The sequence below is a fragment of the Bradyrhizobium sp. USDA 327 genome (assembly GCF_041262065.1).
In the GTDB taxonomy this organism is placed as follows: domain Bacteria; phylum Pseudomonadota; class Alphaproteobacteria; order Rhizobiales; family Xanthobacteraceae; genus Bradyrhizobium; species Bradyrhizobium liaoningense.
The window spans coordinates 4433564-4489794 of sequence record NZ_JBGCCW010000001.1 but is presented as its reverse complement, the minus strand read 5'-3'; the positions used below and the strand labels follow the sequence as shown (position 1 = coordinate 4489794).

Genomic DNA, 56231 nt, shown 5'->3' with positions numbered 1-56231 from the left:
TCGTCGCCGATGCCGGACTACAGGCCCGTGCGCTCAATCGATTTCTTGCCTTCAAATCCAGCGTCGATTGTGATGGACGGACGTCAAGCTATTTCGCAGACATGCTGCAGATCTATGTGCGGGTTGTCTTGGCATCAGGGGCATTTTTGTTCCTGAGCATCGAATTTTTCCCGCCGTCGCCGGTGCTCGGATTTCAGGCGACACCAAATTTTGACGCCGCGCGATGCTCGTGATGACGGCTGGAGCGCTGTTCGCCTTGCCAGTCAATCTGGTTTCCGGTCTCTATCGCGCACGTGGCAAGTACGGTCGGGCCGTGTGGTCGCAGAACGTTGCACTTCTACTTGGCCAGATCGGGCAGCTCGTTGCCATCGCCTGGTTCGGCAGCCTGCTCGCGGTGGCTACCGCCTACGTCGCGGCGCAGATCCTGTTCGCGCTCTTCCTGATTGCCTATGATGCGCCGCGGCAGTTGCCGTTCCTGCGCCGGAACCGATCGGCAATATCGCCATCCTGGCGCTGGAGAGCCGGACAGTTCGGGTTCGCCTTTCCCTTCTCCATTGCCAACCTCACCGAGCTCGCGCTAGCCAACGCGCCGATGCTGCTGGTCAGCGCGATGGTCGCCGATCGCGTCGCGGTGGCGCAATGGGGCCTGATCCGCGTGATCGCGAGCTTCGAGAGGGGCGTCTGCATCCAGATCACGCTGCCGATCGGCGCGGAGCTCGGCAACGATCGCGCGATCGGCGACAAGGTGCGGCTGCGCGGACTCTATGCCCATGGGTCGGTGTTCGTCACCGCCATGGCCAGCCTGATCGTCGCCGGCCTGTTGCCGTTCTGGTCGGATTTCTTCGCGCTCTGGACGCATGGCCGCATTCCGAACGATGCCACGCTTACCGTGACCCTGCTGCTCGGCTCCGCCGTCGTCGCGCCCTCGCTGATGGCGTTCGTCTTCGCCAATCACAGCAACCGCGGGGATCTCCTGGTCCGGACCAAGGGGCTGCAATTGATCGCGTTCCTGATCCTCTCGGCCTTGCTGATCCCCCGGCTCGGGCCCCTCGGCGCCGCGATCGCGATCGTGGCGAGCGACCTCCTGACCCAGGTCGGAATCCTGACGCTGGTGATCATGCGCCAGACACTCGCCCATCCGCTCCGTCACATGCTGGTCCTGATCGCGGTCATGGTTGCGATCATGCTCGGCGGGTGGGGGCTTGGACTGGCGATCCACGCCACGGTGCCGGGAACGGGGCTGCAACGCTTCCTGGCGGAGTGCGGGATCTGGCTCGCTGCCGTTGCCGCTCTGGCGAGCCCGCTGCTCATGGCGCGGGTGCGCGCACGTGTGCTGGCGGCCGTGCCGAACTGAAGGCTCCGGCGTCGCCCGGATTGTCAGTAGATCTGAGGGTAACGGCGATATCTCAGCCGCATCAGGTGCCGGGCGAGTTGCCGATGCCCTTCCTCGATCCGCTCGTCGAAGTAGGCAAGCCTTTGCTTACGCGATGGCCAGCCGGGTGCGCTCTTCGGCCGAACCTGCCTTGATGATCGCCTTTGCGAGCGAGGCGCGGGATCGTCGTAGTCGAACAGGACGGCCGCATCGCCGGCCTGCGCCTTGAAGGCTTCCGGATAGATCACCGGCGTGCCGACTGCCCACGCCTCCAGCGGCGGCAGATTGGTGGGGCCGAAATAGGTGGCCATGACGAGCGCGTTGGCGCCGCGGTAGGGGGCGCCAAGCTCCGCGGAAGGGACGAAGCCCAGCATGCGCACGGCATCGCCGAGACCGTGCTGCGCGAGCAGCGCCTCGAACGCGGCGCGTGCGCCGGGATCGGAGCCGCACAGCACCAGCGTGTGCTTCTCGCCCTGATCCCTGAGCAGGCGCATCGCAAGCAGGATGGTCGCCATGGTTCTTGTGCGACCAGAATTGCGCCGGATAGAACAGATAGCCGGTTTCGATGCCGTGCTTCTTGAGGATCGCTCGTCCCTCGGCCTCGCCGGTCGCGCCTGACCGCGCCACGTAGAGCGACGGCGAGAACGGGATGCAGACGGCGTGGTCGCGCTCCATGGCGTAGCGCCGGCACAGCATGTCGATCAGTTCGTCGGCGTTGGTGATGACCACCGCGGCCTTGGTGACGGCGCTGCGCCACACGATGTCGCGCCGCTCGAATTGGGTGAATTCGCGCACCTCGTCGAATTCGGGGCTGTCGCGGAAGCAGCGGTCGAAGATGGTGATCATGAACGGCAGCTTGTAGAGCACCAGATTCCAGTTCGACGTGGTGTGAAATAGACGATGTCGACGCCGGCCTTGATCAGCTTCTTCTCGAACGGCGCGCAAACGCGCACGGCATACTGCAAGAGGTCGAACGGTCCCGAATATTTGAGAAACAGGAACAGGCGGTCGAGCCAACTCAGCTTCAGATACACGCTGCTGATGCCGAGATCGGCAAGGATCGCGACGTTGTCGGACAGCGTCGTGAACACGGTGACGTCGATATCGGCGGTCTTCGCCCAGTCGCGCATCCACATGATGTCGGTGAGCGACTGCTGGAAGCCGCCGCCGCCGTCGAGCGGCAGCTCGAGGAAGATGCCGACGTGATAGCGTTTCACGGCTGCGCGGCCTTTCTCGCGATGGAATAGGCGGCCCAGTCCTTCACGTTGGGGGCGGCGTCGGACAGCCAGGCATGGCTGCCGGCGGGCTCGAACCCGCACAGTCTGAGCGAGGCCTCGACCTCGAACGGGAACCAGTAGCGCATACGGTGGGTCTCGTCGACGCGCCGGATCGTCGAGCGATCCGTGTCTTCGCAGAACAGGGTATAGTTCACGAGCACCAATGCCTTCGGCTCATCATGCTCCGATTGCGCGATCCGGGTCAGGCGCAGCGGTGCCTGCTCGATGATCTTGACGCGCGTCTCGACGCCCTGGGCCAGAATGGCACCGCCATACCAATAGTCGAAGAAGAACACGCCGCCGGGCTTCAACGCCGCGTAAGCGGTGCGGAAGAGAGCCTCCATCCGGTCGCGGTCGTTCTGATAGCTCGCGAAGCGAAACAGCGACACCACCGCGTCGCAGTCGCGCTCCGCGCCGGTCTCGCAGGCGTCCCCCTGCCGGAAGGGAATCTCGAGTCCCGCTTGCGCGGCGCGCGCCTTCGCCCTGGCAATCATGTCGGCGCTGAGATCGACGCCGGCGACGTCCCAGCCGCGGCGCGCGAATTCGATCGCATGCAGGCCCGTGCCGCAGCCGAGATCCAACAGCTTGCCCGACGCGATGCCGTGGTCGCGCAGCCGCGCTGCGACGAAGTCGGCCTCCGCGGCGTAGTCCTTGTCCCGGTACAAGAGGTCGTACCAGGGCGCGTAGTCCGCAAACACGCTCACGCCAAAATCTCCTTCTGTGCGGACCGCGCGATCTCGTCGTCGGAGAGCGCAAGTCCGCTCGGCAGATAGAAGCCGCGGCGGGCGATGCGCTCCGCATTCGGATGCTGCTCGTTCAGCATGAAGCCCATGCGGCGCAGCACCGGCTGCTCGTGCATGCACCAGAAGAACGGCCGCGTGCCGATGCCTTTTTCCGCGAGGCGCCGCATCGCCTCCTTGGCGTCGAAGGGGACGGCGTCGTCCAGGACGACGCCGTAGACCCAGTAGATGTTGTCGGCGTAGTTGGTGCGGGGAACGGGGCGGCGGATGCGCCCGAAATTCTCGAGTTGGCCGTCGTAGAGCCGGCCGATGCGGCGCTTGATCTCGACGGTCTGCGGTAGGCGCTCGACCTGGGCAACGCCGAGCGCGGCCTGAAGGTTGGTCATGCGCGCGTTCCAGCCGAGCTCTTCATGGATGAAGCGCTGCTGCGGCTGAAAACAGAGATTGCGCAGGCTGGAGAGGCGGTCGGCAAGCGCATCGTCGTCGGTGAGGATCATGCCGCCTTCGCCGGTCGTGACGTGCTTGTTGGGATAGAAGCTGAAGGTCGAGACGTCGCCGAAGCTGCCGCAGGGCGCGCCGCGATAGGTCTGGCCGTGCATTTCGGCGGCGTCTTCGATCACCTTCAGGCCGCGCTTGCGGGCAAGCTCGAGAATCGGCTCGAGATCGACCGGCAGGCCGTAGATATGGACCAGCATGATCGCGCGCGTGCGCGGCGTGATCGCCGCCTCCACGCCGTCGATGGTCATGTTCCAGGTTGCGGGATCGCAATCGACCGCGCCGGGACGAGGCCGGCCCGCACCACGGCGGATGCGCAACTGATGATCGTGAAGGTCGGGATGATGACTTCGTCGCTTGGCGTGAGCCCCAATGCGTGGGCGGCGATGTCGAGCGCGACGGAGCCGTTGGTGATGGCAACGCCGTGCCGCCGTCCTGCGGCGCTCGCCATTGCCTGCTCGAAGCGCTTGATGAAGGGGCCTTCCGACGAGATCCACCCGGTGCGGATGCACTCAGCGAGGTATTCTGCCTCGTTGCCATCGAGGAGCGGCGTGTTGACGGGAACGAATGCTGGGGTCACAGCGCCGGACCTTTGACCCGTATCTCGGACGCCGACGCCTCGGCAAAACGTGTCTTGTCGTTTTCGCCGGCATAGGGGCCTTGCTTGATCTCGAACATCTCGAGCGGCTCGATCACGTGGAAGCCGTGCGCGCACGTGTGCTGGCGGCGGTGCCGAACTAGCGCATTTGAGATCGGGTTCGGCCGGCGGCCTGACGTCCGGACAACAAAGCATCGAAACAACCCCATGCACAGTAGCCGACGAAATGCGGCGCGGTGCGCGGCGGATTTTACGAACTCCTTGATACGTCTGGCAAATCCGCTCCAAAACGCATCATCGCCCAAATGTCATGCCGACGCGTCGCATATTGCGATGAAAGTACCTTAACGACCTGTCTGCTGCTTGCATGAATGGAGTTCGTGAGTCTAATTGCCGGCAGGGGATCACGATGGAAACAAACCGAGATAGCGAGCCCGATATGGACGTAGCCAAATGGGCCGCGTGTTTGAAGGCTGGCTTCGGTTCGTTTGGAATTGGCGCGCTCCTCCTATTTTGTCTCATGGTTCTGATCGACCGGGGATACTTTGGCTTGCTTCAAATCATCGGCGTCGATGACAGGACGGTTACGGGCATCAAACAGCATCCCGTCGCTTCCGATCTTGGCCTGACACCCCCCATCCGGATGACAGTGTGATCTAGCTCGGGCGTCAATTTGCATAGCGGGGCGGCCGGGCGGGAGATTCATCTATTTTTTCAATGGCTTGTAGCGGATCCCGGTTGTATTTCCCCGCGAGGGTTCCCCATCCGTTAGGGGACGGCGGCTCATTCGAACTGGCCTCAAGCGGCCGGAGTGGTTAGAAGCGGCCGTCACAAGCCGGGATGCCGGGTCGGGCGGCCCGGCCAGAGGGGAACTGGAACTTTGCGAAAAGTACTTTTGACGGGGGCGGGCGGCTTCATCGGATCGCACCTTGCGGAAGAGCTGGTCCGGCGCAATGTCGCGGTGCGCGCCTTCGTGCACTACAACAGCATGGGCTCGCACGGCTGGCTCGATTCCTCGCCGCCCGACATCCGCAAGGAGTTCGACGTCTTCGCTGGCAATGTGTGCGACCCCAACGGTGTGCGCACCGCGATGAAGGGATGCGACGCCGTCCTGCATCTCGCCGCGCTGATCGCGATTCCCTATTCCTATCATTCGCCCGACACCTATGTCGAAGCCAACATCCGCGGCACGCTCAACGTGCTGCAGGCGGCGCGCGATCTCGGCGTCGAGAAGGTGATCCACACCTCGACCAGCGAGGTCTACGGCACCGCGCAATTCGTTCCGATCACCGAGGAGCACCCGCTGCAGGGCCAGTCGCCTTATTCCGCGACCAAGATCGGCGCCGACCAGCTCGCGCTGTCGTTCGAGCGCTCGTTCGGCACGCCGGTGACGGTGGTGCGTCCGTTCAACACCTACGGCCCGCGGCAATCGGCCCGCGCGGTGATCCCGACCATCATCACCCAGATCGCGGCCGGCGCGCGCAAGATCAAGCTCGGCAGCATCCATCCGACGCGCGACTTCAACTATGTCGCCGATACCGTCGGCGGCTTCCTGGCGGCGCTCGATTCCAAAGCCGGCGTCGGCGAGGTCATCAACATCGGCAGCGCCTTCGAGATCTCGATCGGCGACACCGCGCGGCTGATCGCCGAGCTGATGGAAGCGGAAATCGAGATCGAGCATGACGACGTTCGCGTGCGCCCCGAGCGCAGCGAGGTCGAGCGGCTCTGGGCTTCCAACGCAAAGGCGCAAAAGCTGCTCGGCTGGTCGCCGCGCTTCGGCGGCGTGGACGGCCTGCGCAAGGGGCTCGAACAGACCATCGCCTGGTTCACCAAAAAGGAGAACCTGGCCCGCTATCGCGTCAATGCCTACACGCTGTGAGCAAGATGAGCATGTCCTCCGCGCAAGCGAGCCAGAACCGTCCTGCCGTGCTTGACTTCAAGCCGGTGCTCGACGCCGTCGATGCCGTGCTTGGGACGGCACAGCGTCCGGTCGAGCTGCACGAACCGCGTTTCGGGAATCGTGAGCGCGAGCTGGTGATCGACTGCATCGACACCAATTGGGTGTCGTCGGCCGGCAAATACGTCACCCGCTTCGAAGAGATGGTGGCGGCCGCAACCGGCTCGCGCCACGCGGTCGCGATCGTCAACGGCACGGCCGCGCTGCACGCGGCCCTGGTGCTGGAGGGCGTCGAGCCGAACGACGAGGTGCTGCTGCCCTCGATCACCTTCGTCGCCACCGCCAACGCTGTGAGCCATGCCGGCGCCGTGCCGCATTTCGTCGATTCGACCTGGGACACGCTGGGGCTCGACCCACGTGCGCTCGAGGCGCATCTCGACGCCATCGCGGTGCGGCGGAACGGCGCCTGGGTGAACAAACACACCGGCCGCCGCCTTCGCGCCGTCGTTCCCGTGCACATCTTCGGGCATCCCGTCGACATGGCCGCGCTCGGCGCAGTCGCCGCCCGCTACGACCTCGTGATCGTCGAGGATGCGACCGAGTCGCTCGGTTCGACCCTGAACGGCAAGGGCTGCGGCACCTTTGGCCATTCCGCGGTTCTCAGCTTCAACGGCAACAAGATCGTCACGACCGGTGGCGGCGGCATGATCGTGACCGACGACGAGGCGCATGCCCGCCACGCCCGGCATTTCACCTCGACGGCGAAGAAGGCGCATGCCTGGGCGTTCGAGCATGACGAGGTCGCCTACAATTACCGCCTGCCCAACATCAACGCGGCGCTCGGCTGCGCGCAGATGGAGCGGCTGGCCAAAATGGTCGCGGCCAAGCGCGTGCTCGCCGAGCGCTATCTCGATGCCTTCAGCGATTCTCCCTGGGCACGCATCTATCGCGAGCCGAAGGGTTCTGAGAGCAACTACTGGCTCAACACGCTGGTGCTCGACCGCGAATACGCTTCGGAACGTGACCGTCTGCTCGAAGCCCTGCACGGCCACGGCATTCGCGCCCGCCCGCTGTGGACGCCGATGCACCTCCTGCCGATGTACCGCGCCTGCCCGCGTGCAGCGCTTGCCGTCGCCGACGACATGAACACGCGCTGCATCAACCTGCCGAGCAGTCCTTTTCTCGCCGGAGCCGCCCAAGAAGGCGCGAACCAGACCTGATGCCCCGGATCGTCTTCTTCACCATTCACAGCACGACGGCGTGGTGGAAATACCTGGCCTCGCGCATGGAGTTCGCCGACGCGGTCGTGCTCAGTGACCTGCGGGGCGACGGCGACTATTCGCTGGTCGACGATTTCTATCGCTTCGCCGACCGGGACGATGCCGCGGCCGCGGCGCTTGACCGGTTCGGCGCGGACGGATGCGCCGACATCATCCTGCGCTGCCGCGTGCTCAGGAGCGTCGATCGCGATCTCGCGCTCAAAATGATCGGCGGCATGACGCAGGCGATCGAGCAGGCCTTTGACAAGCTTGGCCCCGCCCTCGTCATGACCTTCACTATCGACCGCTACGTCATGGACGTGATGGAGCGCGTTGCACGGCGGCGCGGCATCGACTTCCTGGAGATGACGACCTCGATCATTCCGGACCAGGTGATGCTCATGCGCCGCGGAAAGCCGGTCTGGCTGCGCGAGCCCTCAAGGGAGGATATCGACGCGGCGGTCGGCCAGCTCTGCAGGGAAGATTTTGCGCCGGCCTATGTCCGCGATGCCAAGCGGTTCTCGCTGGCAAAATTCTGGCGGATTTTCGGCTACTACGCGCTGCGCGGCGCCTTCTTCAACGTCTGGCGGTTCCTCAAGCGCGACCGCTACAACTGCCATTATCTCGACGCGCTGAAGCGGCTCAAGCACAAGGTGCGCATGCGCGACGTGGCCGTGCTCGGCCTGCTTGATCACGGCTGGGACAAGCGGCTTGCTGACGTGCCGCGGGAGCGGCGGGTTTTCCTCGGGCTTCAGCTCTTCCCTGAGGCCTCGATGGACTATTGGCTCGGGCCGCAAGGCATGCTCGCGCATGACGACGTGGTGGTGCGCTATTGCGAGGTACTCGGCCGCGCCGGCTACCGCATCTTCGTCAAGGATCATCCGCTGCAGTTCGGTTTTCGCCAGCGCGAGCTGTTCGAACGTCTGGCGAAGCTGCCGTCCGTGGTGCTGGTGCCCTATGACGTGCCGGCGAATCTGCTGATCGGGAAGTGCGCGGTGTCGGTGACGTTCACGGGCACCATCGGCTTCCAGGCCGCGCTGGCCGGGCTGTGCTCGGTCGCGACCGAGCCGTACTACGCGACCCAGCAGCACTTCCTGCACGTCCGCGACACCAATGAGGTCGACGGCCTCGCCGAGCGGCTGGCGCGGTGGCAATCCCCCGACGACCTCGACACGACCCGCCGCGCGATCATGCGGTACCTGGCGTCGATCAGCGTCGAGGGCGACTATTTCGGCTGGCGCAAGTTCGATCCCGAGAACGAGGCCTTGCGGGCCTCGGTCGAACCGCTGGCGCGTTCGCTGAACGCGCACCTGCCGAAATTCCTCAAGTCCTGCAGAACCGCGGCGTGACGTTACAGTGGGGAGCGCGCCTGCAACCGATGTCGACGGCCGGCGGAGATGGAGCAGCGCGATGCGATCTCGTCTGCGTGACCTCGTGACGCGCCCGGCGGTCGCCGGTACGGTCGCGGCGCTGGTCCTGCGTGCGCTGACGCTCGCGAGCCGTTTCCTGTTGTCGCTGCTCCTGGCGCGCATGCTGTCGCCGGCCGAGATGGGGCAATACGGCCTGTTGACCGCGGCGCTGGCCTTGGCGCTGCTCGCGGTCGGTCTGGAGTTCTATTCCTATACCTTGCGCGAATTGGTGCCGGCGACGCCCGAGCGGCGCGCGCGCATCATTGCGGACCAGATGGTGCTTGGCACGGCGGCGCTGGTGGCTGTCGGCATCGTCGTGGCCGGTGCGATCGCCGCCGGCTCCTTTCCGGCGCGTCTTGCGCCGTGGTTCATCGTCATCCTCGTCACCGAGCATGTTTCGCTGGAGGCGACGCGGATCCTGATCATCACCTGGCGGCCGGTGCGGGCCTATATCGGCGTGTTCCTGCGCGGCGGTATCTGGGTGTACGCGATCGCGCTGCTGATGTTCGCGGCGCCGACGATGCGGACGCTGGAGACCGTGTTGGTCTGGTGGGCGCTCGGCGGCGTGGCGTCGATCGTCTTCTCCGCGTTCTCGCTCTCCGAGCTGCCCTGGCGCGAGCTGAGGGGATACCGGCCGGATCTCAAGCACATCCGCGAGGGCCTGTGGATCGCGCGTCCCTTCATGCTGACGGCCGCGGGAGCGCTGGTCATTTCCTATGTCGACCGCTTCGTCATCGACGCATTCGTCGGACGCGATGCGCTCGGTATCTACACGTTCTATTCGACGATCCTGATCGGACTGTTGTCGCTGGGCGCCTCGGTGTCGCATCAGTTCCTGCCGAAGGTGATCGCGGGATATGCTGCCGGCCCGGATGCCTTCCGAGCGGCTCTGCGCTCATTCTTCTGGTCTATGCTGGCGCTGGCGTCAGGCATAATGATAGTCGCGAGCCTCGTCATGGCGCCCATGCTGGCTGCGCTCGGGCTATCCGTCTATGGCGCGGGGATTGGGGTATTCTATGTCATGCTGCCGGGAATTTTCCTGCGCATGCTGGCCGATGTTCCTTCCTACGCGCTCTATGCGGCGCGCTCGGACAATCATCTCTTGATTTGCAATCTGGGCGCGGCTGTTGTGGCGACGTTGCTCAACGTGCTGTTGGTTCCCAGGCTCGACATCTACGGTGCGGCGCTGGCTGGTGGCATCGCCAGTGCCTCGCTGCTTCTGTCGCTGGTCGGCTTCGCCATCCACGGAATGCGCGAGCGCAAGAAATCCGGCGCGCCGGCTTCCGTCGGCCTTCCCACAGATCCGGACATGCTCTACCCTTCAGAAAATGGGCGGCGCTTGCCGTCGCGTTGAAGCGTCGATCCATTCCCGGTTCCAGCGATAACGACCAATGTCAGCCATCTTCCGTTCTCTATCATCGCCGCCGCTTCTGCTCATCCTGGTCTGGTGTGCGATTTTGATCGGCGTCGTCGTCGGACCGATCGAGTATCCCCTGCAACCCTCGAAGCCGGTGCTGGCGATTCTGCTTGTTGGAATCGTCTTGTTCAATGTTGCGTACGGACTCGGCCTTCGGTCAGCCGGGCCATTGTTCGGGTCTGCGTTCAACAAATCGACGAAAGTCAAGGCGATGGAGATCGCAGTCTCTGTGACCGCAGTCGTCGGTGTGACGGGGATCGCGCTCATTGCGGTTGATCGCACAATACTGAGTGGCGTCAGCAATAGTGGGTATTCCGAGTTGCTTCGATGTGCGCCGGCCTTGGTTGAGGTGCTTGAGATAAAGCGGGGTCCGCTGCTCTATCTCGGATATCTCATGTTTTCGTTTGGCTTCGTGTCCCTGACGCTCTTTCACCTCCGAGGTGAGGAAATAAAGGGGTGGCCAGCCATTCTGGGACAAGTGTCGATTGTCTCGCCCATCGGTTATGCGGTCCTCTACTCCGGTCGGATGCCGATTTTGTTTCTTATCTCGCTCGGTTGCGCTGCTGGCCTGGTCCGTCTCGGTAGCGGGCGTCCACTGTTCCCTCGAGGGCATCGGCTTCTCCTCAAAACGGTTATCGCCGTCTTACTATTCGCTCTCTACTCCAATGCGATCTGGGCGCGACGGCAAAATTTCTGCGTCCAAATGGGCGGATTGATACGGGAGCTCACCGCCAAAATTGACCCAGGCACCCTCAGCCAAATCCGTCGATCTGCGGAGTCGATAAGTGCTGCGGATCTGAGCGCCCAGATCCAGAATAGACTGGCTTCCCTGGAGAGCAATTCCTCGAAGCCGACCGAGATTCTCTCCTCGTCTATCCTGATGATCATGGAAGAATCATGGCACGTCAGGCCGCGGCAGTATGTGATATCCGCGATTCAGGCCGGCTATATTTCGGAGCGGGCAGCATTGGGCATACTCAGCTCCTGGTTTTACCTGACGCATGGGGTTCGCATTCTCGACCTCGTGTGGCAGGCTCGATCGGACTTATCGCCTCTTTACGGGGTGTATGAAATCGGCGTGTTGTCACCAATCCTGCGTGTCTTTCTTCCGCAGAATCAACTCCTCGCTTCTATGAAGACACAGTTGAATGCCGCGGAGGTCTACGGCTTCTTTCCGTCGGTTTGGGCTGCGGCGTACATCGATTTTGGCGCCCTTGGAGCTGTGTTCTATATCTTGCTTTGGGGATTTGCGGCGGGTTGGAGCGCGTATGGTGCCAGGCGCACCGATCGGATCACGCCCTGCCTCGTGCTTTCTTTCACGCTCGCGACAATCCTACTGAGCCCAATCCAAGGGCCCCTAGGGATTGCGAACTCGACTCTGGTTCTGCTGTCGATAATCATCACCGGCATCGCTGTCGACCTGAGCAGTTCGTCATCAATCTTCCGACTCTCGGTCGCTGGACGTGCCGGCAACGTGACAGGCGCTTAGTCTGTCTGCCGTCGACGCAGCCACTGAACCGTTTCCGCAACCCCCTGCTCCATGGTGTATGGCGCGGGGCCACAGACCGCTGCAGTTGGCGCGAGATCGAATTGATATTGCGTGAGCACGTTGTTGAGACGGAACGAATTGAAGGGAAATTTCTTCAGTCCGATCAAGTTCACGGCATCGCCGCAGGCAGCCAGCGCGCGTGCAATGCTGATTGGCAGATGCGGAATCGGACGCGAGCCGAATGCACGCTGGAACGCATCGCACCACGCGATGAGATCGATGGGTGTGTAGTCGGCGAGATAGAACATCCTGCGATGGATCTGCTCCGACGGCACGTTCAGCAGGCGCCAATACTGGAAGGCGATATTCTCGATATAGCTGTACGACTTCCAGAGCGGGCGATGTCCGACGTGGAAGTAATGGCCGCGCTCAATCATGCGCAGAAAGCGCTGGTAATGGGCGCTCATGCCGGGGCCCCAGACGGTGGTGGGACGCGCCAGACACCATTCCCGCCCGGCGCCGTCAGCGCTGCGGACGATCTCTTCGGTGCGCACCTTACTCTTTCCGTATAGCGTGTCTGGCTTGTAGTCGGTGTCGCTCTTCGGGACATAGCCGACACGGCAGACGAGCTGCGAAGAGGTCCAGATTGCCCGTCGGACAGAAGGTGTCTGGCGTACGGCCTCGACTAGGTTCTCGACGCCCTCGATATTGGCGGAGTAGCCCGAAAGATGCGTCTTCTCGTCGAGATCGATACGCGCGGCAAGGTGAACCACCGCATCCGGTGCGACGTCCATCACGGTTGCCTTCAGGCGATCGGCGTCGAGGACGTCGCATAGGATGTCGGTCGCATCAGCTGGAACCTTGTCGAGTCCCACGACCGCGCAGCGCTCGGCGCGGAGCCGCCACGTCAACGCCTGCCCGATGAAGCCGGAGCTTCCTGTGACGAGAACTTTCATACTGAAATCGAAGCTTTTGACCGCTGGATGGTCGCTTGACCGGCTTGCCGGGCTGATCTACCAAATCGACTAATTGATTGCAAACTGCAGCCAATCCCTCGTGCGTAGAGACATTTTGCGATTGGTATCCTTCACCTCAGCTTCCACCCAACCGGCGTTCACCCCATGAAAGCATTCGTTTCAGCCGCATTTCAGGCCGTGAACCGCGCCCTGGAGCCGATTGGTCTGCGCCTGATGCGCACCAACGCGCCTGTCAGGGATTTCAGGTTATTCTTCAAGCATCTGAGGTCGTTGGGCTTCGACATGAAGACGGTGGTCGACGTCGGTATTGCTTTCGGAACATCGCCCATCTATGACGCATTTCCGCGCGCCAAATATTTCCTGATCGAGCCGGTGAGCGAATGCCGTCCTATCCTGGAGCAACTAAAGCAGAGGTTGGACGCCGAGTACTTCCTCGTCGCCGCCGGGGCAGAGAACGGCGAGATCACGTTCAACGTGCATGACGATATTTCTGGCTCGAGCATGTTCGAGCAAGTGGAAGGGAAGGTGCTCGACGGTGAGGCGAGAAAGACGCCGATGCGACGGCTGGACTCTCTATTGCCGTCGCAACTGGAGCATCCAGTGTTGCTGAAGGTGGACACCCAGGGCGCAGAGATTGAAGTGCTGAGGGGGTTGGGTATGCGGATCAATGAAATTGATGTCATGATCCTCGAGACCACAACGATGCCGATGCGACACGGCATCCCGCAATTCGCGGACATCGTGCGGTTCTGCGACGAGGCTGGATTTGCGGTCTACGATGTGCTCGAGGGACATATGCGCTCGCTAGACGGCGCGCTGGCGCAGATCGACCTCGCCTTTGTCCGCAAGGAGAGCCCGCTGCGTGGCCAGGCAGCCTACTTCAGCCCCGGGCAACTCGCCGAGTACCTCAAGCGTCCAAGCAAGTTGCACGGCGCCTAGTCTCGGCACGGCCCGCGTCAGAGTTCCGCGAGCAAGATGAACAGGCAGCGGCGCTCGCCCTTGTTAACCATGCCTCCGCGATGCATGCCATTGCCATCGAATAGCACGCAATTTCCATAGTTCGAAGTCGCCGCGAAGTGCCCCTCTCGCAGGCGCGCGATATCGGGATGATTGTCGGGAACGTCGCCGCCAAAGTCGGCCTTCTTGCGAAGGAATGCCGGCAGGGCCATGAATTTCCTGCGCGCGTCGGGCCGGCGTCCGGAAAAGCCGGAGAAATCGTTGGTGCGGCGGATCATGCCTTCGAACCAGCCAATCTTCGCATTCTGGCTGCCGCGGATGTAGCAGAAGGGGCCGCCGTCGGGGCCGATGTCATGGACGTAGATCGCGCATTTCAGCATGCCGTAGGTGGCGTCGATGTGCAGATAGCTGCCCCAGGGATCGGCAAGCTGCGTGTCCGGGAAGACGCGTTTCCAGAATGCGAGATCCTGGTCGTTGATCTGCGCGTTGACGTGCTTCACGCCGGCCGGACGGCCGAGATAGGCGCTCGCCGCTTCCATGATGCCGTAGCGATTGAAGATGGTCTCGACGGTTGCGAACGCCTGCGGATCGGCCGAGCGCGTGCACCAGTAGACGTTGTCATCGAACTTGCGCTTCTCCGGCGAAATGTTGGCGCGGCGCTCGTCGAGCTTGGCGAAGCACGGATTGGTCACGCTGCGGATCTGCTCGATCTCGTCCGGCGTGAGCGTCAGACAGACGATGCCGTCGGATTTGATCTTGTTGAGCAGCGCCGAGTTCGCCGGCTTCGCCGGACGGCGCGTGCCGGTCAGCGTGCCGATCGCGCGGCTCGCGCGGATGCGCGCATACATCGAGATGTAGCGCAGCGCCATCTTTGCATTGAGGCCGCTGAAGCCCACTTCCTTGGTCAAAAGCGGCATGTTGTCGTAGTCGACGATGCGGCGGATGGTGACGAAGGCGAAGGTGCGCAGGAACACGTTCAGCGCGTAGAGACGCTCGCGCAATGCCGGCTTCGGCAACATGCCGCCATAGGCTGGATGCGCGTCGTAGTCGATCGCGGGAAGCGCGGTGCCGCGATAGGGCGGAATCGGAAGTTCGCCGATCTCGACGGCGCCTGCCACCGGCGTCACGTTGGAAAGGGAATCGATCGTCGTCATGTCGCGTTCTCCCGGAACGAGCGCGGTTCGTCTCAAGCTCGCCCCGATTTATATAGCCTGGGGTGCTACACAAGCAACACTGGCCAGTGTTTATCCGGTCGTTCCGGGCGGTTCCGGTGTGGCCGGTAAATCATGGAAATGCTTTGGGAAAGCGCGCGTGAGGTCGATCTTCCGAAGCGTTCGGGCGATGGCCTCGGACGCACCCCCGCGCCCATACGGCGGCTCAATCGGGGGATCGGGTTGGAACCGGCCCTCGAAGATGCGGGTGAGGCTCGCGAGGATGGCCACCGAATCGGCCGGACAATCGATGATCGAGGCGGCGCGCAGTCGGCCTTTTTGGCGGTCGCCGATATTGATCGTTGGGACGCCGACGGCCGGCGCTTCCAGGATGCCGCTGGAGGAGTTGCCGACCACGGCGTCCGCCAGCCGCAGCGCGGCCCAATAGCGCTCGCTGCCGAGCGAGGTGAAGAGGTGGGCGCGCTCGCTTCGCGTCGCGACAAACGCCTTGATCGCCTCATCGATGGCGCGATACCCCGGATCAGCGTTGACGCCGGTGAAGATGAAGCTGCGGTCGTCGACCGCGGCGAGTGCACCGATGAGGGCCGCGACATTGGCAGCGTCGGTCTCGGGCTGCGCCGTGGTCGGATGCAGCGTCACCAGCAGAAAGCGCTCGGGACCGCCGATGCCGAGCTTTGCGAACAGCTCGGCACGGGTCGGCTTCGGCGTGCTGTCGGCCAGATCGAGGCCGGGCGCGCCGACATTGAAGACGCAATCGGGCTGCTCGCCCATCTGGATCACGCGCCGGCGATAGGGCTCGGCCGCGACGAAATGCAGACAGGCCATCTTGGTGATGGCATGACGGATCGCGTCGTCGAAGGCGCCCGCGGTGATCTCGCCGCCATGGATGTGCGCGATCGGGATGTTCAGCAGCGTTGCCGCAACGGAGGCGGCCAGCACCTCGTAGCGGTCGCCGAGCACGACGAGGATGTCGGGTGCGAGCTTTGGCAGCGCCTCGGCAAAGCCGATGACGCCGATGCCGGTGCCGCGCGCGATCGTTTCGGCACGATCGTCGTCGAGGGCGAGATCGATCTTCGCAGCGATCGGAAAGCCGTCGGCCTCGATGATCCTCCAGGTCTCGCCGAAGCGCGGCAAAAGGTGCATGCCGCAGGCAATCACGCTCAGCGCGACGTCATCGGCCGCCTTGAGCTGCGTCAGGATACCCCGCAGCAGGCCGTAGTCGGCGCGCGAGCCCGTGACGACGGCGATGTGGCGGCGTGCGCTCATGCGGGCTTCCGCCAGGGCGAAGCATCGAGCATGCCGTGCTCGATGACATAGGAGGCGTAGGCGAGGTCGGCCGCGCTCTCGATCTCGATCGAATGCATGCGGTCCATCATGATGCCGTAGCTCGCTGACGGATCGGCGTAGATCTTGCGATGCTTGCGCATGGCGTCCCAGCCGACGAGGTAGAGCGCGCCGTTCATGGTGACTTCGATGGGCTGGTCCTGCCGCCGTTGCGCCGTCGTCGTCAGCATCTTCTCGACGATGCCGCCGATCGAGCCGTCCTTGCCGAGCGTGCCGACGAAGATTGAGGAAACCTCGGTCTCGCGCATGCCGACGACGAGGCTCGCCTTGCGCGCGGCGAACAATTCGACGGCCTCGTCGAAATGCTTTGGCTTCGCGAAGGGCGAGGAGGGTTCCAGCAGCATGATGGCGTCGTAGCGCCGCTTTTCATGCGCCTCGATCCAGTCCATGGCGTGCAGCACCACGTCGTTGGAGGAGGCGGTGTCGGTCGCGAGCTCAGCCGGTCGCTCGAACAGCATTTCGGCGCCATACCGCATCGCTTCGGCGCGGATCTCGGGGCTGTCGCTGGAGACGATCAGGCGCGAGCAGTAACGGGACTGCTTGGCGGCAATCGCCTTGTAGCCGGTCAGGCTGAGGCCGCCGATCTCGCGCAGATTCTTGCCGGGCAGGCCCTTCGATCCGCCGCGGCCGACCAGCAGGAACAATATCTCGGGCGAGTTCGTCATGGGCTCTCGATGATCCTATGTTTCGTCGTTGCGAATCAGCGTGATTCGTCGCTCCTCGGGGTCTTGTCGGTCCCCTTGGGGAACGCCGCAAACCGCCCGCTTGCGTTGCTTTTACCAGCGTGCTCGGCTAAGACAACCGCTTGATTGGCGGGCGATTTCGCTTCGCTGCTTGCAACAAAACCCCATGCATCGCAAAACCTTGATCATTGCTGAGGCTGGCGTCAACCACAACGGCGACCGCGCACGCGCGATGGCGCTGGTGGAGGCGGCGGCGCGGGCGGGGGCCGACGTCGTCAAGTTTCAGTCGTTTCGCGCCGACAAGCTCGCCACGGCTGAGGCCGCGAAGGCGAGCTACCAGCAGGCGACCACCGGCAAGACGCAGTCGCAGCTTGACATGCTGCGCGCGCTCGAGCTCAGCACCGAGGACGAGGAGCAGATCGCCGCGGCCTGCGTCGCTGCTGGCATCACCTACATGTCGACGCCGTTCGATCCCGACAGTGCCACGCATTTGGTCCGCCGCGTCGGCGTGTCCACGCTGAAGGTCGGCTCGGGCGATCTCACCAATGCGCCACTCTTGCTGCATCTGGCGCGGTTCCGGCTGCCGATCATCCTGTCGACCGGAATGGGAATGCTCGCCGAAGTGGAGCAGGCGCTTGGCGTCATCGCTTTCGGATATCTCCGCGATGCAACTGCGCGCCCGTCGCCCGCCGACTTCGCGAACCTGTTGCTCGACCGCGGGACCTGGACGGAGCTGCGCGCAAAAGTCACGCTGCTTCATTGTACGACTGAATATCCGGCCGATCCGCAATCGATCAATCTGCGCGCGATGGCAACGCTGCGCGAGGCGTTCGGCCTGCCGGTCGGCTTCTCCGACCACAGCCGGGGCATCCACATCGCGGCGGCGGCCGTGGCGCTCGGCGCCAGTGCGATCGAAAAACATCTGACTCTCGACCGCGATTTGCCCGGACCGGATCACCGCGCCTCGATCGAACCCGACGAGATGACGGCGATGATCGCAGCGATACGCGACGTCGAGGCCGCGCTCGGCGACGGCCGCAAGGTGCCGGCGCCGGAGGAGATTCCAAACCGCGCAGTGGCGCGCCGCAGCCTCATCGCGCTGCGCCCGGTGCGCGCCGGCGAGCGCTTCACCGAAGACAATCTCGGCGTCAAGCGCCCGGGCAATGGCGTTCCGCCGATCGAATACTGGAGCTATCTCGGCAAAGCCGCCTCGCGCGACTACGCGGCCAACGAGGCGCTGGAGCCATGAGCCTGATCGTGCTCTGCGCCGGCGGTCACGCCCGCGTCGTCATCGAGGCGTTGCTGAGCCGTGGCATCCATCCCGCAGCCGTCGCCGACCGCGATGCCGCGCGCATCGGCGAGGCCATCGGCGGCGTCAAGATCACGGGATCCGACGACGACGTCCTGAAGATGGCCCCCGACACCGTCGAGCTGGCCAATGGTCTCGGCAATCGCGCCTCGCGCAGCGATTCGGGGCTGGCGGGCCGGCGCGCTCTGTTCGATCGATTCGCTGGGCAGGGGTTCAGGTTTCCCGTGATCGCGCATGCCTCCGCCGTGATCGCCTCCAACGCGCAACTGGGCGACGGCGCACAGGTGATGGCGGGCGCCGTGATCCAGCCGGCGGCGCGGATCGGACGGAACGTGCTAGTGAATACGCGCGCGGTGGTCGAGCACGATTGCGTCGTCGGCGATCACGCGCATATCGCGCCGGGGGCGGTGCTGTGCGGGGGCGTGTCGATCGGCGAGAGCGTCCATGTCGGCGCCGGTGCCGTTGTGTTGGTCGGCGTCAAAGTGGGCGCCGGAGCCGTCGTCGCCGCGGGCGCGGTGGTTACAAAGGATGTCGCGGCCGGCGGGTTCGCCGGCGGCGGCCGGGGTTAGGTCATGAAGGGTGCTTTCGTCGTCAATGAAGAGACACCGCTGATCGAGACGCTGCGGCGGATCGATCAGGGCAATCTGCAACTCGCCATCGTCGAGCGCGAGGGCAGGATCGTCGGCACCGTCACCGACGGCGACGTGCGGCGTGCGTTGCTCGGCGGCACGGGCCTCGATGCCTCCGTCAGCCTCGTGATGAACCGCACGCCGATCACGGCGCCAGTCGGCATCTCGAACCCGGCCGCGCTCAATCTGATGCGCAAGCATTCGATCCACCAGCTTCCGCTCGTCGATGCCGAGGGGCGGGTGGTCGAGGTCAAGCTGATCGACGATCTTGCGCTCGCGCAGCAATCCGATCATTGGGTCGTGTTGATGGCCGGCGGCCTCGGCTCGCGGCTGAAGCCGCTGACCGACGACATCCCGAAGCCGCTGATCCGCGTCGGCGACAAGCCGATCCTGGAAACCGTGCTCGGCGGCTTCGTCAAGGCCGGGTTTGGCAAGTTCTTCATCTCGGTCAATTACAAGGCCGACATGATCCGCGACTATTTTGGCGACGGCTCGGCCTGGGGCGTGGAGATCAACTATCTGCAGGAGAACGAGCGGCTCGGCACCGCCGGCGCGCTGTCGCTGTTGCCTGGCAGGCCGTCGCAGCCGTTCTTCGTCATGAACGGCGATCTGCTGACGACGGTCAATTTCGAGCAGATGCTGAAATATCATCGCGAGTACCAGGCGTTCTCCACAATATGCGTGCGCGAGCATTCGGTGACGGTGCCGTTCGGAGTGATCGACTTCGACGACCATCGCCTACTCGGCATCCGCGAGAAGCCGACGCAAAAGTTCTTCGTCAATGCCGGTGTCTATCTGCTCGATCCCGCCGTGCTCGATCATCTCGACGCCAACGAAGCCGTTGACATGCCGACGCTGATCGAGCGCACCATCGCAAAGGGCAAGCCGTCGGTCGTCTTTCCCTTGCGGGAATACTGGATCGACGTCGGCCGGCTCGACGATCTGCAGCGTGCCTCCGACGAATTCCAGAGGATCTTTGGATGAGCAGCGAACGTTCGCTCCGCGAGATGATGTCGCTCGACGGCCGGGTCGCCGTTATCACCGGCGGCGCCGGCCATATCGGCCGCGCGATCGCTGCCGGTCTTGCCGAACTCGGTGCCAGCATCGCACTGGTCGATATTGCTGCGTCAGCGGGTACTGAAGCGGCGGCGAAGCTGACTGCGAGTCACTCGGTCAAGGCAGCCATGTTCGACTGCGATTTCGAGCAGGGTGAGGCGGTGAAAGATCTGCCGCGGCGGGTGCGCGAAGCCTTTGATGGTATCGACATCATCGTCAATTGCGCGGCCTTCGTCGGCACCAACGGACTGGAGGGTTGGGCGGTGCCGTTCGAGCAGCAGTCGGATGCGACCTGGCGGCGGGCGATCGAGGTCAACCTCACCGCGCCCTTCGTCCTCATCCAGGCGGCTGCCGAGGATCTCGCCAAGTCGTGCCATGGCAGTGTGATCAATATTTCCTCGATCTACGGCCTCGCCGGGCCCGACTGGCGGCTCTACGAGGGGACCCCGCTCGGGAACCCGGCCGCCTATGCTGCCAGCAAGGGCGGCCTGATCCAGATGACGCGGTGGCTGGCCACGACCATGGCACCCAAGGTGCGGGTCAATGCGGTGGCGCCGGGCGGCGTCTTCAGGGCGACGCCGGAGCCGTTTTTGAGCCGCTATGTGGCCCGGACGCCGCTTGCACGCATGGCAAACGAGGACGATATGAAGGGCGCCGTGGCCTATCTGGCCAGCGATCTCTCTGCATATGTGACGGGACAGTGCATTGCGGTCGACGGGGGGTGGACGGCGTGGTAAGCCGACAGCAAATCATGCAATCGCGAGAATCTCGGAAATGTTGAGCTGTAGCAAATGCTTATTGCCGGAAACGGCGGAGGCCACATCATTCGACGAAGCCGGTTCGTGCAGCGTTTGCCGTCAGATCGAGGTTCGTGACACCCAGATCAACTGGGACGAGCGCCATGACCAGATGATGGAACTGGTCGCGCAATACCGCGACAAGGGTCTATACGACTGCATCGTGCCCTATTCGGGCGGCAAGGACAGCGTCTTCCAGCTCTGGTACGTCGTCAAGAAACTCGGCCTGAAGCCGCTGGTGGTACGTTTCGACCACTGGTTCTATCGTCCGCTGATCGAAGAGAACAACACCAGCGTGTTCAAGCAGCTCGGCGTCGACGTGCTGAACTTCACGCCGAATTGGCATGTGGTGCGTGAGCTGATGCTGGAATCGCTGAAGCGCCGCGGCGACTTCTGCTGGCACTGCCACACCGGCATCTATGCCCACACCATGCAGATCGCGATCCGCTACGAAACGCCGCTCCTGTTCTGGGGCGAGAGTCTCGCCGAATACCAGTCGTTCTATTCCTATGACGAGATGGAAGAGGTCGACGAAAAGCGCTTCAACCGCGCCATGAATCTCGGCATCACCGCCGACGATATGTACGAGTTCCTCGGCGGCCGCGTCGCCAAGCGCGATCTCTATCCGTTCGTGTATCCGCCGCGCAAGGAGCTGATGCGGATCAAGTGCCGCTCGATCTGCCTCGGCAGCTACATCAAGTGGGACACCAAGAAGCACGTCGAGATCATCAAGCGCGAGCTCGGCTGGAAGGGCCAGGAGGTCGAGGGCATTCCGCCGGAATACGACTACGAGAAGATCGAGTGCTTCTTCCAGGGCGTGCGCGACTATCTGAAATACATCAAGCGCGGCATGGGCCGGACCAACCATCTCGCCAATATCGACATCCGCAACAAGCGCATGACCCGCGAGCAGGGCGAGGCGCTGGTGCGCGAGTTCGACGGCAAGCGGCCGCCGAGCCTCGATCTGTTCCTCGACTATCTCAATCTGACCGAGGAGCAGTTTTTGGGCATCGCGATCAAGCACGAGGTCAGCCCGTGGCAGTTCTCGCCGAACACGGTCGAGCCGGGTCGCCGCATGCCGGACATGGACAAGTGGAACAATACCAAGGTGCCGTGGCCGAACCATCCGGGTGTCGAGATCGGCGGCGGCAAGGGCTAGGCGAGGGTCGATGGGTGGCGCGATGATCGCGCCGCGGGGGAGCAGGCGATGTCAGGCGTAGCGATCGTCGATTATGGCATCAACAATGTGCGCTCGGTGAAGAACGCCGTCGAGTATTGCGGCTTCGATCCGGTCGTGACGCATGACGCCGACGCCATCGCCGACGCCTCCCACGTCATCCTGCCCGGCGTCGGTGCGTTCGGCGATGCCATGAGCAACATCCGCGCGCGCGGCATCGACGAGATGCTTGAGCGCCACGTCCGCGAAAAGGGCAAGCCATTCCTCGCGGTGTGCCTGGGCATGCAGCTCCTCGCCAACAATTCCGAGGAGCATGCGGACGACGGCGTGGCGCATCGCGGGCTCGGCTGGTTCGATGCCGACGTGCTGCGGCTGATGCCGAACGATCCTGCGTTGAAGATCCCGCATATGGGCTGGAACATGGTGGCGAAGGAGCGCAACCATCCGATCCTCGCCAATATCCGCGAGAGCAATTTGGCGTTCTATTTCGTGCACTCCTTCGCCATGCGCTGCAAGGATGCCGGCGACGTGGTCGGCTACGCCCAATACGGCCAGCCGGTGACCGCGATCATCGCGCGCGACAACATCGCCGCCACCCAGTTCCATCCCGAGAAGAGCCAGGATACCGGGATCGAGCTGATGAGCAATTTCCTGCGCTGGAATCCCTGAAGTCCTCGCGATGCTGAAGAAGCGCCTGATCCCAAAATTCCTGCTGCGCGACGGCAGGCTCGTCAAATATGTCCGCTTCTTCGAGAACGAGCGCGCCGCCGGCAACCCGGTGACGACGGCCAAGGTCTACAATGATTACGGCGTTGACGAGCTGATCGTGCTCGACATCGTGCCGAGCGCGGCCTCGCGCGGCCGCGTCGTCGACATCATCGAGCGGATGTCGGAAGAGATTTTCATGCCGTTCACCGTCGGCGGCGGCGTCAAGACGCTCGACGACGTCAACATGCTGCTCCGCGCCGGCGCCGACAAGGTGTCGGTGAACTCCGAGGCCGTGCGGCGTCCGGAATTTTTGCGCGAGGCGGCACGCACCTTCGGCGACCAGTGCATGACGGTGTCGATCGACTACAAGAGGATCAGCCCCAACCACGCCAGCGTGTTCATCGACGGCGGCCGCGAGCATGTCGCGCTCGATCCGATCGAATGGGCGCGGCGCTGCGAGGATCTGCATTGCGGCGAGGTGCTGCTCGGCTCGATCGACCGCGACGGCACCATGAGCGGCTACGATCTCGACATGATCCATAAGGCCGCCAATGTGCTGAGCGTGCCCCTGATCGTCTCCGGCGGCTGCGGTTCGCTCCAGCACGCGATCGACGCGCTGGAGGCCGGCGCGTCGGCGGTGGCGATCTCCTCGATGTTCCTGTTCACCGACCACAGCCCGATCAAGCTGCGCAGCCATCTGTTCTCGCGCGGGCTCGACGTGCGCGCCAGCTCCTCAAGCAGGAATTAGCACCGTGCAGCTCTCGCTTGCCCGCAATGATCTCGCTCTCTATGTGCGCAAGCAGTTCGAGAATTTGTTTCCCGACGGCGCCGACCTCGGCGACCTCCCAAAATTCATCGATCTCGCGCTCGGTCGGATCGATCATTGTTTTTCGCGCGTGCGGCTGAAGGGATTTTTCGCGGGTGGCGAGGCGCGGTTCTCGCACTGGCACTCCGACCAGTACGCGATCTTCCTCTACTATCTCGCCAATTCAGCGTTTCGCGAGCGGCCCGGCCACCCCATCGCCGACAAGGCCTACGCGCTGAACAAGGCGTTGCACGCGCTCGACGCCTTTTACGAGGTGGAGCTGCCCCACGTGTTTGCGGTCCAGCATCCGGTCGGCACCGTGCTCGGCCGCGCCAGCTATTCGGATTACTTCATCTGCTATCACAACTGCACGGTGGGGGCGAACCTCGACAACGACTATCCGTCGTTCGGACGCGGCATCGTGATGTACGGCGGCAGCCGCGTCATCGGCAAGACCGCCGTGGGCGACAACAGCTTCGTGTCGACCGGCGCGATCATCATCGACGGCGGCGCGCTGGCCGCCGACAGCATCTTGCACGGCATCTATCCAAAGGCCGCGCGGTCGCCGACCTCGCGGAACGTGGTGCGCGACATCTTCGGGGTCAAAGGCTGATCAGGTCAGCCGCTTGAACCCGGAATGCGCAACCGGGCCGCGCAGCAACTGCTTGACGGCCTTCTGGTCGACCGCGGTACGCAGGTCCCGGAACACCTCGTTCACCGCTTCCAGGTAGCGGTCGACATGGGCATCAGTGTGCGACCACATCGCGTAGAACGAGCCGGTGGCGAGGATGCCGCGGTCCAGCATCATCTGCGTGAACAGCGTGCGCACCTCCTGCGCGTCGGGCAAGTCGAAGGCGAAATGGCCGAGCGGCGAGATGCCGGAGACGTGCAGCGGCATGCCGGTGGCCTGTGACGCCTCGGTCCAGCCCTTCTGGATCCGGCTGCCGATCCGCATCAGGTGCCGGGCGACGTTCTGTTCGCGATGCTTGCGCAGGGTGGCAAGGGCCGCGACCGGGCCGACCCGCTCGGTCCACGCGGTCGAGCTGACGAAGGTTTCCTGCGCGGCATCCATCACCGAGGCGCGGCCGACGATCGCGGCCATCGGGAAGCCGTTGGCGATCGCCTTGGCGAATACGGCCATGTCGGGGTCGACGCCGTAGGCGAGATGCGCGCCGCCGGAATTGATACGGAAGCCGGAGGTCACCTCGTCGAAGATCAGTGCGGCGCCGCAGCGGTCGGCGAGCGCGCGGATGCCCTTGATGAAGGCGGACTCGGGCTCGCTGGAGCGCACCGGCTCCATCACGATCGCAGCGAGCCGCTCGCCATGGGCGGCGACGATCGCCTCGATCTCGTCGAGCTTGTTGAAGTGGAACGGGTGCATCAGGCCGGCGAGACCGCGCGGCACGCCCTTGGTGTCGAGGCCTGGCAGCAGGTGCCCGTCGAGCGCGGCGGTCTCGCCGAGATTGGCGCTCAGATACCAGTCGTGCCAGCCGTGATAGCCGCAGAACGCCACCATGTCGCGGCCGGTCGCCGCACGCGCGATGCGCACCGCGATCGCCATGGCCTCGCCGCCGGCGCGGCCGAAGCGCACCATGTCGGCCCAGGGATGCAGCTCGACCAGCAGTTCCGCGAGTTCGATGTCCTCGGCGCAGTTCAGGGTCGACATCGAGCCCATGTCGATCGCGGTTTTCACGGCCGCATCGACGTCGGGATCGGCAAAGCCGAGAATCGTGGCGCCGATGCCGCAATAGCTCATGTCGAGATAGGTCTTGCCGTCGAGGTCGACGACTTCGGCGCCCTTGGCCGATTTGAAATAGGTTGGCCACTGCTCCGGCAGGAACATTTCCGGCCGCTTTGAGAGCAATTGCGTCCCGCCGGGCATGACCTTGCGCGCGCGTCGGTAGAGACTCTGACCAGTTCCTGACATCTTCGTCCGTCTGCAGTGATGAACGTCTGGCTACCCGAAAAGCTCTGCCCAGGCAAGCGGCCGGCAACCGGGACGCATGGAGTGATGGATCGCAGAACCACTAGTTGACGATGCCTTTGCGTTCGAAGTACGACGTCAAAGGGTGGGGGCGGGCAGCTCTATCGCTCGGCGTGGGATCTATCTGGAAGGCTGTCATGACCGACGTTGCGCCGACTTCAGGGCTGGAAATGCTGCGTCGAGCCGCGAGACTATCGATCGTCATTCCCATTTTCAACGAAGAGGCCAACATTGAGCCGCTTCGTGCGGCGCTCATGAAGACCATCTCGACGCTCGGACGGGAGGTTGAGGTCATCCTGGTCAATGACGGGTCGACCGACGGCTCGGCGCAGCAACTCGAGCGCCTGGCCGCGTCCGATTCCCGGTTCAAAGTGATCACCTTCGCCAGAAACTGCGGCCAGACCGCCGCCATGATGGCGGGATTTGATGCGGCGCGGGGCGACGTCATTGTGCCTATGGACGGTGATCTGCAGAACGATCCCGATGACATTCCGCGGCTCCTCGCCAAGATGGACGAAGGGTTCGACGTCGTGTCGGGTTGGCGCCGAGACCGGCAGGACAACGCACTCCTGCGGAATTTGCCGTCTCGTCTGGCCAATCGGCTCATCTCCTGGCTGTCGGGGTTGTCGCTCCACGACTATGGTTGCACGCTCAAAGCCTACAAGGCCGACCTCCTGCGCGGTTTCCGGCTGTATGGCGAGATGCACAGATTCATCCCAATCTACGCTGCCTGGCAGGGAGGCCGCGTGGTGGAAATTCCGGTCGCGCACCACCCGCGTCGCGCCGGCAAGTCCAAATACGGACTGGAGCGCGTCTTCAAGGTCGTGCTCGATCTGCTGCTGGTCAAGTTCCTGACCGAATACGAAACGAAGCCGATTTACGTCTTCGGCGGAGCTGCGGTCGCCTTCTTCGCCCTTGGGTTTTGCACCGGCCTGTATTCCCTTTGGCTGAAATATTTCGATGGCATCGCCTTCATCCAGACGCCGCTGCCGCTTCTCGTGTCGCTGTGCGCGATCACCGGCACGATGTGTATCCTGATGGGGTTGCTCGCGGAACTGATGGTCCGGATCTACTTCGAGTCGCAGAGCAAGCGCATTTACGATGTGAAGAATCGGATCAATTTCGAGGCTGAAAGCGACTGACATGTGCGGAATCGCAGGCTTCGTCGGTGCCGAGAATCCCGCCGTCCTGAGGACGATGGCGCGCGAGCTTGCCCATCGGGGACCCGACGGAGAAGGCTTCCTGTCGGATGCGAAGAGGCACGTACACCTCGCGCACAGGCGTCTCGCCATTCTCGACATCGGAGGTGGCATCCAGCCTATGTCTCTTCCGGATGCCCGCATAACGGTCGTCTTCAATGGCGAAATCTACAATCACCGAAGTCTCCGATCGGAGCTGGAGGCGCGCGGGCATCGCTTCGCGACGTCCCATAGTGACACCGAGGTGCTGCTTCACGGCTGGGTCGAATGGGGCGAGGAACTGCTGCCCAGGCTCAACGGCATGTTCGCCTTCGCGCTACTCGATCGCGCTGGCGAGCGCTTGGTCATCGCGCGGGATCGGTTCGGTGAAAAGCCCCTGTTCTGGACCGTAAAGAACGGAGAGTTCGTCTTTGCCTCCGAGCTCGGGGCGATGACCAAACATCCTTCGTTGAAGGGGACTGGCATCGATCGTCTGGCGATACAGAAGCTCTTTGCATACAGCTTTATCCCGGGAACCAGGACGCCGCTCGCCGGCGTCCAGCGGTTGCGACCCGGCAGCTGGCTGGATATCGACCTGTCCCAGATCGACCATGCTCCGCTGCCAGCCCCGGTCGAGCGATCCTATTGGCGCTTCTCAATTCTGCCCGACGCAGCGCCCGCGGGGACGGAAGATGATTGGGCTGAGGAGCTCGACCATCTTCTCGGCAAGTCCGTGTCCGCACGGCTCGAAAGCGACGTGCCGCTAGGTCTTTTTCTGTCCGGTGGCGTGGATTCGTCGGCGATCCTGGCGCATGCGGCGGACGCGCGCGACCCCAAGACCATTGACGCCTTCTCGATTGGGTTCACCGAGCCCAGCTTCGATGAGTCTCGCTACGCCGAGCGGGTCGCCAAGCTCGTCGGATGCAATTGGCACCTCAAGCTCTGTGATCTGGACGCCGTGCGCTCGGAGCTCGTCGCCTTGCTCGGGCGTATCGACGAGCCCATGGGGGACAGTTCCATCGTCCCGACGTCGGTGCTTTGCAAGTACGCTGCGGAGAACGTTAAAGTGGCGCTGTCGGGCGACGGAGGCGACGAGCTCTTTGCCGGCTACGATCCCTTCAAGATTCTCGGGCTTGCCCGCATGTACGATCGGATGGTTCCGCGCAAGATCCATCAGGCGATCTCCGTTCTGGCGAGTCGGCTGCCGCCCTCCGAGCAGAACATGAGTTTCGATTTCAAGGTCAAGCGCGGCCTGAGGGGCCTGAGCCTGAAGCCGTCGATGTGGAATGCGGCGTGGCTCGGCGCCCTCGGCAGCAGGGAAATATCGGAACTCTTCGAGGAGGAGGTGGACCCGGAGACCCTGTACGGGGAAGCGATCACGGCGTGGGAGCAATCGGAAGCGCGTGACGATGCAAACCGTACGCTGGAGTTCTTCACCAACCTCTATTTGCCTGACGACATCCTGGTGAAGTCGGATCGCAGCTCGATGCTCGAATCGCTCGAAGTCCGCGCGCCGTTTCTGGACAACGATGTTGTGGAGTTCGCACGGCGCCTGCCGATCGACGTCAAGTTGCGCAAGGGCGTGAGCAAATGGATCTTGAAGCGCTCGCTCCGCAATCGGTTGCCCGACGACATCCTCCACCGGGCGAAGAAGGGTTTCGGCGCGCCGATCGCGCGGTGGCTGCGGGAGCTTCCGATGCCGGCCTCGCCCCGAACTAGCTTCCTCAATCAGCGCGTCCTGTCGCGGCGCTGGGCCGACCATGCGGCCAAAAAGTGCGACGACCGGGGAGCGCTGTGGATCTGGCTTGGCCTGGACGCGCGCCTGCCCCAGCTTGCCCCCATAGGATGATCGGTAGTGATTGGCTGGCTGCAACGACGTTGGAACGAGGTCTGCGACCGGACGATCGGCTCCGATGAATTTTGGGACCTTGCCGTCGACCATCGCACAGCTTACGGCGCGCTGCTTCCGATGATCCAGCGCCACGTGAAGGGCACGACGCTGGACCTGGGCGCCGGGAGGCTGGCCTGGCGCGCGACGATCCGCTCCAGGGCGGACGGCTATGTCGCGACCGACGCGTTCCCTACCCATCCGGATCTCGATTTCGTCTCCGATGCGCAGGGGCTCCTGCCGGTCCCTGACGACACGTTCGACTCGATCTTCTGCTGCTCGGTCTTGGAGCATATGCCGCAACCGTGGACAGCGTTTCCAGAACTGCTGCGCGTGCTCAGACCTGGCGGCGTCCTAATTCTGTCGGTGCCTTTCCTCTATTATCTTCACGGCCAGCCGCACGACTACTTTCGCTTCACCCGCTACGGGGTTGAGAAGCTTGCTCGTGACGCGGGGTTTGAAATCGTCGAACTCTCGGCCGCCGGCGGCCTCGCGCATGCGACCCTGCAAGCGGGCAGCATGCTGACGACATCGTTATTGTATTCCCCCAAATTCCCCCATGCGGCGCGCGCGGCGAGCTGGTTCCTCACAGCGATCGCAAGACTATTGGACTCGGCGGATCGCGGCCAGGTGTTCGCCCAGTCCATTAATGCGGTGTTGCGACGGCCGGCCTAGTGTTTTGCAGGATGGTGTAACGTCCGCCCGAGGAGATGAACTCGGCCCCATATGAACCGGCTGGGGGAGCGAAAGCACTGCCTGTCTCGATCAACGCGTATGCAAAATATGGATCGCCGGCCTGTAGCAGGGTGGTTGCGGCCCCTCTTCCGGCCTGCTCGCAATCCCAGTTGGGATCGCTTTGGCCTCCCCAGCAATTGACTTCGTTGTTGCCGGACATGATCGCAAAATGGACTGGATGCAGACTGGGCGCGATCATTCCGATTGGTGTCCTTCGAATTTGTTTGGCCCTGAACCAATCGGCAGCCTCGAAGGCTTCGGCAGCGTGCGGTTCGGCCTTAACGAATTGAAACTGATACGAAGTCTGCAGCAGAAACTGCTGATTGATGCAGAATACCGCGACAATGACGTAAGCGGCCTTGACGAGTTGAGCGTCGAATTTGCCCGAGGTCTTGCTTGAAATCAGGTGGTAGACCTCGGCTCCCCCGATAGCGGCAAAGAACAACAGCATCGGTGTGAATACCTGATAGTATCGCACCACGTTGCGCACATCGATCAGCAAATTCGTCGCGCTGTAGTTCTGCAGAAGATAGGTGCTGACCGGAAGGACCAGCAGATAAATGAGGACGACCGCTTCGTAGAGCGGGAGGTACATCATGATGAAGCCCGCTCCCGAGCGCTTTCGTAAGGAGGCGACGGCCCCAATCGGCACCAAAGCCAGCAGCGGCAGGGGGAGCGTCGCGGCGATTACATCGAGCTTCTCCATTTTGTAGTTGAGGACGGCCATCAGGTAGCTGAACACGCGTGCCGGGCTGAAGCTAAGCAAGGAAAAGAACCTGTCGGAGGTCCCGGTATTGCGCAAAAAGCCTATCGCATCGGCGGTCCACAGCAGGCGGACCGTGTAGTTTGCGACCACGATCAGCGCCAGGAAGGCAACTGCTTTCGAGGCCGCTGGCCGGCCGGAATGGTCGTGCTGCCGATACTTCCAGTAGATGATCCATAGGAGCAATGCTGCAAGGATCAGGCCCTCGTGGCGGATCAATACCGAAAGGCCGGCGATGGCGGCGAGTGTTAGGGGAGCCCGAGGCGGCCAATACACCAGAACTGCGAAGAAAAGGGTCACCAGGAAGGTTAGTAGCACCGTCGGGTTGAGATACAGGCCGGAAATGCAGAATTGAGCGTTGGTCAACAGCAGGATGACTGCAATCATTGCGGTGCGATCGCTTCCGAAACGGCGGACGAGGAAGAACAGGGGAAGTGCCGTCAGACCGACAAAAATCGTCGTGATCGCGGTCGACGCGTGCATTATGAGCGTATATCGATCCGCGATGGACAGCCCATGTAAGGCCTTGCCTATTAGCAAAGGAAGCAGCCATGGTTGGCGATCTGCGACCAGTAGCTCGCCATGATAGGCTTGATCGATCAAATAGAAGGGCGCCAACGGGTCATTTTGAAGATAAGCTAGATGCCGTGTCGCCATCACCAAAAGAGCAATGATATTGAAAAGGGCAAGTGCGAGAACGGTTGTTGCCGGAGAGACTCGAGATAAGAAACGCATCATTGGTGCTGCGGTCCGCTGACGAACTCGCGCAATAGTGGCATTCATTGGTCTAGATGTCTAACGAAGGTATGCTTCAGCCCATTCCCATGTTCCATTTCGTGCAAGTCAATGGCATTGAGTTGGCTGCGGCTCTCATTCTGTGTGGACTGTTCGCGGCCTTCGCTCGAAGGAAGGGAAAAACGCTCGTTCACGCGGGAGCGGTTATGCTCCTCATGCTCGTTCCCGTTGCACTTTCAGTCGAACGGGACACCCAATTCATGACGATCGATGAAACAGGGCTGACGAACCTGTTGCTGGAGCCGGCCAATCGAGGACATGGTCAACTGGTATCCGGCGCGTTCCGCACGACATTGCCGGTAGCGGTCCATCTCGTGCGGCTGGCGGAAAACTTGGGTCTTCCAGAAGATCGCATCCGCATGATTCTGAAGATCGATCATTGGCTGCTCGGTTCGTGTCTGCTCCTGGTCGTCTATCTGTTACTCGCCAAGCTGGGCGGATTTGATCCCTTCAGTCCGGGAATGGTCATCCTGGCGGTGACGAGCCTGTTTACCTTTCCGATGACCAATATCACGATCAAGACATTCAACTATGATCTGATTTCCTCCCTCGGCGCGGTCATTGCGCTGCTCTTGGTCAGCGTCGCATTTACCAGCAGCCGGCGCATAAGCGTTCAGGCCTTCTCTGCAGCGATCGTCGTGGCAACACTGGCGGCGCAGGAAAAGCTCTCCGGTTCTCCGATTCTGTTCATCGTTCTGATAGCTCCGGCCGCCTTTGCCGCCACCCGAGGGCCGACGCGCCCGATCGCTGCAGGCGTGGCCGACACCATTGCCGGAATTCTGCTCTCGCTGTCCATCTCGGTGGCCTCCACGCTGCTGTACGTCATAGGGATCCCTTCTGTTCTGTGGGGCGGAGTCTGGCCAGGCATCGTCGATGCGATGAGCTCATGGACGTGGATTCCACTGTTGGTCCTGTCGGGAAAAGGCGGCGGGGAAATTCCCAGCCGTGTGGCTGCCGTGACGATGGCCATTGGATCCTTGGTGGGAGCGGCAGTGCTGCTCGGAAGCTGGAGCCAACGATTGAAGGCCGCTAAGCTCCCGTTGGCCGTGCGGCATTTTCCGGCAACTGTCGCCGGCATCATGATTCTTGGCTTTGCCGCAGGTCTGGTCTCGACAGCTCTGCTGCAGCCCTATTGGGCGCCGTTCCATCCGAGTCCGATAACTCCATCGTTTGCGTTGAATGGAGTGTGGCTGCATTTCGGTTTCGACAGTCTCGCGATCACGAGACTCGCATATTTGGGTTATGCCTTCGAAATCCTGATCGTTGCGATTCCGACTCCGCTGTTCATCATGGTGCTCCTCGCATGCATGCTCTTGCTGACCGGGCGCAGACCGTGTGACGCCACCGCCGGTTTCCTCTTCGTCGTGGCGCTGGCATTGATCTTGATCGGTGCGCTGTTGCAGGTGCCGTTAGCTCACCGATATCTAAACACGCCCTTGTTCCTGATTCTCGCTGCGTCTCTGCTCGTCATATTGTCGAGTGCCCAGACGTATGGCCTGGTGAGTCGAACGAGGAGCGTTGGTCTTGCCGTCATTGCTTTCATGGCGGCATTGTTCTTGATCCTGGAGACGGTGCCGTTCCGGCCGCTGTACGCTGCTTTTCGACCGTTCTGGTTAAATTATCTGGACGCCGATCATGCGGAGGCGGGCCGGTTGAATCCATCCTGGATGGGATGGGGCGAAGAACGCGCGCTCCTGGGCGAGAAGTTCCAGGAGCTCTGCGAAAGATCGCCGGACATCTGTCGAAATGGGCGAATTTTTCACTTGTATTATGGACGGTGGCTGCCGGAGCGGCCGCGGTCATTCGGGATATTTGATGCCGCAACTGTCGTCGGAAAAGAGCCCTTGGGCGATCACGATTATTATCTGTTCAATCGGAGCCGTATCGTTCAGGGCCTTCCGCAACCGAAATCACGACCTATCCTGACCCTCGATTATCGCGGTTACGAAATGGCTTGGCTCTACCGCGGTTCGGATCTCGCCGCGGAGAGCTACGGTTTCGGCCGGTGAGCCTGACTCGTCGACGGCCGGCCCGAGAACATCAGTAGCAGGCCGCCGATGAGGCTCGTTCCAAGGATCAACGCTCTGCTGAAGGCGGCAAAGGCAATGGCCGGCTCGTGCGCAACGCCCAAGAGCTGAAACAGTGCGACGAGACCGGCTTCCTGCAGCCCGATGCCGTTGATGGAGACGGGCATCAGCGCCGCCAGCGTCACGAGGCCGATGACGGCGGCGAGCTGCATGACGTCGACTCTCATCCCGATCGCTTGCGCGATGATGAACTGAGCCAGGATCGACGCGGCGGAGCTTAGCACGGAGAGCAGGACCGCGAGCGCAAGGACGCGCGGCAGGCCGGCGAAGCGGAGTGCGCGTGTGGTGACCGCGGCCAGTTTCTGGCCCATGCTCGTGACGACCGGCCGGAACGAGGGGATGCGGCTGGCCAGGACAGCCAGTACCCCCACCACAGCAAGCGCTGGCACGATCCAGATCGCGAGCGATGCGGCGGAGATTGCGCTCACGCTTGGCCGCAGCTCCCAGAAGTTGGTGGAGGGCAGGGCTGCGGCCGTCATCAGCACGACGACGATCAGGCTCAGCAGACGGTCGGCAACTAGGGTCAGGATCGCGAGGTTCAATCCGTGGCCGCCGCGCGTGAGCGCCGCCGCGCGGTAGACGTCGCCGCCAACTGTGCTGGGAAGGAAGTTGTTGGTGAAGAAACCGATGAAGGTCAGTCGCATCACGTAGAGCGGAGGAAAGCTCGCCCCCTGGCCGCGCAGCAGCACCCATAGCCGCAACGCGCCGAACACCTGACTGGTCGCAAAGATGACGAGCGAGATGGCAAGGACTGCGGGAGGAAAAGCGGCGATCGTGCTGATGGTCGCAGAATCGACCTTGGACAGCAACCACAGGATCAGCGACACGGAGATCAGCAATTGACAGCCGCGCCAGGCCAGCCGTGGGACCCGCGGGGCGCTCGTCCATTGCCGAAGCAGGCCGGGGCGAAGCTTCATGATTTCCTGACGAAGGTGAGAACGATGGGAGTCTCCCAGCGCAATACTCGTGCTATGCCGAGCAGGATTGTGATGACACCAAGCCGGTGGAATATCCGCAACAGGTTCTTGGCGAGCCCCAGCGTCGAATACTCCTCGAAATTCAGCGACCGCACGCGCTCGTCGAACAGTGCCTGGCCCCATCCCTTGACCTCGATCCTGTCGCGGAACGGTGCGATCCAGCGCTTCATCTTGGCGGGCGTGATCAGCTGCAGCGTGTCGACATAGGCCGGGTCCCGCCCTGCGAGGCGCACGCGAAGGCGGCCGAGCCAGTGCGGGCTGTGCGGCAGCCACAGCAGGCCGTAATGGCCCTCCCACCAGCTGCCGAAATTCGGGATCACCATGTGGCAGACGCCGCCCGGTCGCAGCACCCGAAAGCACTCTTTCATCACCGCTGCGGGATCGGCGACATGCTCGAGCACGTTGGACGATATGACGGCATCGAAGCTCTGGTCAGGGAAGGGGATGTGCTCTCCGACTCCATTGACGAGAAGCCTAGGATCGAGCCCGCAGCCGTCCAGAAGCTGCTGACCGAGCTCGTAGGTGCCGCTGAACTCTTCGCCGCCTGGTTCGAGGCCATAGGCTTTGGCCCCGAACCGCAGCCTGGCCGTGGTGACGGTCAGGCCGAGCCCAGCGCCCACTTCGAGCAGCTTCAGTCCCTGGAGCCTGCGGCCGCTTTCCTTCTCGAAAAGTAACAATTGGGCAATCGACCGTTTCACGTCCAGGCTGTCGTCCGTCATCCGATCAAGGTGATGCTGTGAACCCGCGATCGGGCCGAACGACTTGACATAGATCGGATAGAGTTGCTGCCGCAGCCTGCTAAACAGCGTGGGCTCCAGACAATCGAACGAGGAAACTGCGGGTGATTCTGAGGACATTGGGGCTACGGCGGACAGTTGGAAGGTTCTGTAGTCTGTCTTGTCTCAACCGGAGAAATCCTACGGTCGACGTCGAGGTAGAGGCGGCACCACTGCTCGAGGACGGCGAGGGCAAGTGCGAATTTGGCACGCCGCCGGCTCTCGATCGGGTGGTGGCGAACAACGGGTGAAGTCATACCATCGATCCAGCCGCGCGTCGCTTTCGGATCGAACCAGCCCCTCGCCGCGATCGATTTTTCGTCGACCAAATGATGCAGGGGGCCACCCGGTGCCAGCAGCCTGTTGATCATGGGGAGCAGGGCCTGCGTGCCCTTCTTGCCGGACTTGGGGCGATACAGGACATCGGTCGGCAGTCGGGACTGCATGGCCTTGCGGAAGATCGCCTTTGCCATGCCGTTCTCCGTCTTCAGTGCGAAGGGAAGCGCATTGGCGTATTCGGCGAATGTGTTGTCCAGGAACGGAACACGCGCCTCGACCGAATGCGCCATGGTGAGCTTGTCGACGCGCATGAGTTGGTTCTGGACGAGCGCAGTCTCTGCCTCGAACCGAAGCATGTCGTCCGCTTCATCGTCCCCGCCGAACCACGGTTGAATCCTGCGCTCGACGGCTTCGAGGGCGTCCGGCTGGTAGGATCCCGGTGTCATCAAGCGCCCAAGCGTACGGCTGTCCGGCATCAGGCACATGACGTCGAGCGCATATTTGCGCACCAGCCGTCCCGGCAGCAGCGAAAAAGGTGGGCTGAACAGCCGGTAGTGCGGATAGCCGGCGAACAGCTCGTCGGATCCTTCGCCGAGCAGGGCCACCTTCACGTTCTGCCGAACGAACTTTGCCGCCTGCCAGGTCGTCTGCATGACCGGGTGAGCGATCGGCTCTTCCAGGCTCTCGATGCAATCGGTAAACCCCGATGAGAACACGGACGGATCGACCAAGCGCTCCTTCGATTTGATCCCGCAATGGCTTGCGGCGGACCTCGCAAATGGAATCTCGTCGTCGGGAAGGCCAAATCCGATCGTGAATGCCTGTATCGATGACGGGTCCATCAGCCGCGCCATCGAGGCCGCCACCGCGGACGAATCGAGCCCGCCGGACAGCAGCACGCCCACCTCGACGTCGGCCACGAGATGCGAGGATACTGCCTTGTCGAATAGGGTGCGCAGCGTGTCGGCGACTTCGTCGTTCGAGGCAGACGCAGCAGGTTCCGTGGTACCAGGTCTCTGCATGCGCCAATATCGTTCGACCCGCGCGGCACTGGCTCCCTTCGTCGGATCGAACCGCATGAGGCAGCCCGGCTGAAGCTGCTGAATGCCGGAAAAAAGGGTTGATTCCTGTGCGGACCAGCCCCTCAAAAGATATTCGTAGAGGGCCGATCTGTTGATCGTCACAGCGGTGTCGGCGGCGCGCAGCAGAGGCCGGATCTCGGAGGCAAAAATGATCTGACCGGGACGGGGAATCGAATAGTAGAGCGGCTTGATGCCGTGCCGGTCGCGCGCCAGGAACAGGCTTCGCGTGCGCGTGTCCCACACGGCAAATGCAAACATTCCCTCCAGGCGTTCGACGACCCGCGAGCCCCAGACACGCCAGCCGTGAAGGATTACCTCGGTGTCGGAATGCGTCGAGAAGTGCTGGCCGCAGGCCTCGAGCTCCTTGCGAAGCTGGCGGAAGTTGTAGATCTCGCCGTTGAAGACGAGGCCTACGGTGCGATCGGCATTCCACATTGGTTGCGCGCCGCCCGCTACGTCGATGATCGAGAGGCGGCGGTGTCCCAGTCCAACGGCGCTTGCGGGCAGGCCGATCGCGCTGCCCGACGGCATGAAATCGACGCCGCGTCCATCCGGCCCGCGATGCGCGAGCGCATCCGTCAGATCGTCGAGGCGAGCTGCGTCCCAATCGCCGATGAAGCCTGCAATCCCGCACATCAGGATAATCGCGAATTGCTGGGGGATCGCTGCCCGCCGGAACCCCGCTCGCCGGTGCAAGCCTCCGCCAGCGCCTGATCCAGCGCCTGCAGATTTTCGACTATGGCATTCGCGGTGATCCCGGCGATCCTGCCCGGCAGATCCTTTTTGTCGATGGTCGTGCGCGCAAGCTCGAAGACCTGGTCTGGCGCTTCGATGAACCCGTTCAGATCGAACGCGAACTCCGCTAGCCCGAGGCTGTCGAAGATGTCCTTGCCCTTGTTTGTGTAGGAAAGATGGATCGCTCTCACGCCTTGCCTCAGCGCGGTCAGGGTCGAATGCAGCCGCGTTCCGATCACCAAGTCGAATTTCTTCATCAGGGTAATGAACTCCGGGATCGAGAGGTCATCTTCGCACAATAGAACCGCGGGGTCATCGGCAAAACTGGCTTTCAACTGGCCCAGCCACATCGCGTCGTCTTCCCATTCCTCGATGCCCGGCTCGTACATCGAAACCAGAACCACGCGCGCATCCATCTCGGTGCGAAGCCGGCCGATCAGCCTGACAAAGGCGTCCACGAACGCCGACATCCGTTCGTCGGCGCGCTCGCGGAACGATGCCTTCGCGAACTGATACGGGAGGAATCCACCGGTGAAGTGGAACCACAGACGCATGTTGATCGCGATGAGAGGCCCGCGGTGTTCTTCCGACGTCTTCTCAAGGTCAGCGAACACCTTCGAGGTGGGGTGTGCGACTGGCTCAAATCCGGGCAGGAAGATGCCGTCGTGGGAGCGGACCAGCTTGGCGCGCGAGCGAAGCGAACTGACGAGATCGAAGGTGCCCTTGTCGCGCGCCATGAAGACTACGGTCTGGCTGAGCACCGCCCGCGCAAGAAAGCGTCCGATTGGGGACCCAAGCGGACCCGCACCCTGGCAGACGCAAACGATCTTGAGGCCGAGCAGGCGATAGATGAAGAAGACGAGCCAGGTGTGGCACAGCTTGGCGAGCGATGAATCGTCCTGCAGGTCGAGCCCGCCGGTCCATATCACAACGTCGGCCTTCGCCAAAGATCGCCAGCCGCTTAGCGGCGGAAAGAGATTGTAGACTGGGCCATAGGGGATCGACGTCGCAGGGATTGGCGGCAAATGCCTCTGCCGCGAGCAAAAGACGTCGACTGGCCTCTGTGTCATGGTCGCAACCGCGCTCAGAATGCCCCATCGGCTGAGCAGGTCGCCGCGGTTGCCGCGGATGACGCGTGGACTTACGAATTTCTGCTGATACGCCGGCATTGTTGTCACTTGCGTCCGTGGGTATGCGAGGCGGCCGACCGCAGGACTTGCTCGTAGCGAGCAGCGATCGATCTACGGTCGAACGCGGCCGCCTTGGCCCTGCTTGCGAGTTTCATGCGGAACAGCTGGTCCCTGTCATCCAGGAGACGCGCGAGAGCGTGTTCGAATCCACTGGGATCGTCGAGCGGCGCCGACAGTCCGTTCTCGTTCTCGACGAGCACGTCGGCAAAGCCGTCGATGCGTGAGCAGGCGAGTGCGAGCCCGTGCGCCAGCGCGTTGATTGCGACCAGGGAAAGCCCTTCGCTCAGCGAGGGCATGAACAGGATATCGGAGCACGACATTGCAAGATCGACTTCCTCCGGTGTGACCCAACCGTGAAATGCGACGCGATCGGAAAGGCCGAGCACCGCACAATGCCGTTCCAGGGCCGCTTTGCTTGGGCCATCGCCGAACAGATCGAGCGTCCAGTTTCGGTCCTTGACCGCCGCGAGCCGCTGCAGTCCCCACTCGAGATTTTTTTGAGCCACCATGCGCCCCGCGAAGATCAGCTTGACGGTCCTCTCCGGCGCGCGCGGGACCGCCGGTGATTTTTCGATATCGACGCCGTTCGGAATGACGATGGCCTCAAGTCCATAGGCGTCGCGCGCGAGCCGGGCAACGAATGAGCTGACGGCCGTGACGGCGGCGGCGCCATGCCAGATTGGTCTGGTAAGCGGTTTGATCACGCGGAAGAACTTGTCAGTCTGCTCCGGCGTGCCGCCCGGAACGTCGCCGAGATGCGCCGTCAAGACGTATGGCGTGCCCGAGAGCGTGGCCACCAGCCACGCCGCGAAACCGGTCGGCACCGCGAAATGGACGTGGATTGCGTCCGGACGAAATGTGCGGACCGTTCGCAGCCCGGCTGGGACGGCCATCAGGATAAAGCCGATCATCTCCCAGACGGAGCAGCGGTCGCGCTGTCTACGGAATGCGAAGATGCGCTCGACCTCCAATCCGGCGCTGGTTTCCAGGCGTGGCAGATTGCCCTGCCGCGCGGTCAGGACGCGGATCGAGTGGCCCAGCTTCGAAAGCTCCGTCGCCAGGTCTTCGGTGGCCTTGCCGCCGCCACCACCGACGGGTGGAAACTCATAGTTCATTTCGAGAATGCGCATGAGCTTACTTCGGGAGCCAGACGGAGAAGGTGACATTGCCCTCTGATGCGTCGCCTACCTTGCTGTAACGCTCGCGAAGCGTGTTTTCGACCTGCTCAGCATTGGGTTTTCCGAGGTACAGGGCGAGCATCTCACCCAGCGGAGGCGTTTCCTGCAGGACGACGGCTGCCGTCGGCCGCTTCAAATCTTCGATCAGAGCGGTCGCGTCGCGAAACCCGCGCATCTGCAAAGCATGGCGCGCCTTCGCCTTGGTCTCGGGATTGAGGCCGTCCAGAGGCTCGCGCAGGTTGGGAAAAAGGCTGACGCTGTAGGGCTCGATGAAGCGGCCGGCAAGCCAGACAGCCTGCACGGGCTGATATTTGCCCGAGAGCACGAGGACGCGGCCGTCAGGAAGAAGCGGTTTGAGGGATTGCGCGAGCGTCTGAACGTTGGCAAGGGGGTTCGACCACCAATCGGGGATCAGCATTCCAAGCCTGCTCCTCGATGCGGCGTAGTAGTTTGCAGCAACGATGAACAGGATCAGCCCCGTTCGTCCTGCGGAGGCGGTAATCCTTGCACCGATCGTCACGAGACAGAGAGCGGCGGGAATGGCCGCAAACGGCAGGAAGTAATTGGCATAGGCCATCAGGCAGGGCGGGCAATAGCTCTGGGAGCCGAGAAGGTGCACGAGCGTCATGACGACGAAATACAGCGTGCAGAAGCCTGCCAGCGGTAGGCGGCGGAAGCGCACCAGGCTGAGCACTCCGCCCGGAATCGCGGGCAGAAGCAGCGCCGGATAGAGTTGCAGGAAATAGCGGTTGGCGACTTCGCGAACCACGGGCCAGCTGAACTGCAAGTCGTTCGGCGAACGAGTGAGGGTGAGGACGTCGTGCATTTCGGTGCCGACGTCGGTAAAGCGCCAGAGAATTTGAGTAAGGCCGGGCAGGAAGGTGAGCGTTTCGAAGAGGCCGTGTCCGAAGATCATGATGCTGACGACGAGACATGCGCCTGCGACAAGCGCCGCTCCCCCAAGGGTGGCGAGGGCGCGTTTCTGCGCTTGTCCGCTTACCAGCAGATGGACCGCCGCGAACATCGGCAGCGTGGCTGCGAGATTGAGCCTGATCAGGACGAGTGTGGCGGCAAGCACACCCATGCTAGCGATCTGCAGCAACGGGTGGAGCGGCTTGGTTTCCGTGACAACCAGAAACGAAGCCAGGGTGAGCAGGGTGATGATTGCGTAAGGAGTCGCGGTCGACATATAAGCGACGACCATCGGATTTGCGGCATAGATGAGCACTGCGAGTGCGGCGGCCAGCCGGTCGCGCAGGCACCGATCGGCGCTCTTGCGCAGAAGAACGAGCGTGCACAGGGAAAGCAGGACGGACAAGAGGCGCCCCGACAGATGCCCCTGGCCGAACAGCCATTGCGCCGCTCCGAGCACATAGAAATAGAGCGGCGGGTAGGCGGTCGCGTCCTCGAGCGAGTAGGGCTGGACTCGACCGCTGAAATATTCGTTTGACTTAATCAGATAGAGGCCTTCGTCGAGCCAGCTTTCGACATGCCCAATCATGTAGACGGCCTGGATCAACCAGATGGCCACGGCCGCAATGAACAGGAGATCGGCGGGATCCGCGACCGAAAGTCGAATGCGTGCGGAGCGCTCGGTGATGGTTATGTCGTTGGACGATGACATGGCGCTCGCGCGTCGTTCGTTCGAGCGGTGACGTCACCGCTCATTGGATTGCTTGTCACGGTGTGGCTCGCGCGCACCGGTTGCAGGATCGCAGCATGTTTCGAATTTACCTTTTGTTGTCAAGCCTTGAGGGCGGATATGCGCGTCCGGGGCGCAGCCATAATGCGGGTAGACCGACGCCGGTCCTGGAACTTGTGTCATCAGGCGTGAGCTCCGAACAAGAGGCTTGCTTCATGAAGTCGGAGAAGTCTAAGGTCCGGCCGCCTCACGGATTTTCCTGAAATTTGCTCCTTTTACCGAGATACGAATGTCCTTCGTTCCCAAATATCTGAGCTTTCTGCGAGACCCCGTTGATCTCGGCTCTCTCGTCATCGAAGGAGATCACTTGCGCGGCGAGAAGTCTGGTCTGCGCTACGGCTTCATGGGCGATGTTGCGGATCTGCGTCCGGATGCAGGAGCGACGGCGGTCATTCCGGAGAGCATCCACAACCGCGTTCGGGATCACTACGATGAGACGCCCTGCAACAACTACATGGATCTGGACAACCTTCCGTTGGGGCGCTGGCTTCGGGATTCAAAATACGACTATCTGTTCGCGCGGGCTGACACCGTCATCGAGGTCGGGTGTGGCAAGGGAGCCATCGTCCAGGCGTTCAAGGAGCATCGTGGAATAACGCCGTTCGGGATTGACCTTGCCTATGGCTCGATTCGGCAGATCCAAAGACCGCCGCTCAATGCGGACGGCGTTCTCGGCTCGAACCTCAGGCTTCCCGTCGCGGACGAAGTCGCCGACATCGTGATCTCGCACGGAGTGACGCATCACACGCCGGATCCGATGCGATGCTTCATGGAGCTTGTCCGCATTCTCAAGCCTGGCGGGAAGATGCTTTATGCAGTCTACAATTGGGACAACCTCTACCGCTCTCTGTATTTTGCCCTGAGCCCGCCCCTGAAGGGGGTCCAGCATCTGTTCGGAAAGAAAGTCGGCGACCGAGTTCTGAAGTTCACCGTTTTTCCGCCTTATCATCTCGCGCTCTGGGCCACGCTGGGCTGTGTGCAAGGCAAGTGGAAGTTTCCCGCAATAGAGCCGTCATGGGAGCAGTTCGGCGACTTTTTCCTGACACCTATCGCGCGTTTCTATCACGCGAACGAATTGCAGACGCTGGCGGATTTGTTCGGGCTCAAGATCTTGGAGCAGGAAACGGGCGGCTGGCCGAAGAACGGCTTCTCGCACTTTGTCTGGTATGAGAAGCCGCTTAATTAGCGCTGGTTGCAACTAGTCCCGTTAACCGCGCCGTCCTCCCAAGCCACCAAGAACGGTATCCCGCAAGGGCGATCGACTCGCGGTGTTTTTCGGGCAGCCTGGCAGCACGTTGCCCCTTCGTAAGCATCCCATGATCACGGGACGCCCGACCGGGAGCAGATTGAAAGATCGGCTCGGCATAGACACGCCCAAGGGTTGCGGCAGTGAGAGATGACCCACAGGTCGGTCGTTCGCGAGAAAATCGAGGTCGTCGCCGCGGATGGCCGAACACAACCTTTGGTAGGCTTTCTAATCGCTGGAGCCTTGACAAGTTCATTCTAGCCGACGACAGGCCGAGCGGCGGAGAGAGTCGGTGGAAATTGCAGCTAAATCCTGCTGTTCCGCGAGGTGGCACTTGTCTTGCGAGTGCCGCTCAGCGGCGTGTCCTTCCTCGAGCAACGTGGTTGACAACCTGGCGATAGCCGGCGAGGGCGACATCCTCGCGATATCTCTCGGCAACGCCTGCCGCGCGAACACCCTTGTCCATCGTGGCCCGCCGATCGCGCGCCGCCTCGCGAATGGCTCGCGCGAGCTCGGCGGGTTTTTCCGGCGGGACGACCCATCCGATCGCCTCTTCACCGAGCACGAGCGCGCCTTCCGAATTTGTTTCCGAGGTGACGACCACCGGCCGGCCGACGGCGAGGATGTTGTAGAGACGGCTCGGGATCGAGACGCCGACGATATGCCGGCGATAGGGGATGACCCAGAGATCGGCGGCCGACAGGAATTCGACGAGTTCCTCTTCAGGCACCGGCTCGAACATCGTGACATTCTCGAGCTTGTCCTTGGCGAAGAGGTCGTTGAGCACGGCCCAGCCCACGCCCCAGCCGGACAGGATGAAATGAATGTCCGTCTCGTTCCGCAGCAGGCGGGCCGCTTCGAAAACCGTAGCGGGGTCGTGGGTGAAGCCGAGATTACCCGACAGGCCAACGGTGAATTTGGAGGGATCCGACGCGCGGAAGCGGCTGGCCGGATCGGTCTTGCGGTGTCCGATCGGGATCAGCGCCCAGTTCGGAATGAAGTGAAGCTGGCCTGCGGTGACCCCGCGATATTTTTCGATCAGCGGGGGCACGTCGCGGCCGATCACGATGATCGCGTCCAGGCGCCGGAACAGCAGCGTGTTGGCAAAACGGATCAGCCGGACCGCGAGCGAGTTGGAGCGGACCATGCCGGCGGCCTCAAGCGCCTCCGGGTAGAGGTCGTAGATCAGGAGCATGGTCCTTGCGCCGCGCAATCTGGCTGCAAGGAGCACGGTATACGGCAGGGTGAACGGCGTCGTGACGCAGAATACAACGTCGCCTGGCCTTGCCCGCCGCAAGACCGAGAAGAACATCTGTGCCGCAAGCAGGCAGATGGCCGCCGCACGTTGGAGAAGCGCGGATTTTCGCGGATTCCAGCTCTTGAGCTCGACGATCTCGGGCTTGCCGGGGTGGCCTGCCGCGCCCGAGCCTGATGTCGCGGAGATCACGACGACCTGACGATCGCGCGCGAGGCTGTCGGCGATCTTGCCGACATAGACGGCCGTCGTGGTCGTATCAGGCGGATAGAACTGGGCCGCGATGATCAGCTTTGCGGGAGTATCCATATGCGAGCTACGATCCTCGCCGGTCAGGCGTGGGGCTGTGAGAGCCTTTAGCCTTGCTCTCGGCCAGATAGGCCGCGTAGGCGCGGCGGATGCCGTCTTCCAGCGAGGTCCTGGCGCGCCAGCCGAGCTTGGCGAGACGGCTGATGTCGAGCAGCTTGCGCGGCGTGCCATCGGGGCGCGAGGTGTCGAAGGAGATCTCGCCGCGATAGCCGACGGCGGCAGCAACCACGCGGGCGAATTCGGCGATGGTGATGTCATCGCCGGTGCCGACATTGACGAGCTCAGCGCTCGAATAGGTCTTCATCAGGTGCACGCAGGCGTCCGCCATGTCGTCGACATAGAGGAATTCGCGCCGGGGCGTGCCGGTACCCCAGACGACGACGTTGGCGGCGTCTGAAAGCTTTGCCTCGTGAAACCGGCGGATCAGCGCGGCGACGACGTGGCTATATTCGGGATGGTAGTTGTCGCCGGGGCCGTAGAGATTGGTCGGCATCACGCTAATGAAATCGCTGCCGTACTGGCTGCGATAGGCCTCCGCCATCTTGATGCCAGCGATCTTGGCGATCGCGTAGGGCTCGTTGGTCGGCTCGAGCGGCCCCGTCAGCATCGAATCCTCGCGCAGCGGCTGGGCCGCGAGCTTTGGATAGATGCAGGACGAGCCCAGAAACATCAGCTTCTCCGCGCCATTCTGATGCGCGGCATGGATCACGTTGGCGGCGATCGCGATGTTCTCGTAGATGAATTCGGCGCGCAGCGTGTTGTTGGCGACGATGCCGCCGACCTTCGCTGCGGCCAGAAAGATCACCTGTGGCCGCGTCTTCGCGAACCAGTCGAATACCGCGGCCTGGTTGCAGAGGTCGACCTCGCCGCGGGTTGTCGTGACGAGCTTCGCATCTTCCTGCGCGAGTCGGCGCACGAGCGCGCTGCCGACCATGCCGCGATGGCCGGCGACGTAGACGGTCTTGCGCTTCAGTTCAAACGGAGTGCTTGCCATGGGTGATCTCCCGCTTGGCCTCGGCCAGATCGCTCGCCATCATCTCCTGCACGAGCTGGGCAAATGTCCGCTTCGGCTTCCAGCCAAGCTGCTTGCGGGCCTTGCTGGCGTCGCCGATGAGAAGATCGACCTCGGTGGGGCGGAAATAGGTCGGATCGATACGCACCACCGTCCTGCCGCTCTTGCGGTCGATGCCGGTCTCCTGGACGCCCGTACCGCGCCACTCAATCTGACGGCCCACTTCGGCAAAGGACAGCTCGACCATCTCGCGGACCGAGCGGGTCTCGCCGGTCGCGAGCACGAAGTCGTCGGGCTTCTCGGCCTGCAGGATCATGTGCATGCCCTCGACATAGTCCTTGGCGTGTCCCCAGTCGCGCTTGGCCTCGAGATTGCCGAGATAGAGCGTTTCCTCGATCCCGACCTCGATGCGGGCGACGCCGCGGGTGATCTTGCGGGTGACGAAGGTCTCGCCTCGGATCGGGCTCTCGTGGTTGAACAAGATGCCGTTCGAGGCAAACATGCTATAGGCTTCGCGGTAGTTCACGGTGATCCAGTAGCCGTAGAGCTTTGCCACGCCGTAGGGCGAGCGCGGATAGAACGGCGTGGTCTCTTTCTGCGGAACCTCCTGCACCAGGCCGTAGAGTTCGGAGGTGGAGGCCTGGTAGAAGCGCGTCTCCTTCTCCATGCCGAGGATGCGGATGGCCTCGAGCAGCCGCAGCACGCCGATCGCGTCGGCATTGGCAGTGTATTCCGGGCTTTCGAAGCTGACGCCGACATGGCTCTGGGCGGCTAGGTTATAGATCTCGGTCGGCCTGATCTGCTGCATAAGCCGGATGAGGTTGGTCGAGTCTGTCATGTCGCCATAGTGCATCAGGAACGGCACGTCCCCGACATGCGGATCCTGATAGAGATGGTCGACGCGGGCCGTATTGAATGACGACGAGCGCCGTTTGATGCCGTGCACAACATAGCCGAGCGATAGCAGATGTTCGGCCAAATACGCACCGTCCTGTCCAGTCACGCCGGTGATTAAGGCGATGCGCTGTTTGGAGTCTTGAGCATTCATAACGATGTCCAGGCGACCGGTTTGGGATCGATGAGACTGCTAGCCTACTTTTCTCGTCTCTTGTTTTCCAGCATCGTCCGCTTGTCAAGCAAATGCACCCGTTTGTAGGCGATATGGGTCACCGAGCAATTGCCTATCAACGAAGGGGGAGATGCGGGCGGTCAGCAACCGCCTCACGGTTTGGCAGCAGGATCACGATCAGCATCACAGCACAATCTAAGTCTTCGCTAGCCCGCCCCAGGGACTAAGTTGAGGGTTTAGCAGTGGTTCCTGTTAGGCCTACCTTGCGATAAGCGGCGAAATACAAGACCGGCCGGTTCGTGCGGTTTCAGACCCCTTCCGCCGGGACCGAGCATGAGGAGTATTTGGCAATGGGGCCGTCGCTGCGCGCTCGGCGGCCGTTGAATATAATTCGAGCGTGAGCGAGCTCGCGCGTCTAGGCGAGTGGCGCTCGCCGCGACAGTAAGACTCTTACCCGCCATCCTATAAGGGCAACAATTGCGATGATCAGCGCCAATGTGATCAGCGAGATGCCTAGATTTTCGTCCAGAAGCGAGGCCCGGCCGGTCGCGCCCAGAAACGAATACAGGAACACTTGCGGCGCAGTGAAAATAAAAGTCGAGATCGAGTACGTTGAGATGTCAATCCTCGTCAGACCGAACAGGTAGTTTTGAACTGCTCCGGGAAGGGGAACGCCCAGACGCATCAGCGCGATAATGCGCCAGCCTTCCTCGTCTACTGCTTGTGCAATGACGCCGAAGTTAGGCTTGTTATCGAGCCTTTTTCGAAACCAGCTCGACGCGACGTAGCGGGAAGTGAGGAAAGCGAGGATAGCTCCGACGGTACCGCTCAACAAGATGATTGCGGCGACTTTCCAGCCAAAGGCGGCACCGGCGGCGCAAATGAGAGGCGTGCGGGGAAGCACGATAAAAGCCATTGTCAAAAATACGAAGCAGACCGCCATTACCGAACCCGGCGTGAGATCGCCGAGATTTTGAAACCAGGCACTGATCATGTCTAAAAGGGGCGAGTTCATTCTTTTTAAGACTGCATGCTTAGGGTCAGAGGCCCGCCGGTTCTCCTTCACAGGTGCGGCCACTGCGAAAAAGGTTTGTGCGGCATCGGAATCCGGCTGGAAGCTGGACAGAGCCACCTGGGGCCGTGCGACGGAGCGTCCATGCGGCTTTAGGTATTTGAAGGTGATCGGTCGATGGGTCAATGCGCATCTTCGGATCCCTTGCGGCCCTCTAATGCAAAAAAGGATGACGGTGACTGTATTGCTTACCGCGCTTGTACTAGTAGCAGGGATCCTGAGCGGAAGGGAGATCCAGGACCGCAGGGCCCCGCCGGCCCCCAACGCGTCCCCGGGGATGTCCCGGGGGGCCGGACCAGCTGGCGCGCAGGGACCCAAGGACCGAAAGGTGCCATAGGACGCAAGGCGCGCGTCGATGTCGGTCGCAGCGATGGGATCAATTCGCCGGCTCAACGCGTTCTGCAGCATATAGTACTCGGTGAAGCCAACCGACGATGTGGAGCACAGAGAAAGACGCAAGGCGCGCTGGCAGAGCACGATCCTGCCTAATCGTGCGACATGTTGAAAAGAAGCAGAGATTGTCGGAAGATCAGCTGTTCTCCGTGCAACCTTGGCCCGTAAGATTTGATGCGTCCGGCAGTTTTCTTTGATCGTGATGGCGTCCTCAATGAGGATGACGGCTATGCTTTTGATCCGAACAAAATCCGGTGGGTGAAAGGGGCCCAGCAGGCCGTAAAGGCAGTCAATGATGCTGGTTATTTCGCGTTCGTCGTGACGAACCAATCAGGAATTGCCAGGGGGTTTTACAAGGAGCAGCATGTTCGCAATTTGCACGAATGGTTGTTGCGTGAGCTTGCTGTCGTTGGTGCGCATATTGATGCGTTCGAATTTTGCCCGCATCACCCCGATGGTCTGATTCCGCGTTATCGTGTCCTCTGCAACTGCCGTAAGCCGCAACCGGGGATGATCAAGGCTCTTCTCGAGCGGTATCCGATAGATATCGGTGCCAGTTTCATGGTCGGCGACAAGCAGAGCGATCTTGCTGCAGCGCAAGCGGCCGGCATCGCAGCCCATTTGTTTGATGGGTCAAACCTTCATGCGTTCATAGCCCCGCTATTGAATGAACGGGGTCCCGATCACCCCACATCGAACACGGTCGCAAAACGACCGCGCGGAAAGGGCGATTGATGCCGTCGCTTTTGCGATCGTTCGCCGGCTAGCCGCGAACAAGGAGGCAAGTTGGCATCAAAGCGACAAATCGAAGCCAATCGGGCAAACGCAGCGAAGAGCCCAGGCCCGCAAACAAGCGCCGGGAAAGCAACCTCGAGCCGCAACGCTTATCGGCATGGCTTATCGCGTTGGGACGAAGCCGCGGGCTCTGGGCCCGCCGGGTTCGATGCAGCCCTTGCGGAGGAGCTTAACGGCACGGACTTGGAAATCGCGGTTCAACATCTAGCTCAAGCCAGGAGTCGCCAGGATCACCTGCGAGTTTTTAGGCTGCGTCTGATCGCCGCTTGCGCTGAACGAAGGCAAATGAGAGATCTTCCGAGTTTGGAACGATATGAGAAGGCTGCCCTGTCGCGGCAGCGGAGGGGGCTCAAACGTGTGAAGCGGAATAGTGGATAAGGACCACAAGGGGCGTGGGAACCATCGAAGCGGGAGTTCAACCTGTTCTACTTGATGGTGCGGCCGAACTTACGTCGGCCCGCCCATGAGATTCCTCATTGGCCCAATCTGATCCTCGGATAAGACGCCTTCGCGAGTTGCGTCAACATTTCCGGTGAGCGACCGGCTAGCGTCAGGTTCTCTCCATGGCCGCATCGGAAAAGGCGAAATTGAACTTGCGTCGTCGGGCAAAACAGTGGTTTTTAGGGTGCTGGTCCCACTCCATAAACGACGAACCAGCCATGACCGATGACTTCAAAGCGTTATCCGATTTGCCCGCGCCCGCTAGGCTCAATGGAGATTTCCGAAGGAATTACGGCAAGCTTCTCGGCGCTTTCCTATACCTGCGCTCCATCAACGCCGCCCGTGGACGCTCCTGGTTTTGGACCGCGTTGCTTTCGGCCTTTTGCTCCGCGGCACTGGCATGGCTCGGCAGGCGGGGTGCGTTGTTATAAGCTGGGGGGTGATAGCCTGAACGAGGCGATCGCCGTTTTGAAGTGAATAATTCCTGTCGCGCTCTCGCTGCTCCGGAAAGGTCGCGGACGGGGCGGCGCAACTTACGACGAGGCTAGCGATCTCCCCATGCGTTCTTGCACGAGCGGCGCAAGGTGCAGCGACGTAAGCTCTCGACGAACCGGCTAAACTACACCCCCAAAGTCGATGCCTTCCTTGGCAAGCTCCTCCGCTTCCTCGGCGGACGCGACGGGCTTCGTATCAAGGTAGGGATGCTCAGAGGCCGGCAGTATGGTGCGGATGTTTTGACCATCCGCCCGTGTGATGCGGGCAATCCAGCGCTTTTGGCCGTGCTCAAAACGCTGGATGTGATACTGCTTGTACGTAATCATGAATCTCAAACGCAACTGACGCTGGCACAGGCCTTATCTATATGACCCGGCGCTGCCGCACAACGGGTGTTAAAGCCAAATTAATGTCCGCCAGTCTGAACCGGCGCCTCTCGTCGGTCTTAAGGTTCGTAAAAAAACCGCCGACTTGGAAGCCGGCGGGAGTTAACTGAGATTGCGCCCGCGTTAGCGGTCGCCCGCTGACCATAGCACGGCGGCTCGCCGGCGTGATCGGGGGCGCCTGCCCGTTTATTAGCTCGTCCATACACAGTCAGCGGCCCGAGACGGAGGCGCTCGGTTAGAGTGGGCCTAAATTGAGATCGTTGACCCGCCACCAGCCTGCCTCGGCAACGCCCTCCCTGTCAGCCCTGAGGCGATCCCCGCCCTGCAATTTGCCAGCGGAGGTCGGGATGGCGCCCAGATTCGTCGAAGCAGCACCGCACGAATGCGCCAGAAGGCTCGTCGCGATCGCGGCTCACGGAAGCGAAGTCACGCGCGTCAAGCTCCAGTTCAAGGTCAGTGATCCCGCTCGAAGATGTGGACAGCAATCCTCTCGGACTCCTGGATGGTCAGTGACCGGATGCCCATGGATGTGAGTTCGTCTCTTTGGATTTTCGCGACAATCGACTTTACACTCATAGTGGGTCTAGATGCAGGCATCAAGGCTCACCCCGAGCATCGGCACAAGGTCTCAAATGCGGTTCGCCGGACATAAGCGCCGCCGGTGGATGTTTCTAGTTTTGGATTGCAGCGCTTTCGGCCGCTTGCCCCTCGGTTTTGGCGCGGTGTGGGAAGTAGGATCCGGTTTTGTTAATCGTCGGGTGATGGCTTGAACGAGGCCATTGACCGTCTTGAACCGCGTAATTCCCCGCCGCGCTCGTGATGCTTCGGAAAAGCGGATTGTGCGTTTTACTTTGCCGTCGGTCGGCAACAGTACGTAATCGAGCACGGTCTTGTTGTGCTCGGCTAACCGGATGGCGGCAATCCAGCCGTCAGGGAGGCACGCCTCCCGTTCGATACTCCAGTAGGATGCATGGGTTGGCTTTTGGCCAGGGGTCCAACGGGCGGCCCTAACGGAAAGACAGGCTATCCCGTTCACGCGGAGGCAATTGCTCCAGCCCCCCGAACTGATCCGCCCGCCCGCAGCCTTAATAGCAGCGGCGGCCTGTTCGTCGAGCTTTGACCTTAGCTCGGACCAAACCGGACGTGCATCGAGAAACTCGTAATTTCGCTTCGGGGTGTAGCCGAGCAGCCGATAGAGATTTCGAAAATTGCCAAAGTGGGTTTGGCAGGTCGCAGAGCAGGGCAGTTCTGGACTTCATCGATAATGGCCGGTGTCAAGCGGCCTTCGCTAAGAGCTTTGCGCAACGGGGACGAGCATCTCCTCCTCAGACAGGTCAGCCCGCCTCTCCTCGATGATCTTCCTAACGCTGAAGAAGACCTCGCGATCGATGATGGGCTCGATGCAGCCCTCGCTTCTGATCCATTGTTCAGGCGGATTCTTCATCGCCGCTTGCCGGAGCTTTTGAGACTTTTGGTTGAAGGTGAGATTTCCGATATAGCTCTCGTTTCTGAGGTAGTGCCAACCGCAGCGCGGGTCCACGGGGCGCCGGTACTCGAGACCAGCCCTTTCTGGTTTGGAATTCCCTGTTATTTTCCGTCTGCGGCTCACCGGAATGCGTGCAAGCCTCGGGAGTTCCGGGGGTTTTGCGCACACAGGCGCTTCATGGGGCCGTCGTTGCCGAATTATTCGCTGTTACCAGACAAGGGTAGCGCTAGCGTTCGTCCGCGATCACCTTGCCGTCGTTAGGCAGCGTGCCGGGACTGACCAGTTCGACGCTTCCGCCGAGTTTCGTCACTGCGCGCAGGCTGGCTGCGATCTCATCACGCAGGGCATCGTTCGCGGCCGCCGTTTCAGCTCGCAGCGTCATCGCGTCGGCCTCGCCCTGGCGTGTGACGACGAGGCGCAGTCTTCCGAGTGCGGAATGGCGCTTGCCGATCTCGGCGATCTGCTCGGGCCGGACGAACATGCCCTTGACCTTGGTGGTCTGGTCAGCGCGTCCCATCCAGCCCTTGATGCGCATGTTTGTGCGCCCGCATGGGCTCGTGCCGGGCAGGGCCGCGGTCAGGTCGCCGAGGGCGAGCCGGATCCAGGGATGGTGCGGATCGAGCGAGGTCACGACGATCTCGCCGACGTCGCCCGGCGCAACCGGATCTCCGGTGCCGGGCTTGACGATCTCCAGGATCAGGTCCTCGTTCACGACCATGCCCTCGCGCGCCTCGGTCTCGAACGCGATGAGGCCGAGATCGGCGGTGCCGAAGGCCTGGTAGGCGTCGATGCCGCGCGCCTTGATCTCGGCCTGGAGCGAGGGCGGGAACGCGGCGCCCGAGACCAGCGCGCGCTTGATCGAGGAAATGTCGCGCCCGGAGCTTGCTGCGGCGTCGAGCAGGATCTTCAGGAAATCCGGCGTGCCGCTGTAGCCAACCGGCCGGTAGGCCTCGATCAGCTCGAATTGCTGTTCCGTATTGCCGGGGCCGGCCGGGATGACCGCGCAGCCGAGCGCGCGTGCGGAGGCGTCGAAGATGAAGCCGCCGGGGGTGAGATGGTAGCTGAAGGTATTGAGGACGATATCGTCAGGACGGAACCCCGCTGCGAACAGCGCCCTTGCGCCGCGCCAGGGATCTCCTTGCCGTCCCTCCGGCTCGAAGATCGGGCCGGGGGAGGTGAAGAGGCGGGCGAACGAGCCGGGAGGCCCTACCACGAGGCCCCCGAAAGGCGCAGAGGCCTTATGCAAGGCCGGCAGCTCCGATTTGCGCAACACCGGCAGGCCCGCCAGGGCCGCCCTGGAGGTCACGGCGGCGGGATCGCAGCCTTTGAGCCGCTCGGCATAGGCCGGGGCGGCCATCGCGGCTCGCAGCACCCCTGGCAGGCCGGAGAACAGGTCGGCCTCGCGCGCTGCTTGTTCACGGGTCTCGCGGGCGTCGTAATGGGCGGTCATGGCTGTTCTTTCCGTGTTGGCATCCGTTGCGCGCCGCCACCAGCATGGGTATCAGACCGCCATTGGTGAGGCCTAGAGAGGACCCGATGGCGGACGAAGGAATCATTGCGGCGGACGAGGCGTCGAACGTCGTCGCGCGCCTGAAGCGCCGCATGATCGACGAGGCGCTGCCGCTGTGGTCGACGGTCGGCTGGGATCAGGCTGCGGGTGGTTTCATCGACCGGCTGCACCGCGATGGCACGGCCGACGCTGCCGCGCCCCGGCGCGTATTCGTGCAGGCGCGCCAGATCTGGTGCTACGCCAAGGCGGCGCAGATGGGATGGTATCCTGAGGGGCGTGGCATCGCGCTGAAGGGGCTGGAGCATCTGCTGGCCAGAGCGAAGGCGCCCGATGGCCGGCCCGGCTACGTGCACCGGCTGACGCCCGATGGAGCGGTGCTGGATGCCCGGCGCGATGCCTATGACCACGCCTTCGTCCTCTTTGCGCTCGCGACCGTCTACGCCCTCGACCAGGATGCGCAAGTCCGAGCCGAGATCGATGCGCTGCTCGCCTTCCTCGACGGCCATCTGCGCTCGCCGCATGGCGGCGTTCACGAAGGCCTTCCGGTCTCGCTGCCGCGCCGGCAGAACCCGCACATGCATCTGTTCGAGGCGATGATCGCGTGCTTCGAGGCGACCCACGACCTGTCGTTCCAGAACCGTGCCGGAGAATTCTTCGCACTGTTCCTGGCCAATCTCTACGACAAGCAGAAGCGCATCCTGACCGAGTACTTCGAGGAAGACTGGTCGAAGATCGAGCCGGTCAGCGTCGAGCCCGGTCACCAGGCGGAATGGGTCTGGCTGCTGAAGGGTTTCGAGCGCATCACGGGCTGCCCGACCGCGCCGCGGCGTGCCGAACTGCTGTCGACCGCGCTGCGCTATCGCGACGAGGCCACGGGCTGCCTGATCGACGAGGGGGACGACGTCGGCAACATCCGCCGCAGCACGCGCCGGCTGTGGCCGCAGACCGAGATCGCGAAGGCGTGGATCGCGCAAGCCGAGTCCGGCGAGGTGGGGGCGGCGGATGAGGCGCGCGCGGCGCTGGTGCGGCTCGAACGGCATTATCTCAGCCATCCCGTGAAGGGCGGCTGGTACGACCAGTTCGATCGCGACGGCAAATCGCTGATCGACATCATTCCTGCGTCGTCGTTCTATCATGTTCTCTGCGCAGTCACGGAAGCGGAACAGGTGCTTGAGAGTTGAAGCTCTTTTGTATCGACGCGTTTTCTTCACGCGAACCGGTTCCCACTTCGCTTGAAAACGCTACAGCCAGCGCTTGCGCCGCTTGAAGCTCTTGAGGTTCTTGAAGCTCTTGCGCTGGTCGCCGGCGCCGCCGAGGTAGAACTCCTTGACGTCCTCGTTGTCGCGCAAGTCGTCTGCGCTGCCGTCGAGCACGACCTTGCCCTGTTCCATGATGTAGCCGTGGCTTGCCACCGAGAGCGCAGCGCGCGCGTTCTGCTCGACCAGCAGGATGGTGACGCCGAGGTCGCGGTTGATCTTCTGGATGATCGAGAACACCTCTTTCACCAGCAGCGGCGACAAGCCCATCGAAGGCTCATCCATCAAGATCATCTTGGGGCGCGCCATCAGGGCCCGGCCGATCGCGAGCATCTGCTGCTCACCGCCGGAGAGATAGCCGGCAAGGCCGGTGCGCTCTTTCAAGCGCGGAAAATAGTTGAAGACCATGTCGAGGTCGGAATCGACCTCGCGGTCCCTGCGGGTGAAGGCGCCGAGCTTGAGGTTCTCCAGCGACGTCATGTCGGCGACGATGCGCCGGCCCTCCATCACCTGGAAGATGCCGCGGCGCACGATCTTGTCGGGGTCGATGCCGTTGATCCGCTCGCCTTCGAACAGGATCTCGCCGCGCGTGACCTCGCCGTCCTCGGTCTTGAGCAACCCGGAGATCGCCTTCAGCGTCGTCGACTTGCCAGCGCCGTTGGCGCCCAGGAGCGCCACGATCGCGCCTTTCGGCACGTCGAGGCTGAGGCCGCGCAGCACCAGGATGACGTCGTCGTAGACGACCTCGATGTTGCGCACGGCGAGGAGCGGCGGGGCGGGGACGATGCTGGGGGAGGGACGAACGCCTTCTGCGGTCTCGGTCATGCTTTGTTGCTCCGCTGTCGTCACCCGCGAAGGCGGGTGACCCAGTATTCCAGAGACGCCCAACGCTCCCGGAGAGGCCGCGGCGTACTGGATCCCCCGCATTCGCGGGGGATGACGGTTGTGCGTCAGGTGGGCGCTACGCTCACCACCCCAGCAATTCCGGCTTGCGCGGCAGCTCGACGGTCTTGACCTTCTCGAGCTTGATCGTGCCCTTGGCCATGACGTCGTTGAGGTCGCCGTCGGTCGCGCCTGAGACCTTGGTGCGATAGAGGTCGACCTTGAGCGTGCCGCGATGGTCCTTCTCGGTCCAGGTCGAGGCATTGCAGACGCCTTCCATCCCGGCCGGCACCCAGTCTTTCTTCTGGTGGAAGCCCTTGGCGACGTTCTCGCCGGTGGCGCCGCCGTTCTTGGCGGCCCACTCGATCGCCTCCTTCATGTACATCGCCGAGCAGACGGCCGCGACGTAGTGCACGGGACGATAGACCTTGCCGCTGGCGTCGGACATCTTCGAGATCTCCATCAACGTCTTCATGCCGGGGGCATCGCCGCCCCAGCTCACCGCAGTGCGCAGCGGGAAGATCACGCCATTGGCCGCATCGCCCGCGGTCTTGGCCGCATTCTCGTCCATGCCCCAGACGTTGCCGAGGAACTGGATCTCGACGCCGGCGGTCTTGCAGGCCTTCATCACCGAGATGTTGGAGGCGGCGGTGTTGCCGAGATAGGCGTAGTTGGCGCCCGAGGATTTCAGGCTCAGGCACTGTGCGCTGTAGTCACCCGGCGTGAGGGCGAACACCAGCGGCGGCAGAACCTCGAAGCCGAGCTCCTGCGCCATGGCTTCACCGGCGGCCTTCGGCGCGTTCGGATAAGGATGGTTGGCGCCCATGTGCACGAATTTCGGCTTGCCGGGCTTGCCCTTGGCCTTCCAGTCCTCGGCTGCCCACATCAGCATCGCGCGCAGCGCGTCCGAATAGCTCGGGCCATAGAAGAAATTATAAGGCGCAGGCTTGGCCTTGCCGCTGACCCCTTCGGGATCGGTGAGGGCGGCGGCATAGGAGCCGGACATGTCGGGGATCTTGTCCTGGGCAAGGAAGCCGGTCAGCGCCTCGGTGTCCGCCGTGCCCCAGCCCATGATTGCGGCGACCTTGGAGTCGGGCGCCGACCACTTCTTGTAGAGCGCGATCGCGCGCGGCACCTGGTAGCCATAGTCGTTGGTATCGAGATTGAGCTGCTTGCCGCCGACGCCGCCGTTCTTGTTGACCCAGGCGAACGTATCTGCGACGGCCTGGCCATAGGGCGTGCCGACGTCCGAGGTGCCGCCGGAATAATCGGCGAGATGCCCGATCGCGATCTGCGCCTGCGCGCTCGCCGAGAATGCGGCGATCGCAAGCACGAGCGATGTGGTGCTCAAAAGGGATTTTGTCGTCATGGGTCGGTTCCTCCTGTTTATTGTTTAAGTGAAGTTGCCCGCGCTCAATGCGAGAACGGGTAGAGTTTCCAATACGCCTTGATCTGCCGCCAGCGATGCGCGAGCCCGTCAGGCTCGAACATCAGGAATGCGATGATGATCACCCCGATCGCGATCTCGCGCAGGAAGGTGATGTTGTTGTTGAGCGAGAGCGCCTGGTCGATCGCTCCGCCCTTCAGATGATGGCTCAGCCACTCCATCGATTCCGGCAGCAGCACCACGAAGGCGGTACCCATCAGCGTGCCCATGATCGAGCCGGTGCCGCCGATGATGATCATGGCGAGGAACAGGATCGAACGC

51 protein-coding genes and 1 pseudogene (2 of these 52 running past the window's edge) are annotated in these 56231 nt (G+C 62.4%); 26 read left to right on the top strand and 26 right to left on the bottom strand.

Features of this window, described 5'->3' with window-relative positions:
* Window positions 1-233, top strand: the 3' portion of a protein-coding gene (locus ABIA42_RS21065; RefSeq protein WP_370121606.1) for a hypothetical protein. 166 nt of this gene lie to the left of the window's left edge; the window shows 233 of its 399 coding nt (coding positions 167-399); its start codon lies beyond the left edge, outside the window; its stop codon occupies window positions 231-233.
* Window positions 233-1354, top strand: coding sequence for a hypothetical protein (locus tag ABIA42_RS21060; protein ID WP_370121609.1), 1122 nt, complete (start codon window positions 233-235; stop codon window positions 1352-1354). Before ABIA42_RS21065 ends, ABIA42_RS21060 begins: the two co-directional genes overlap by 1 nt.
* Before the next feature lie 23 nt (window positions 1355-1377).
* On the opposite strand, the gene ABIA42_RS21055 is transcribed toward ABIA42_RS21060, so the two are convergent.
* Window positions 1378-1926 carry a glycosyltransferase gene (locus ABIA42_RS21055; RefSeq protein ID WP_370157197.1) on the bottom strand — a complete coding sequence of 183 codons (549 nt, stop codon included), beginning with the start codon at window positions 1924-1926 and terminating at the stop codon, window positions 1378-1380.
* 140 nt (window positions 1927-2066) lie between these two features.
* On the opposite strand from ABIA42_RS21055, the gene ABIA42_RS21050 reads away from it, so the two are divergent.
* Complete coding sequence (locus tag ABIA42_RS21050) at window positions 2067-2234, top strand: hypothetical protein (RefSeq protein ID WP_370121615.1); 168 nt, start codon at window positions 2067-2069, stop codon at window positions 2232-2234.
* Here ABIA42_RS21050 and ABIA42_RS21045 read toward each other — a convergent pair.
* From ABIA42_RS21045 to ABIA42_RS21035, 3 genes and pseudogenes are all read right to left on the bottom strand, one after another.
* Window positions 2215-2589, bottom strand: a complete 375-nt coding sequence (locus tag ABIA42_RS21045) for a hypothetical protein (RefSeq protein ID WP_370121618.1) — start codon at window positions 2587-2589, stop codon at window positions 2215-2217. The genes ABIA42_RS21050 and ABIA42_RS21045 overlap by 20 nt on opposite strands.
* A complete protein-coding gene (locus ABIA42_RS21040) occupies window positions 2586-3353 on the bottom strand; it encodes a class I SAM-dependent methyltransferase (protein ID WP_370121621.1) in 768 nt (255 codons plus the stop codon). The genes ABIA42_RS21045 and ABIA42_RS21040 overlap by 4 nt, the downstream gene beginning before the upstream one ends.
* Window positions 3350-4464 (bottom strand): annotated as a pseudogene (locus ABIA42_RS21035) (DegT/DnrJ/EryC1/StrS family aminotransferase). Before ABIA42_RS21035 ends, ABIA42_RS21040 begins: the two are co-directional and overlap by 4 nt.
* Window positions 4465-4921: 457 nt before the next feature.
* Here ABIA42_RS21035 and ABIA42_RS21030 point away from each other — a divergent pair.
* From ABIA42_RS21030 to ABIA42_RS21005, 6 genes are all read left to right on the top strand, one after another.
* Entirely contained in the window at window positions 4922-5137 is a 216-nt protein-coding gene (locus ABIA42_RS21030) for a hypothetical protein (protein ID WP_370121624.1), read from the top strand.
* A gap of 225 nt (window positions 5138-5362) precedes the next feature.
* Window positions 5363-6361, top strand: a complete 999-nt coding sequence (locus tag ABIA42_RS21025; protein WP_370121627.1) for an NAD-dependent 4,6-dehydratase LegB — start codon at window positions 5363-5365, stop codon at window positions 6359-6361.
* Window positions 6362-6372: 11 nt separating this feature from the next.
* Complete coding sequence (locus tag ABIA42_RS21020; RefSeq protein ID WP_370121629.1) at window positions 6373-7599, top strand: LegC family aminotransferase; 1227 nt, start codon at window positions 6373-6375, stop codon at window positions 7597-7599.
* The gene (locus ABIA42_RS21015; protein WP_370121632.1) at window positions 7599-8987 is read left to right on the top strand and encodes a hypothetical protein; all 1389 of its coding nucleotides are present in this window, start codon (window positions 7599-7601) and stop codon (window positions 8985-8987) included. Before ABIA42_RS21020 ends, ABIA42_RS21015 begins: the two co-directional genes overlap by 1 nt.
* Window positions 8988-9048: 61 nt before the next feature.
* Complete coding sequence (locus ABIA42_RS21010; protein ID WP_370121635.1) at window positions 9049-10401, top strand: lipopolysaccharide biosynthesis protein; 1353 nt, start codon at window positions 9049-9051, stop codon at window positions 10399-10401.
* Between the two features lie 37 nt (window positions 10402-10438).
* Complete coding sequence (locus tag ABIA42_RS21005; RefSeq protein ID WP_370121638.1) at window positions 10439-11953, top strand: hypothetical protein; 1515 nt, start codon at window positions 10439-10441, stop codon at window positions 11951-11953.
* Here ABIA42_RS21005 and ABIA42_RS21000 read toward each other — a convergent pair.
* Window positions 11950-12909 carry an NAD-dependent epimerase/dehydratase family protein gene (locus ABIA42_RS21000; RefSeq protein WP_370121641.1) on the bottom strand — a complete coding sequence of 320 codons (960 nt, stop codon included), beginning with the start codon at window positions 12907-12909 and terminating at the stop codon, window positions 11950-11952. The two genes, ABIA42_RS21005 and ABIA42_RS21000, sit on opposite strands and share 4 nt — an antisense overlap.
* Window positions 12910-13074: 165 nt before the next feature.
* Between ABIA42_RS21000 and ABIA42_RS20995 the strand changes: the two genes are divergently transcribed.
* The gene (locus ABIA42_RS20995; protein ID WP_370121644.1) at window positions 13075-13869 is read left to right on the top strand and encodes an FkbM family methyltransferase; all 795 of its coding nucleotides are present in this window, start codon (window positions 13075-13077) and stop codon (window positions 13867-13869) included.
* 17 nt (window positions 13870-13886) lie between these two features.
* Here ABIA42_RS20995 and ABIA42_RS20990 read toward each other — a convergent pair whose 3' ends face one another.
* The 3 genes from ABIA42_RS20990 to ABIA42_RS20980 form a co-directional block, all read right to left on the bottom strand.
* Window positions 13887-15041, bottom strand: coding sequence for a hypothetical protein (locus ABIA42_RS20990; protein WP_370121647.1), 1155 nt, complete (start codon window positions 15039-15041; stop codon window positions 13887-13889).
* Window positions 15042-15131: 90 nt separating this feature from the next.
* Entirely contained in the window at window positions 15132-16325 is a 1194-nt protein-coding gene (neuC, locus tag ABIA42_RS20985; RefSeq protein ID WP_370121650.1) for a UDP-N-acetylglucosamine 2-epimerase, read from the bottom strand.
* The gene (locus tag ABIA42_RS20980; RefSeq protein ID WP_370121652.1) at window positions 16322-17068 is read right to left on the bottom strand and encodes an acylneuraminate cytidylyltransferase family protein; all 747 of its coding nucleotides are present in this window, start codon (window positions 17066-17068) and stop codon (window positions 16322-16324) included. The genes neuC and ABIA42_RS20980 overlap by 4 nt, the downstream gene beginning before the upstream one ends.
* Window positions 17069-17252: 184 nt before the next feature.
* Between ABIA42_RS20980 and neuB the strand changes: the two genes are divergently transcribed.
* Genes neuB through ABIA42_RS20940 form a run of 8 tightly spaced genes read left to right on the top strand, consistent with a single transcriptional unit; the run spans window position 17253 to window position 24180 of the window.
* Window positions 17253-18335 carry an N-acetylneuraminate synthase gene (gene neuB, locus ABIA42_RS20975; protein ID WP_370121655.1) on the top strand — a complete coding sequence of 361 codons (1083 nt, stop codon included), beginning with the start codon at window positions 17253-17255 and terminating at the stop codon, window positions 18333-18335.
* Window positions 18332-18964, top strand: coding sequence for a NeuD/PglB/VioB family sugar acetyltransferase (locus tag ABIA42_RS20970; protein WP_370121657.1), 633 nt, complete (start codon window positions 18332-18334; stop codon window positions 18962-18964). Before neuB ends, ABIA42_RS20970 begins: the two co-directional genes overlap by 4 nt.
* Before the next feature lie 3 nt (window positions 18965-18967).
* Window positions 18968-20008 (top strand): nucleotidyltransferase family protein, encoded by a 1041-nt coding sequence (locus ABIA42_RS20965; protein ID WP_370143633.1) that lies wholly within the window; start codon window positions 18968-18970, stop codon window positions 20006-20008.
* The gene (locus ABIA42_RS20960) at window positions 20005-20817 is read left to right on the top strand and encodes an SDR family oxidoreductase (protein WP_370121663.1); all 813 of its coding nucleotides are present in this window, start codon (window positions 20005-20007) and stop codon (window positions 20815-20817) included. Before ABIA42_RS20965 ends, ABIA42_RS20960 begins: the two co-directional genes overlap by 4 nt.
* Window positions 20818-20854: 37 nt before the next feature.
* Window positions 20855-22036, top strand: coding sequence for an N-acetyl sugar amidotransferase (locus ABIA42_RS20955; protein ID WP_370121666.1), 1182 nt, complete (start codon window positions 20855-20857; stop codon window positions 22034-22036).
* A 48-nt stretch (window positions 22037-22084) separates the two neighbouring features.
* Window positions 22085-22723 carry an imidazole glycerol phosphate synthase subunit HisH gene (gene hisH, locus ABIA42_RS20950; RefSeq protein ID WP_370121669.1) on the top strand — a complete coding sequence of 213 codons (639 nt, stop codon included), beginning with the start codon at window positions 22085-22087 and terminating at the stop codon, window positions 22721-22723.
* A 10-nt stretch (window positions 22724-22733) separates the two neighbouring features.
* Window positions 22734-23510: an imidazole glycerol phosphate synthase cyclase subunit gene (locus ABIA42_RS20945; protein ID WP_370121671.1), complete on the top strand. Its 777-nt coding sequence runs from the start codon at window positions 22734-22736 to the stop codon at window positions 23508-23510.
* A 4-nt stretch (window positions 23511-23514) separates the two neighbouring features.
* Entirely contained in the window at window positions 23515-24180 is a 666-nt protein-coding gene (locus ABIA42_RS20940; protein WP_370121674.1) for a hypothetical protein, read from the top strand.
* Here ABIA42_RS20940 and ABIA42_RS20935 read toward each other — a convergent pair whose 3' ends face one another.
* Window positions 24181-25494, bottom strand: coding sequence for an aminotransferase class III-fold pyridoxal phosphate-dependent enzyme (locus ABIA42_RS20935; RefSeq protein ID WP_370121677.1), 1314 nt, complete (start codon window positions 25492-25494; stop codon window positions 24181-24183). It lies immediately after the preceding gene.
* Window positions 25495-25688: 194 nt separating this feature from the next.
* Between ABIA42_RS20935 and ABIA42_RS20930 the strand changes: the two genes are divergently transcribed.
* Genes ABIA42_RS20930 through ABIA42_RS20920 form a run of 3 tightly spaced genes read left to right on the top strand, consistent with a single transcriptional unit; the run spans window position 25689 to window position 29292 of the window.
* A complete protein-coding gene (locus tag ABIA42_RS20930) occupies window positions 25689-26693 on the top strand; it encodes a glycosyltransferase family 2 protein (RefSeq protein WP_370121680.1) in 1005 nt (334 codons plus the stop codon).
* A gap of 1 nt (window position 26694) precedes the next feature.
* Window positions 26695-28578, top strand: a complete 1884-nt coding sequence (gene asnB, locus ABIA42_RS20925; RefSeq protein ID WP_370121683.1) for an asparagine synthase (glutamine-hydrolyzing) — start codon at window positions 26695-26697, stop codon at window positions 28576-28578.
* Between the two features lie 6 nt (window positions 28579-28584).
* Entirely contained in the window at window positions 28585-29292 is a 708-nt protein-coding gene (locus ABIA42_RS20920; RefSeq protein ID WP_370121686.1) for a methyltransferase domain-containing protein, read from the top strand.
* Here ABIA42_RS20920 and ABIA42_RS20915 read toward each other — a convergent pair.
* Window positions 29264-30853 (bottom strand): hypothetical protein, encoded by a 1590-nt coding sequence (locus tag ABIA42_RS20915; protein WP_370143632.1) that lies wholly within the window; start codon window positions 30851-30853, stop codon window positions 29264-29266. The two genes, ABIA42_RS20920 and ABIA42_RS20915, sit on opposite strands and share 29 nt — an antisense overlap.
* A gap of 257 nt (window positions 30854-31110) precedes the next feature.
* On the opposite strand from ABIA42_RS20915, the gene ABIA42_RS20910 reads away from it, so the two are divergent.
* Complete coding sequence (locus ABIA42_RS20910; protein ID WP_370121691.1) at window positions 31111-32919, top strand: hypothetical protein; 1809 nt, start codon at window positions 31111-31113, stop codon at window positions 32917-32919.
* Here the strand turns inward: ABIA42_RS20910 and ABIA42_RS20905 are convergent.
* The 6 genes from ABIA42_RS20905 to ABIA42_RS20880 form a co-directional block, all read right to left on the bottom strand.
* Window positions 32901-33914, bottom strand: a complete 1014-nt coding sequence (locus tag ABIA42_RS20905) for a lysylphosphatidylglycerol synthase transmembrane domain-containing protein (RefSeq protein ID WP_370121694.1) — start codon at window positions 33912-33914, stop codon at window positions 32901-32903. The two genes, ABIA42_RS20910 and ABIA42_RS20905, sit on opposite strands and share 19 nt — an antisense overlap.
* Window positions 33911-34831, bottom strand: a complete 921-nt coding sequence (locus tag ABIA42_RS20900; protein ID WP_370121697.1) for a class I SAM-dependent methyltransferase — start codon at window positions 34829-34831, stop codon at window positions 33911-33913. The genes ABIA42_RS20905 and ABIA42_RS20900 overlap by 4 nt, the downstream gene beginning before the upstream one ends.
* 5 nt (window positions 34832-34836) lie before the next feature.
* The gene (gene asnB, locus ABIA42_RS20895) at window positions 34837-36747 is read right to left on the bottom strand and encodes an asparagine synthase (glutamine-hydrolyzing) (RefSeq protein ID WP_370121700.1); all 1911 of its coding nucleotides are present in this window, start codon (window positions 36745-36747) and stop codon (window positions 34837-34839) included.
* The gene (locus ABIA42_RS20890; RefSeq protein ID WP_370143816.1) at window positions 36747-37916 is read right to left on the bottom strand and encodes a polysaccharide pyruvyl transferase family protein; all 1170 of its coding nucleotides are present in this window, start codon (window positions 37914-37916) and stop codon (window positions 36747-36749) included. Before ABIA42_RS20890 ends, asnB (ABIA42_RS20895) begins: the two co-directional genes overlap by 1 nt.
* Before the next feature lie 104 nt (window positions 37917-38020).
* Window positions 38021-39166 carry a glycosyltransferase family 4 protein gene (locus ABIA42_RS20885; protein ID WP_370143631.1) on the bottom strand — a complete coding sequence of 382 codons (1146 nt, stop codon included), beginning with the start codon at window positions 39164-39166 and terminating at the stop codon, window positions 38021-38023.
* Between the two features lie 4 nt (window positions 39167-39170).
* Window positions 39171-40733 carry an ArnT family glycosyltransferase gene (locus ABIA42_RS20880; RefSeq protein ID WP_370157157.1) on the bottom strand — a complete coding sequence of 521 codons (1563 nt, stop codon included), beginning with the start codon at window positions 40731-40733 and terminating at the stop codon, window positions 39171-39173.
* 412 nt (window positions 40734-41145) lie between these two features.
* Between ABIA42_RS20880 and ABIA42_RS20875 the strand changes: the two genes are divergently transcribed.
* Window positions 41146-42102: a class I SAM-dependent methyltransferase gene (locus ABIA42_RS20875; protein ID WP_370121714.1), complete on the top strand. Its 957-nt coding sequence runs from the start codon at window positions 41146-41148 to the stop codon at window positions 42100-42102.
* A 412-nt stretch (window positions 42103-42514) separates the two neighbouring features.
* Here ABIA42_RS20875 and ABIA42_RS20870 read toward each other — a convergent pair whose 3' ends face one another.
* From ABIA42_RS20870 to ABIA42_RS20855, 4 genes are all read right to left on the bottom strand, one after another.
* A complete protein-coding gene (locus ABIA42_RS20870) occupies window positions 42515-43726 on the bottom strand; it encodes a glycosyltransferase family 4 protein (RefSeq protein WP_370121717.1) in 1212 nt (403 codons plus the stop codon).
* Window positions 43727-43733: 7 nt separating this feature from the next.
* Window positions 43734-44720 (bottom strand): GDP-L-fucose synthase family protein, encoded by a 987-nt coding sequence (locus ABIA42_RS20865; RefSeq protein ID WP_370121720.1) that lies wholly within the window; start codon window positions 44718-44720, stop codon window positions 43734-43736.
* Entirely contained in the window at window positions 44701-45786 is a 1086-nt protein-coding gene (gmd, locus tag ABIA42_RS20860; protein ID WP_370121723.1) for a GDP-mannose 4,6-dehydratase, read from the bottom strand. The genes ABIA42_RS20865 and gmd overlap by 20 nt, the downstream gene beginning before the upstream one ends.
* Window positions 45787-46222: 436 nt before the next feature.
* Window positions 46223-47005: a TVP38/TMEM64 family protein gene (locus tag ABIA42_RS20855; RefSeq protein WP_370121725.1), complete on the bottom strand. Its 783-nt coding sequence runs from the start codon at window positions 47003-47005 to the stop codon at window positions 46223-46225.
* 438 nt (window positions 47006-47443) lie between these two features.
* Between ABIA42_RS20855 and ABIA42_RS20850 the strand changes: the two genes are divergently transcribed.
* Both ABIA42_RS20850 and ABIA42_RS20845 read left to right on the top strand, forming a co-directional pair.
* Entirely contained in the window at window positions 47444-48007 is a 564-nt protein-coding gene (locus ABIA42_RS20850; protein WP_370121728.1) for a D-glycero-alpha-D-manno-heptose-1,7-bisphosphate 7-phosphatase, read from the top strand.
* A gap of 719 nt (window positions 48008-48726) precedes the next feature.
* On the top strand, window positions 48727-48939 hold the full coding sequence (locus ABIA42_RS20845) for a hypothetical protein (protein ID WP_370157156.1): 213 nt from the start codon (window positions 48727-48729) through the stop codon (window positions 48937-48939).
* 183 nt (window positions 48940-49122) lie between these two features.
* On the opposite strand, the gene ABIA42_RS20840 is transcribed toward ABIA42_RS20845, so the two are convergent.
* From ABIA42_RS20840 to ABIA42_RS20830, 3 genes are all read right to left on the bottom strand, one after another.
* Window positions 49123-49329: a hypothetical protein gene (locus ABIA42_RS20840; protein ID WP_370121733.1), complete on the bottom strand. Its 207-nt coding sequence runs from the start codon at window positions 49327-49329 to the stop codon at window positions 49123-49125.
* A 1348-nt stretch (window positions 49330-50677) separates the two neighbouring features.
* Window positions 50678-50929: a recombinase family protein gene (locus ABIA42_RS20835; protein ID WP_370143630.1), complete on the bottom strand. Its 252-nt coding sequence runs from the start codon at window positions 50927-50929 to the stop codon at window positions 50678-50680.
* Between the two features lie 172 nt (window positions 50930-51101).
* A complete protein-coding gene (locus ABIA42_RS20830) occupies window positions 51102-52325 on the bottom strand; it encodes a phenylacetate--CoA ligase family protein (protein ID WP_370121738.1) in 1224 nt (407 codons plus the stop codon).
* A gap of 86 nt (window positions 52326-52411) precedes the next feature.
* Between ABIA42_RS20830 and ABIA42_RS20825 the strand changes: the two genes are divergently transcribed.
* Window positions 52412-53566, top strand: a complete 1155-nt coding sequence (locus ABIA42_RS20825) for an AGE family epimerase/isomerase (RefSeq protein WP_370121741.1) — start codon at window positions 52412-52414, stop codon at window positions 53564-53566.
* A 60-nt stretch (window positions 53567-53626) separates the two neighbouring features.
* Here the strand turns inward: ABIA42_RS20825 and ABIA42_RS20820 are convergent, their stop codons facing one another.
* From ABIA42_RS20820 to ABIA42_RS20810, 3 genes are all read right to left on the bottom strand, one after another.
* A complete protein-coding gene (locus tag ABIA42_RS20820; RefSeq protein ID WP_035674385.1) occupies window positions 53627-54466 on the bottom strand; it encodes an ABC transporter ATP-binding protein in 840 nt (279 codons plus the stop codon).
* 142 nt (window positions 54467-54608) lie between these two features.
* Entirely contained in the window at window positions 54609-55892 is a 1284-nt protein-coding gene (locus tag ABIA42_RS20815; protein WP_370121745.1) for an ABC transporter substrate-binding protein, read from the bottom strand.
* A 44-nt stretch (window positions 55893-55936) separates the two neighbouring features.
* Window positions 55937-56231, bottom strand: the final stretch of a protein-coding gene (locus ABIA42_RS20810) for a branched-chain amino acid ABC transporter permease (protein ID WP_194392925.1). The gene runs 779 nt beyond the window's last position; the window shows 295 of its 1074 coding nt (coding positions 780-1074); the start codon falls outside the window, past its right edge; the stop codon is at window positions 55937-55939.

What these genes read in the sequence shown, in the direction of transcription:
- ABIA42_RS21060 (WP_370121609.1), top strand. Translation starts at nt 233, where the DNA reads ATGACGGCTGGAGCGCTGTTCGCCTTGCCAGTCAATCTGGTTTCCGGT.
- ABIA42_RS21050 (WP_370121615.1), top strand. Translation starts at nt 2,067, where the DNA reads ATGTCGATCAGTTCGTCGGCGTTGGTGATGACCACCGCGGCCTTGGTG.
- ABIA42_RS21030 (WP_370121624.1), top strand. Translation starts at nt 4,922, where the DNA reads ATGGACGTAGCCAAATGGGCCGCGTGTTTGAAGGCTGGCTTCGGTTCG.
- ABIA42_RS21020 (WP_370121629.1), top strand. Translation starts at nt 6,373, where the DNA reads ATGTCCTCCGCGCAAGCGAGCCAGAACCGTCCTGCCGTGCTTGACTTC.
- ABIA42_RS21015 (WP_370121632.1), top strand. Translation starts at nt 7,599, where the DNA reads ATGCCCCGGATCGTCTTCTTCACCATTCACAGCACGACGGCGTGGTGG.
- ABIA42_RS21010 (WP_370121635.1), top strand. Translation starts at nt 9,049, where the DNA reads ATGCGATCTCGTCTGCGTGACCTCGTGACGCGCCCGGCGGTCGCCGGT.
- ABIA42_RS21005 (WP_370121638.1), top strand. Translation starts at nt 10,439, where the DNA reads ATGTCAGCCATCTTCCGTTCTCTATCATCGCCGCCGCTTCTGCTCATC.
- ABIA42_RS21000 (WP_370121641.1), bottom strand. Translation starts at nt 12,909, where the DNA reads ATGAAAGTTCTCGTCACAGGAAGCTCCGGCTTCATCGGGCAGGCGTTG.
- ABIA42_RS20995 (WP_370121644.1), top strand. Translation starts at nt 13,075, where the DNA reads ATGAAAGCATTCGTTTCAGCCGCATTTCAGGCCGTGAACCGCGCCCTG.
- ABIA42_RS20990 (WP_370121647.1), bottom strand. Translation starts at nt 15,041, where the DNA reads ATGACGACGATCGATTCCCTTTCCAACGTGACGCCGGTGGCAGGCGCC.
- neuC (WP_370121650.1), bottom strand. Translation starts at nt 16,325, where the DNA reads ATGAGCGCACGCCGCCACATCGCCGTCGTCACGGGCTCGCGCGCCGAC.
- ABIA42_RS20980 (WP_370121652.1), bottom strand. Translation starts at nt 17,068, where the DNA reads ATGACGAACTCGCCCGAGATATTGTTCCTGCTGGTCGGCCGCGGCGGA.
- neuB (WP_370121655.1), top strand. Translation starts at nt 17,253, where the DNA reads ATGCATCGCAAAACCTTGATCATTGCTGAGGCTGGCGTCAACCACAAC.
- ABIA42_RS20970 (WP_370121657.1), top strand. Translation starts at nt 18,332, where the DNA reads ATGAGCCTGATCGTGCTCTGCGCCGGCGGTCACGCCCGCGTCGTCATC.
- ABIA42_RS20965 (WP_370143633.1), top strand. Translation starts at nt 18,968, where the DNA reads ATGAAGGGTGCTTTCGTCGTCAATGAAGAGACACCGCTGATCGAGACG.
- ABIA42_RS20960 (WP_370121663.1), top strand. Translation starts at nt 20,005, where the DNA reads ATGAGCAGCGAACGTTCGCTCCGCGAGATGATGTCGCTCGACGGCCGG.
- ABIA42_RS20955 (WP_370121666.1), top strand. Translation starts at nt 20,855, where the DNA reads ATGTTGAGCTGTAGCAAATGCTTATTGCCGGAAACGGCGGAGGCCACA.
- hisH (WP_370121669.1), top strand. Translation starts at nt 22,085, where the DNA reads ATGTCAGGCGTAGCGATCGTCGATTATGGCATCAACAATGTGCGCTCG.
- ABIA42_RS20945 (WP_370121671.1), top strand. Translation starts at nt 22,734, where the DNA reads ATGCTGAAGAAGCGCCTGATCCCAAAATTCCTGCTGCGCGACGGCAGG.
- ABIA42_RS20935 (WP_370121677.1), bottom strand. Translation starts at nt 25,494, where the DNA reads ATGTCAGGAACTGGTCAGAGTCTCTACCGACGCGCGCGCAAGGTCATG.
- ABIA42_RS20930 (WP_370121680.1), top strand. Translation starts at nt 25,689, where the DNA reads ATGACCGACGTTGCGCCGACTTCAGGGCTGGAAATGCTGCGTCGAGCC.
- asnB (WP_370121683.1), top strand. Translation starts at nt 26,695, where the DNA reads ATGTGCGGAATCGCAGGCTTCGTCGGTGCCGAGAATCCCGCCGTCCTG.
- ABIA42_RS20915 (WP_370143632.1), bottom strand. Translation starts at nt 30,853, where the DNA reads ATGATGCGTTTCTTATCTCGAGTCTCTCCGGCAACAACCGTTCTCGCA.
- ABIA42_RS20910 (WP_370121691.1), top strand. Translation starts at nt 31,111, where the DNA reads ATGACGATCGATGAAACAGGGCTGACGAACCTGTTGCTGGAGCCGGCC.
- ABIA42_RS20905 (WP_370121694.1), bottom strand. Translation starts at nt 33,914, where the DNA reads ATGAAGCTTCGCCCCGGCCTGCTTCGGCAATGGACGAGCGCCCCGCGG.
- ABIA42_RS20900 (WP_370121697.1), bottom strand. Translation starts at nt 34,831, where the DNA reads ATGTCCTCAGAATCACCCGCAGTTTCCTCGTTCGATTGTCTGGAGCCC.
- asnB (WP_370121700.1), bottom strand. Translation starts at nt 36,747, where the DNA reads ATGTGCGGGATTGCAGGCTTCATCGGCGATTGGGACGCAGCTCGCCTC.
- ABIA42_RS20890 (WP_370143816.1), bottom strand. Translation starts at nt 37,916, where the DNA reads ATGACACAGAGGCCAGTCGACGTCTTTTGCTCGCGGCAGAGGCATTTG.
- ABIA42_RS20885 (WP_370143631.1), bottom strand. Translation starts at nt 39,166, where the DNA reads ATGCGCATTCTCGAAATGAACTATGAGTTTCCACCCGTCGGTGGTGGC.
- ABIA42_RS20875 (WP_370121714.1), top strand. Translation starts at nt 41,146, where the DNA reads ATGTCCTTCGTTCCCAAATATCTGAGCTTTCTGCGAGACCCCGTTGAT.
- ABIA42_RS20870 (WP_370121717.1), bottom strand. Translation starts at nt 43,726, where the DNA reads ATGGATACTCCCGCAAAGCTGATCATCGCGGCCCAGTTCTATCCGCCT.
- ABIA42_RS20865 (WP_370121720.1), bottom strand. Translation starts at nt 44,720, where the DNA reads ATGGCAAGCACTCCGTTTGAACTGAAGCGCAAGACCGTCTACGTCGCC.
- gmd (WP_370121723.1), bottom strand. Translation starts at nt 45,786, where the DNA reads ATGAATGCTCAAGACTCCAAACAGCGCATCGCCTTAATCACCGGCGTG.
- ABIA42_RS20845 (WP_370157156.1), top strand. Translation starts at nt 48,727, where the DNA reads ATGACCGATGACTTCAAAGCGTTATCCGATTTGCCCGCGCCCGCTAGG.
- ABIA42_RS20840 (WP_370121733.1), bottom strand. Translation starts at nt 49,329, where the DNA reads ATGATTACGTACAAGCAGTATCACATCCAGCGTTTTGAGCACGGCCAA.
- ABIA42_RS20830 (WP_370121738.1), bottom strand. Translation starts at nt 52,325, where the DNA reads ATGACCGCCCATTACGACGCCCGCGAGACCCGTGAACAAGCAGCGCGC.
- ABIA42_RS20825 (WP_370121741.1), top strand. Translation starts at nt 52,412, where the DNA reads ATGGCGGACGAAGGAATCATTGCGGCGGACGAGGCGTCGAACGTCGTC.
- ABIA42_RS20820 (WP_035674385.1), bottom strand. Translation starts at nt 54,466, where the DNA reads ATGACCGAGACCGCAGAAGGCGTTCGTCCCTCCCCCAGCATCGTCCCC.
- ABIA42_RS20815 (WP_370121745.1), bottom strand. Translation starts at nt 55,892, where the DNA reads ATGACGACAAAATCCCTTTTGAGCACCACATCGCTCGTGCTTGCGATC.